General features: G+C 62.2%; 65 protein-coding genes and 1 pseudogene (1 of these 66 running past the window's edge). 9 read left to right on the top strand and 57 right to left on the bottom strand.

What is annotated here, in order from left to right:
- The 4 genes from FJ959_RS25170 to eno form a co-directional block, all read right to left on the bottom strand.
- Positions 1-620, bottom strand: partial view of a pyruvate dehydrogenase complex E1 component subunit beta gene (locus tag FJ959_RS25170; protein WP_140515428.1) — the 5' end (the start) only. It extends 772 nt beyond the left edge of the window; 620 of the gene's 1392 nt are visible here — the first part of the coding sequence; its start codon is at positions 618-620; the stop codon falls past the left edge of the window.
- Positions 621-635: 15 nt separating this feature from the next.
- Complete coding sequence (pdhA, locus tag FJ959_RS25165; protein ID WP_140501346.1) at positions 636-1673, bottom strand: pyruvate dehydrogenase (acetyl-transferring) E1 component subunit alpha; 1038 nt, start codon at positions 1671-1673, stop codon at positions 636-638.
- A 214-nt stretch (positions 1674-1887) separates the two neighbouring features.
- Positions 1888-2211: a septum formation initiator family protein gene (locus tag FJ959_RS25160; protein WP_140501344.1), complete on the bottom strand. Its 324-nt coding sequence runs from the start codon at positions 2209-2211 to the stop codon at positions 1888-1890.
- Between the two features lie 157 nt (positions 2212-2368).
- Positions 2369-3643, bottom strand: a complete 1275-nt coding sequence (gene eno, locus FJ959_RS25155; protein ID WP_140501342.1) for a phosphopyruvate hydratase — start codon at positions 3641-3643, stop codon at positions 2369-2371.
- Positions 3644-3842: 199 nt separating this feature from the next.
- Here eno and FJ959_RS32550 point away from each other — a divergent pair, with 199 nt between their 5' ends.
- Positions 3843-3965, top strand: coding sequence for a hypothetical protein (locus FJ959_RS32550; protein WP_263483006.1), 123 nt, complete (start codon positions 3843-3845; stop codon positions 3963-3965).
- A 68-nt stretch (positions 3966-4033) separates the two neighbouring features.
- Here FJ959_RS32550 and FJ959_RS25150 read toward each other — a convergent pair whose 3' ends face one another.
- The 7 genes from FJ959_RS25150 to FJ959_RS25125 form a co-directional block, all read right to left on the bottom strand.
- Positions 4034-4399, bottom strand: coding sequence for a PRC-barrel domain-containing protein (locus tag FJ959_RS25150; protein WP_140501340.1), 366 nt, complete (start codon positions 4397-4399; stop codon positions 4034-4036).
- A 173-nt stretch (positions 4400-4572) separates the two neighbouring features.
- Positions 4573-5418 (bottom strand): 3-deoxy-8-phosphooctulonate synthase, encoded by an 846-nt coding sequence (gene kdsA / locus FJ959_RS25145; RefSeq protein WP_140501337.1) that lies wholly within the window; start codon positions 5416-5418, stop codon positions 4573-4575.
- Entirely contained in the window at positions 5415-6305 is an 891-nt protein-coding gene (locus tag FJ959_RS25140) for a VOC family protein (RefSeq protein ID WP_140557263.1), read from the bottom strand. Before FJ959_RS25140 ends, kdsA begins: the two co-directional genes overlap by 4 nt.
- 48 nt (positions 6306-6353) lie before the next feature.
- On the bottom strand, positions 6354-6644 hold the full coding sequence (locus FJ959_RS25135) for a Dabb family protein (RefSeq protein WP_140501335.1): 291 nt from the start codon (positions 6642-6644) through the stop codon (positions 6354-6356).
- 117 nt (positions 6645-6761) lie between these two features.
- Positions 6762-6896 (bottom strand): hypothetical protein, encoded by a 135-nt coding sequence (locus FJ959_RS32545; protein ID WP_263483007.1) that lies wholly within the window; start codon positions 6894-6896, stop codon positions 6762-6764.
- Positions 6897-7096: 200 nt separating this feature from the next.
- Positions 7097-9076, bottom strand: coding sequence for a bifunctional 2',3'-cyclic-nucleotide 2'-phosphodiesterase/3'-nucleotidase (locus FJ959_RS25130; RefSeq protein WP_140632716.1), 1980 nt, complete (start codon positions 9074-9076; stop codon positions 7097-7099).
- Positions 9077-9227: 151 nt separating this feature from the next.
- The gene (locus FJ959_RS25125; protein WP_140525508.1) at positions 9228-10493 is read right to left on the bottom strand and encodes an NAD(P)/FAD-dependent oxidoreductase; all 1266 of its coding nucleotides are present in this window, start codon (positions 10491-10493) and stop codon (positions 9228-9230) included.
- A gap of 164 nt (positions 10494-10657) precedes the next feature.
- Here FJ959_RS25125 and FJ959_RS25120 point away from each other — a divergent pair, with 164 nt between their 5' ends.
- Positions 10658-11317 (top strand): 5-formyltetrahydrofolate cyclo-ligase, encoded by a 660-nt coding sequence (locus FJ959_RS25120; protein WP_140557267.1) that lies wholly within the window; start codon positions 10658-10660, stop codon positions 11315-11317.
- A gap of 30 nt (positions 11318-11347) precedes the next feature.
- Here the strand turns inward: FJ959_RS25120 and FJ959_RS25115 are convergent, their stop codons facing one another.
- Entirely contained in the window at positions 11348-11821 is a 474-nt protein-coding gene (locus FJ959_RS25115; protein ID WP_140557269.1) for an Lrp/AsnC family transcriptional regulator, read from the bottom strand.
- A gap of 158 nt (positions 11822-11979) precedes the next feature.
- Here FJ959_RS25115 and ald point away from each other — a divergent pair, with 158 nt between their 5' ends.
- Entirely contained in the window at positions 11980-13095 is a 1116-nt protein-coding gene (ald, locus tag FJ959_RS25110) for an alanine dehydrogenase (protein WP_140501325.1), read from the top strand.
- Between the two features lie 377 nt (positions 13096-13472).
- Here the strand turns inward: ald and FJ959_RS25105 are convergent, their stop codons facing one another.
- The 6 genes from FJ959_RS25105 to FJ959_RS25080 all read right to left on the bottom strand — a co-directional run bounded on the left by FJ959_RS25105 (position 13473) and on the right by FJ959_RS25080 (position 18014).
- The gene (locus FJ959_RS25105) at positions 13473-13940 is read right to left on the bottom strand and encodes a DUF1203 domain-containing protein (protein ID WP_140515433.1); all 468 of its coding nucleotides are present in this window, start codon (positions 13938-13940) and stop codon (positions 13473-13475) included.
- A 143-nt stretch (positions 13941-14083) separates the two neighbouring features.
- Entirely contained in the window at positions 14084-14641 is a 558-nt protein-coding gene (locus tag FJ959_RS25100) for an OmpA family protein (RefSeq protein WP_140501321.1), read from the bottom strand.
- A 96-nt stretch (positions 14642-14737) separates the two neighbouring features.
- A complete protein-coding gene (locus FJ959_RS25095; RefSeq protein ID WP_140501320.1) occupies positions 14738-15301 on the bottom strand; it encodes a GNAT family N-acetyltransferase in 564 nt (187 codons plus the stop codon).
- 2 nt (positions 15302-15303) lie between these two features.
- Positions 15304-16155 (bottom strand): 3-mercaptopyruvate sulfurtransferase, encoded by an 852-nt coding sequence (sseA, locus tag FJ959_RS25090; RefSeq protein WP_140515435.1) that lies wholly within the window; start codon positions 16153-16155, stop codon positions 15304-15306.
- Between the two features lie 81 nt (positions 16156-16236).
- Positions 16237-16980: an alanyl-tRNA editing protein gene (locus tag FJ959_RS25085; protein ID WP_140632713.1), complete on the bottom strand. Its 744-nt coding sequence runs from the start codon at positions 16978-16980 to the stop codon at positions 16237-16239.
- Positions 16980-18014, bottom strand: coding sequence for a cysteine synthase A (locus tag FJ959_RS25080; protein WP_140515437.1), 1035 nt, complete (start codon positions 18012-18014; stop codon positions 16980-16982). Before FJ959_RS25080 ends, FJ959_RS25085 begins: the two co-directional genes overlap by 1 nt.
- Before the next feature lie 230 nt (positions 18015-18244).
- Between FJ959_RS25080 and FJ959_RS25075 the strand changes: the two genes are divergently transcribed.
- A complete protein-coding gene (locus FJ959_RS25075) occupies positions 18245-19066 on the top strand; it encodes an SDR family oxidoreductase (RefSeq protein ID WP_140501312.1) in 822 nt (273 codons plus the stop codon).
- A 93-nt stretch (positions 19067-19159) separates the two neighbouring features.
- The gene (locus FJ959_RS25070; protein ID WP_140632710.1) at positions 19160-20134 is read left to right on the top strand and encodes an alpha/beta fold hydrolase; all 975 of its coding nucleotides are present in this window, start codon (positions 19160-19162) and stop codon (positions 20132-20134) included.
- A gap of 108 nt (positions 20135-20242) precedes the next feature.
- On the opposite strand, the gene FJ959_RS25065 is transcribed toward FJ959_RS25070, so the two are convergent.
- The gene (locus tag FJ959_RS25065) at positions 20243-21658 is read right to left on the bottom strand and encodes a DEAD/DEAH box helicase (RefSeq protein ID WP_140515439.1); all 1416 of its coding nucleotides are present in this window, start codon (positions 21656-21658) and stop codon (positions 20243-20245) included.
- Positions 21659-22056: 398 nt separating this feature from the next.
- On the opposite strand from FJ959_RS25065, the gene FJ959_RS25060 reads away from it, so the two are divergent.
- The gene (locus FJ959_RS25060) at positions 22057-23589 is read left to right on the top strand and encodes an acyl-CoA carboxylase subunit beta (protein WP_140584214.1); all 1533 of its coding nucleotides are present in this window, start codon (positions 22057-22059) and stop codon (positions 23587-23589) included.
- A gap of 18 nt (positions 23590-23607) precedes the next feature.
- Here the strand turns inward: FJ959_RS25060 and FJ959_RS25055 are convergent, their stop codons facing one another.
- The gene (locus FJ959_RS25055) at positions 23608-25137 is read right to left on the bottom strand and encodes an NAD(P)H-hydrate dehydratase (protein ID WP_140584213.1); all 1530 of its coding nucleotides are present in this window, start codon (positions 25135-25137) and stop codon (positions 23608-23610) included.
- A gap of 333 nt (positions 25138-25470) precedes the next feature.
- On the opposite strand from FJ959_RS25055, the gene FJ959_RS25050 reads away from it, so the two are divergent.
- Together FJ959_RS25050 and glnA are read left to right on the top strand one after the other, a co-directional pair.
- Positions 25471-25809: a P-II family nitrogen regulator gene (locus FJ959_RS25050; protein WP_006205430.1), complete on the top strand. Its 339-nt coding sequence runs from the start codon at positions 25471-25473 to the stop codon at positions 25807-25809.
- Between the two features lie 59 nt (positions 25810-25868).
- Positions 25869-27278, top strand: a complete 1410-nt coding sequence (glnA, locus tag FJ959_RS25045) for a type I glutamate--ammonia ligase (RefSeq protein ID WP_140515442.1) — start codon at positions 25869-25871, stop codon at positions 27276-27278.
- 851 nt (positions 27279-28129) lie between these two features.
- On the opposite strand, the gene FJ959_RS25040 is transcribed toward glnA, so the two are convergent.
- Positions 28130-29170, bottom strand: a complete 1041-nt coding sequence (locus FJ959_RS25040) for a glutamine synthetase beta-grasp domain-containing protein (protein WP_140501300.1) — start codon at positions 29168-29170, stop codon at positions 28130-28132.
- 311 nt (positions 29171-29481) lie between these two features.
- On the opposite strand from FJ959_RS25040, the gene FJ959_RS25035 reads away from it, so the two are divergent.
- The gene (locus tag FJ959_RS25035; protein ID WP_140584211.1) at positions 29482-29676 is read left to right on the top strand and encodes a DUF2735 domain-containing protein; all 195 of its coding nucleotides are present in this window, start codon (positions 29482-29484) and stop codon (positions 29674-29676) included.
- 77 nt (positions 29677-29753) lie between these two features.
- Here FJ959_RS25035 and FJ959_RS25030 read toward each other — a convergent pair whose 3' ends face one another.
- The 36 genes and pseudogenes from FJ959_RS25030 to FJ959_RS24850 all read right to left on the bottom strand — a co-directional run.
- Positions 29754-31643 (bottom strand): MFS transporter, encoded by a 1890-nt coding sequence (locus tag FJ959_RS25030; protein WP_140632707.1) that lies wholly within the window; start codon positions 31641-31643, stop codon positions 29754-29756.
- Positions 31644-31815: 172 nt separating this feature from the next.
- Positions 31816-32607 carry an ATP12 family chaperone protein gene (locus FJ959_RS25025; RefSeq protein ID WP_140564591.1) on the bottom strand — a complete coding sequence of 264 codons (792 nt, stop codon included), beginning with the start codon at positions 32605-32607 and terminating at the stop codon, positions 31816-31818.
- A gap of 1 nt (position 32608) precedes the next feature.
- Positions 32609-33532, bottom strand: a complete 924-nt coding sequence (locus FJ959_RS25020) for a DMT family transporter (RefSeq protein ID WP_140515444.1) — start codon at positions 33530-33532, stop codon at positions 32609-32611.
- Between the two features lie 2 nt (positions 33533-33534).
- Positions 33535-34515 carry an RluA family pseudouridine synthase gene (locus tag FJ959_RS25015; RefSeq protein ID WP_140632704.1) on the bottom strand — a complete coding sequence of 327 codons (981 nt, stop codon included), beginning with the start codon at positions 34513-34515 and terminating at the stop codon, positions 33535-33537.
- 60 nt (positions 34516-34575) lie between these two features.
- The gene (gene crcB / locus FJ959_RS25010; RefSeq protein WP_140515446.1) at positions 34576-34950 is read right to left on the bottom strand and encodes a fluoride efflux transporter CrcB; all 375 of its coding nucleotides are present in this window, start codon (positions 34948-34950) and stop codon (positions 34576-34578) included.
- A 67-nt stretch (positions 34951-35017) separates the two neighbouring features.
- Positions 35018-35848: an aspartyl/asparaginyl beta-hydroxylase domain-containing protein gene (locus tag FJ959_RS25005; protein WP_140584208.1), complete on the bottom strand. Its 831-nt coding sequence runs from the start codon at positions 35846-35848 to the stop codon at positions 35018-35020.
- Between the two features lie 325 nt (positions 35849-36173).
- On the bottom strand, positions 36174-37481 hold the full coding sequence (locus FJ959_RS24995; RefSeq protein ID WP_140632698.1) for a replication-associated recombination protein A: 1308 nt from the start codon (positions 37479-37481) through the stop codon (positions 36174-36176).
- Between the two features lie 45 nt (positions 37482-37526).
- A complete protein-coding gene (locus tag FJ959_RS24990) occupies positions 37527-39017 on the bottom strand; it encodes a DegQ family serine endoprotease (protein ID WP_140632695.1) in 1491 nt (496 codons plus the stop codon).
- Positions 39018-39179: 162 nt separating this feature from the next.
- Positions 39180-39611, bottom strand: a complete 432-nt coding sequence (rplQ, locus tag FJ959_RS24985; protein ID WP_140501279.1) for a 50S ribosomal protein L17 — start codon at positions 39609-39611, stop codon at positions 39180-39182.
- Between the two features lie 43 nt (positions 39612-39654).
- Complete coding sequence (locus FJ959_RS24980) at positions 39655-40665, bottom strand: DNA-directed RNA polymerase subunit alpha (protein ID WP_023682599.1); 1011 nt, start codon at positions 40663-40665, stop codon at positions 39655-39657.
- Between the two features lie 101 nt (positions 40666-40766).
- Positions 40767-41156, bottom strand: a complete 390-nt coding sequence (gene rpsK, locus FJ959_RS24975; protein ID WP_006205444.1) for a 30S ribosomal protein S11 — start codon at positions 41154-41156, stop codon at positions 40767-40769.
- A 155-nt stretch (positions 41157-41311) separates the two neighbouring features.
- A complete protein-coding gene (gene rpsM / locus FJ959_RS24970) occupies positions 41312-41680 on the bottom strand; it encodes a 30S ribosomal protein S13 (protein ID WP_006205445.1) in 369 nt (122 codons plus the stop codon).
- A 191-nt stretch (positions 41681-41871) separates the two neighbouring features.
- A complete protein-coding gene (locus tag FJ959_RS24965; protein ID WP_140632692.1) occupies positions 41872-42480 on the bottom strand; it encodes an adenylate kinase in 609 nt (202 codons plus the stop codon).
- Positions 42477-43817: a preprotein translocase subunit SecY gene (gene secY / locus FJ959_RS24960; RefSeq protein WP_140501275.1), complete on the bottom strand. Its 1341-nt coding sequence runs from the start codon at positions 43815-43817 to the stop codon at positions 42477-42479. The genes FJ959_RS24965 and secY overlap by 4 nt, the downstream gene beginning before the upstream one ends.
- Before the next feature lie 190 nt (positions 43818-44007).
- Positions 44008-44481, bottom strand: coding sequence for a 50S ribosomal protein L15 (gene rplO, locus FJ959_RS24955; RefSeq protein ID WP_140501273.1), 474 nt, complete (start codon positions 44479-44481; stop codon positions 44008-44010).
- Between the two features lie 22 nt (positions 44482-44503).
- Entirely contained in the window at positions 44504-44701 is a 198-nt protein-coding gene (rpmD, locus tag FJ959_RS24950) for a 50S ribosomal protein L30 (protein WP_006205449.1), read from the bottom strand.
- A 24-nt stretch (positions 44702-44725) separates the two neighbouring features.
- Positions 44726-45289, bottom strand: coding sequence for a 30S ribosomal protein S5 (gene rpsE, locus FJ959_RS24945; RefSeq protein ID WP_006333394.1), 564 nt, complete (start codon positions 45287-45289; stop codon positions 44726-44728).
- A gap of 147 nt (positions 45290-45436) precedes the next feature.
- Entirely contained in the window at positions 45437-45796 is a 360-nt protein-coding gene (gene rplR, locus FJ959_RS24940; protein ID WP_140501271.1) for a 50S ribosomal protein L18, read from the bottom strand.
- A 139-nt stretch (positions 45797-45935) separates the two neighbouring features.
- On the bottom strand, positions 45936-46469 hold the full coding sequence (gene rplF, locus FJ959_RS24935) for a 50S ribosomal protein L6 (RefSeq protein WP_140632689.1): 534 nt from the start codon (positions 46467-46469) through the stop codon (positions 45936-45938).
- 91 nt (positions 46470-46560) lie between these two features.
- Positions 46561-46959 carry a 30S ribosomal protein S8 gene (gene rpsH, locus FJ959_RS24930; protein ID WP_006205453.1) on the bottom strand — a complete coding sequence of 133 codons (399 nt, stop codon included), beginning with the start codon at positions 46957-46959 and terminating at the stop codon, positions 46561-46563.
- A gap of 12 nt (positions 46960-46971) precedes the next feature.
- Positions 46972-47277: a 30S ribosomal protein S14 gene (rpsN, locus tag FJ959_RS24925; protein ID WP_013895695.1), complete on the bottom strand. Its 306-nt coding sequence runs from the start codon at positions 47275-47277 to the stop codon at positions 46972-46974.
- Positions 47278-47304: 27 nt separating this feature from the next.
- Positions 47305-47883, bottom strand: coding sequence for a 50S ribosomal protein L5 (gene rplE, locus FJ959_RS24920; RefSeq protein WP_140501265.1), 579 nt, complete (start codon positions 47881-47883; stop codon positions 47305-47307).
- Entirely contained in the window at positions 47876-48190 is a 315-nt protein-coding gene (gene rplX / locus FJ959_RS24915) for a 50S ribosomal protein L24 (RefSeq protein WP_006205456.1), read from the bottom strand. Before rplX ends, rplE begins: the two co-directional genes overlap by 8 nt.
- Before the next feature lie 12 nt (positions 48191-48202).
- Entirely contained in the window at positions 48203-48571 is a 369-nt protein-coding gene (rplN, locus tag FJ959_RS24910; protein WP_006205457.1) for a 50S ribosomal protein L14, read from the bottom strand.
- A gap of 85 nt (positions 48572-48656) precedes the next feature.
- Positions 48657-48896: a 30S ribosomal protein S17 gene (rpsQ, locus tag FJ959_RS24905; RefSeq protein ID WP_010909280.1), complete on the bottom strand. Its 240-nt coding sequence runs from the start codon at positions 48894-48896 to the stop codon at positions 48657-48659.
- An 11-nt stretch (positions 48897-48907) separates the two neighbouring features.
- Positions 48908-49108: a 50S ribosomal protein L29 gene (gene rpmC / locus FJ959_RS24900; RefSeq protein WP_006205459.1), complete on the bottom strand. Its 201-nt coding sequence runs from the start codon at positions 49106-49108 to the stop codon at positions 48908-48910.
- Between the two features lie 13 nt (positions 49109-49121).
- The gene (gene rplP, locus FJ959_RS24895; RefSeq protein ID WP_027026963.1) at positions 49122-49535 is read right to left on the bottom strand and encodes a 50S ribosomal protein L16; all 414 of its coding nucleotides are present in this window, start codon (positions 49533-49535) and stop codon (positions 49122-49124) included.
- A 27-nt stretch (positions 49536-49562) separates the two neighbouring features.
- The gene (gene rpsC, locus FJ959_RS24890; RefSeq protein WP_140501263.1) at positions 49563-50291 is read right to left on the bottom strand and encodes a 30S ribosomal protein S3; all 729 of its coding nucleotides are present in this window, start codon (positions 50289-50291) and stop codon (positions 49563-49565) included.
- Positions 50291-50680, bottom strand: coding sequence for a 50S ribosomal protein L22 (rplV, locus tag FJ959_RS24885; RefSeq protein ID WP_006205462.1), 390 nt, complete (start codon positions 50678-50680; stop codon positions 50291-50293). Before rplV ends, rpsC begins: the two co-directional genes overlap by 1 nt.
- Positions 50681-50682: 2 nt before the next feature.
- Entirely contained in the window at positions 50683-50961 is a 279-nt protein-coding gene (gene rpsS / locus FJ959_RS24880; protein WP_006205463.1) for a 30S ribosomal protein S19, read from the bottom strand.
- A gap of 16 nt (positions 50962-50977) precedes the next feature.
- The gene (rplB, locus tag FJ959_RS24875) at positions 50978-51811 is read right to left on the bottom strand and encodes a 50S ribosomal protein L2 (protein WP_140501261.1); all 834 of its coding nucleotides are present in this window, start codon (positions 51809-51811) and stop codon (positions 50978-50980) included.
- A 22-nt stretch (positions 51812-51833) separates the two neighbouring features.
- Positions 51834-52127: a 50S ribosomal protein L23 gene (locus FJ959_RS24870; protein WP_006205465.1), complete on the bottom strand. Its 294-nt coding sequence runs from the start codon at positions 52125-52127 to the stop codon at positions 51834-51836.
- On the bottom strand, positions 52124-52744 hold the full coding sequence (gene rplD, locus FJ959_RS24865; RefSeq protein ID WP_140501259.1) for a 50S ribosomal protein L4: 621 nt from the start codon (positions 52742-52744) through the stop codon (positions 52124-52126). The genes FJ959_RS24870 and rplD overlap by 4 nt, the downstream gene beginning before the upstream one ends.
- Positions 52744-53472 carry a 50S ribosomal protein L3 gene (gene rplC / locus FJ959_RS24860; protein WP_140632687.1) on the bottom strand — a complete coding sequence of 243 codons (729 nt, stop codon included), beginning with the start codon at positions 53470-53472 and terminating at the stop codon, positions 52744-52746. The genes rplD and rplC overlap by 1 nt, the downstream gene beginning before the upstream one ends.
- A gap of 61 nt (positions 53473-53533) precedes the next feature.
- The gene (gene rpsJ / locus FJ959_RS24855) at positions 53534-53842 is read right to left on the bottom strand and encodes a 30S ribosomal protein S10 (protein ID WP_006205468.1); all 309 of its coding nucleotides are present in this window, start codon (positions 53840-53842) and stop codon (positions 53534-53536) included.
- Between the two features lie 66 nt (positions 53843-53908).
- Positions 53909-53984, bottom strand: a pseudogene (locus FJ959_RS24850) (elongation factor Tu); the annotation flags it as partial.

The raw sequence follows: 53984 nt of genomic DNA, 5'->3' as shown, positions 1-53984 counted from the left end.
GCACCGACCCCGACGCCGGCAAAGCCGTGCTCGGTGATCGGCGTGTCGACGACGCGACGCGGTCCGAACTCCTGCAGCAGGCCTTGGGTGATCTTGTAGGCGCCCTGGTACTCGGCAACTTCCTCGCCCATGACGAAGACATCGCCGTCGCGGCGCATTTCCTCCGCCATGGCATCGCGCAGCGCTTCGCGCACCGTGGTCGAGACCATCTCGGTCCCGGCGGGTATGTCAGGATCGGCGGCGACTTCCGTCTTCGGCGCGGCCGCCACAGGCGCCGCTGCCTCGCTCTTGGCCGCGGCGGGTGCCGGTGTCGGCGCCTTTGCCTCAGTCTTGGCGGGCTCTTCACCGATGCCTTCGCCGGCCTTGTCGACATCTTCGCCATCGACAGCCAGCACGGCGATCACCGCGTTGACCTTGACGCCTTCGGTGCCTGCGGGAACCACGATCTTGGCAAGCGTGCCCTCATCGACAGCTTCGACTTCCATCGTCGCCTTGTCGGTTTCGATCTCGGCGATGACGTCGCCGGCGACGACCTTGTCGCCCTCGTTCTTCAACCACTTGGAAAGATTGCCCTCTTCCATGGTCGGCGAAAGGGCGGGCATGAGAATTTCGATCGGCATGTCCTTGCCCTCCCGTTACAATACGATGTCGGTCCAGAGCTCGGACGGATCCGGCTCGGCGTCGTGCTGGGCAAACTCGGCGGCATCGGCGACGACGTCGCGAACCTCCTTGTCGATGGTCTTCAATTCGTCCTCGCTTGCCCACTTCTTCTGGATCAGCCGCGCTTTGACCTGCTCGATCGGGTCATGCTCGGAGCGCATCTTCTGCACTTCTTCCTTGGAGCGGTATTTCGCCGGGTCGGACATCGAATGGCCCCGATAGCGGTAAGTCTGCATTTCGAGGATCAGCGGCCCATTGCCGGCACGGCACCATTCGGTAGCGAGATCGCCGGCGGCCTTGACAGCACGCACGTCCATGCCGTCGACCTGGATGCCGGGAATCTTGAACGAGGCGCCGCGATTCGAGAAGTCGGTCTCCGCCGAGGAGCGCGATACCGAGGTGCCCATGGCATAGCGGTTGTTCTCGATGATGTAGATCACCGGCAGCTTCCAAAGCGAGGCCATGTTGAAGCTTTCGTAGACCTGGCCCTGGTTGGCGGCCCCGTCGCCGAAATAGGTCAGCGTGACATTGTTGTTGCTGCGATAGCGGTTGGCAAAGGCCAGGCCCGTGCCGAGCGACACCTGGGCGCCGACGATGCCGTGGCCACCGTAGAAATGCTTCTCCTTGGAGAACATGTGCATGGAGCCGCCCTTGCCCTTCGACAGGCCGCCTCGGCGGCCGGTCAGTTCGGCCATGACGCCACGCGGCGACAGTTCCATCGCCAACATATGACCGTGGTCGCGGTAGGCCGTGATCATCTGGTCACCGTCGATCAGCGCCATCTTCATACCGGTGACGACCGCTTCCTGGCCGATGTAGAGATGGCAGAAGCCGCCGATGAAGCCCATCCCGTAAAGCTGGCCGGCCTTTTCCTCGAAACGGCGAATAAGCAGCATGTGCCGGTAGGCGGCAAGCTCCTCGTCCTTGGTGAATTCCACTGGTTTGGGCGCGGAAAGGCCCGATTTGCCGTCGGATTTCGATTTGGCAGGCGCTTTCCTGGCTGCGGTTGCCATGCATCACTCCCTGTTGGCGTCTCTTCGCGGACATTTCGAGCAAGATGAAATCTGCTCGAGCGAGATGAAATCTGCTCAGGGAAGATCAGCTCTCCCCACTGATTTTGGGGAGGCTAACACGTGAGAACGTGTTCCGCCATGTCGAAATTGCATAGCTGGCATGCGACTAAGCAATTAGAATCATTGAAAATATTGGTGATTAACCTGATATTGGTTACTTTGCCGAGACCGGCAACATGATGGTGATTTCGTCGGCCTGGGACAAATTCAGCGCCTTACGCGCCTGCTCGTCGAGCATGTCCTTCTCCAGCGTGCCGTCGTGCATCAGCTTGACGCGCCGTTCCAGCTCCATCCTGCGCGCCTTGATCGCATCGAGCTGGGCCTGCAGGGCAACAGTCTCGGCCTCCAGCTGGTATTTCGAATTGATGCCGAACTCGCCGTGATAGGCATGAAAGCCGAAATAGGCCAGGAACACCGCGCAGAGCGAGGGGATAATCAGCCGGCCGGTGTTTCTCTGTTTGTGCTGACGCGTCCACATCGTCCGTTCCCTCGCAGTCGCGAACTCGGGCGACCACGGTCTTTTTCGCTCCATTGTGCTTAACGGACGGTTACGGATGACACGTCCACAGGCGCTCCAACGAAAAAGGGCGGGAATTCCCGCCCCTCACCGCCATCCCTGTGTCCGATGCTCCGGCTCAGCCCTTCAACATCGACTTGCCGGCGTAGCGCGCCTGCTTGCCGAGTTCTTCCTCGATGCGGATGAGCTGGTTGTATTTGGCCATGCGGTCGGAACGCGACAGCGATCCGGTCTTGATCTGCCCGCAATTGGTGGCGACGGCGAGGTCGGCGATGGTCGAATCCTCGGTCTCGCCCGAGCGATGCGACATGACGGCGGTGTAGCCGGCCTTGTGCGCGGTCTCGACGGCATCGAGCGTCTCGGTCAGCGATCCGATCTGGTTGACCTTGACCAGGATCGAATTGGCGACCCCCATGCGGATGCCATCGCGCAGGCGCGCCGTATTGGTGACGAAGAGATCATCGCCGACGAGCTGCGTCTTCTTGCCGATCAGGTCGGTCAGATATTTCCAGCCTTCCCAGTCATCCTCGGCAAGGCCGTCCTCGATCGAAATGATCGGATAATCGGCGGCGAGCTTGGCCAGGTATTTCGCCTGCGCCTTCGGATCGCGTGTCTTCTTCTCGCCTTCATAGACGTAGTTGCCGTCCTTGAAGAATTCCGTCGCAGCGCAATCGAGGCCGAGCGCAATCTCCTCGCCCGGCTTGAAGCCGGCCTGCTCGATCGACTCCATGATGAAATCGAGCGCCACCGGCGCGCTCTTCAGGTTCGGGGCAAAGCCGCCTTCGTCGCCGACATTGGTGTTGTGGCCGGCGTCCTTCAGCTTCTTCCTCAGCGTGTGGAAGACCTCAGAACCCCAGCGCACGCCTTCGCGCAGCGTTGGCGCACCGACCGGCAGGATCATGAATTCCTGGAAATCGATCGGGTTGTCGGCATGGGCGCCGCCATTGATGATGTTCATCATCGGTACCGGCAGCAGATGCGCCTTGGTGCCGCCGACGTAACGATAGAGCGGCAGGCCGGCGGCTTCGGCCGCGGCCTTGGCCACCGCCAGCGACACGCCGAGAATAGCGTTGGCGCCGAGCCGGCTCTTGTTGGGCGTGCCGTCGAGTTCGATCATGGTCTGGTCGATGTGGATCTGGTTTTCGGCTTCCATGCCGCCGATTGCCTCGAACAGTTCGCCGTTGACCGCCTCGACGGCCCGCAGCACGCCCTTGCCGAGATAGCGGGCGCCGCCGTCGCGCAGTTCGACGGCTTCATGCGCGCCGGTGGAAGCTCCAGACGGCACGGCCGCGCGGCCCATCGAACCGTCTTCGAGCACGACATCGACCTCGACGGTCGGATTTCCACGGCTGTCCAGGATTTCACGCCCGACAATGTCGATGATGGCGGTCATTGCGATGTCCCCGATTGATCTGACGAAACGTCGCGCCCGTCTTAGCCAAAGCGGCGCAAAAGGCAATCGGGCCACCGCCAATTATTGCCGCCGGCGCGATTCACGAAGCGCAAATTCCTGTCATCATAAGTCATGCGCCATAGGATGGCCGCCGGTCTATGATGGCGGCTGCGCGGGGCGAAACAGGAGGAGTTTCGCCATGTCCGAGTTAAGCGGTATCGTGAGTTTGTTCCTGATCGCGGCGGCGTTCCTGACGTCCTGCGACAACCAGCAGCCTCCACAGGGCGCGGTGCAACTGTCGACCCTCCGCAGCGCGGAGTAAGCACGGCAGGCGATCATGTAAAAGGCCCCCGCTGGTTTGCGGGGGCCTTTTCACGTCAGGCTGGCCGGTCAATGCCAGTAAGGCTCGACCTTGTAGTAATTGTAGGAGGCGTCACGTGCGGCCTCGCCATCGGCGCCCGTCAGCTCGTTGATCGAATAGGCGGGAGCGGCTTTCAGCTGGTCCTTCGAGAATGGCACGACATAGCCGCCCCTATCCTCATCGTAATCCAAACTCGCCCACGGGATGGCGTGATATTTTTCACCCATGCCGAGAAAGCCGCCAAAACCGATCACAGCGAACATGATGCCGTTGGACAGCTTGTCGAGCATGACGTCCTCGATGCTGCCGATCTTCGTGCCTTCGGTGTTATAGACGGATGTGCCGATGACCCGCGAAGCAGCGATAGCCTCTGTGTGTCCTGCCTGGGTTGTCATGATGTGCTCCTCATTGTCGTTGCTCTGGACTTTCACAATGAGGGGCGAGATCGAAGGTTCCCGACTTTTCCGCCGGTCTGTTCGACTTTTTCCACCTGTATAAAGGTGACTTCTTACTGACGTGGCAGGCCGATATATGCCCTCCGCGGCGACGACCTTCAGCTGCGCCGGGGTCAGCGGGCCTTCGCTACCCGATCGAACGCCATCAACCTTTCCAGAAGTGCCGGCATGTCCTTCAGCGGCACCATGTTCGGTCCGTCGGACGAGGTCGAATTATCCGGATCCTGGTGGGTCTCGATGAAGACGCCGGCAACGCCGACGGCGACAGCCGCGCGGGCCAAGGTCTCGACAAAGCGGCGTTCGCCGCCGGACGAACCGCCCTGCCCGCCCGGCTGCTGGACCGAATGGGTGGCGTCGAAAATCACAGGCGCGCCGATGTCGGCCATAATGGGCAGGGCCCGCATGTCGGAGACGAGCGTGTTGTAGCCGAACGAGGCGCCGCGCTCGGTGGTCAAGACATTGGCGTTGCCGGAGCCAGTGACCTTGGCCACCACGTTCTTCATGTCCCAGGGCGCGAGGAACTGTCCCTTCTTGACGTTGATCACCTTGCCCGTCCTTGCGGCGGCAACCAGCATGTCGGTCTGGCGCGACAGGAAGGCCGGGATCTGCAGCACGTCGACATGCGGCGCAACGATGGCGCACTGTTCCTCGGTGTGGACGTCGGTCAGTACCGGCAAGGAGAATTCCTTGCGCAACTCGTCGAAGACCGGGAGCGCCGCCTCCATGCCGGCACCGCGCGTTGCCGACAGGGAGGTGCGGTTGGCTTTGTCGTAGCTGGTCTTATAGACGAGGCCGATGCCCAACCTGCCTGTCAATTCCTTCAGCGCGCCGGCCATGTCGAAGGCATGCTGGCGTGATTCGAACTGGCAAGGGCCGGCGATCAGCGACAGCGGCGCTGCGTTGTCGAAGACGACATTGCCGACGGTTACCGATGAATTGGGCGCCAAGGCGTTGCTCATTGTATCTCCCGAAAGATGAAGGCCGCGCCCTGCCCGGATGTCGGCTGCACGACGATATCACTGCCCGACATATCGTATCTGATGGAATTGGCTGCAAGCAGACCTGCCGCGACGGCGGCACGCCGAACCGAAAAGACGACTGCCGCGAAGCGGAGTTGCGTCGGCTTACCGGCGGGCACGCCAAAGCGTGCCGTGAAAGAGGCCGGGTCGAGTACAGTCAAGATAGCGTTAGGTAGACGAAAAATGGAGGCGCGCGCGTCAGCCGTCGGATCGTTTACTGCCACGGAAATCAGCCGGCGCTGCTCGGCGGGCTCGTCGCTGATCGCCACGATCTCGACAATTCCCGTGGCACCGTTGGCATGAGCCTGCAGCGCCGTGCGGTCCACTTCCGGCGCGTTGACGCGCTGGCAGGCGAACAGGAACGCATCGGTTGAACCCCCGGTCGACGCGAAGGCCAGTTTGAATGACGCCATGTCGCTTTTGCCGGCAGCGTCGGTGAACGCCCGCGAAAAGCCCAGCATGTCCCCGCCCGACAGGCTCGCATCGACAAAGCGTGCATGGTCCGCATCGGCGTCGTCCGTGGTCAGGACCACGGCGGAAAAACCTTCATTGCCATTGCGGTCACGATAGAGCCGGTCGCGCGCGACGAAGACATTGCCCTGGCCGGCGGCCTTCATCGCGGCCTGATCATCGCCTACAGCCAGCGGTTCCAGATAGGTGCCGTCCGCGAGGAAGACGCAGCAATTTTCCGTGCCGAATGGATGGATGCCTGTCGGCGCGACGATGAAGCCGAGGGCCGTCAGCCGCGCCCGCGCCACATCGAGGCTCGAGGTCGGCAGCACGAGGTGATCGAGCGGATGAGTGCCTGTGGGTGGTGTTTGGATCATGCCAGCGCGGTGTGCATCATTGCGCAAAAGGGTTCAAGGGCGCCCGAATCAGCTTCCGGCCACCACATCGGCGGAATAACGCAGTTCGCGCAATGGCTTGACCCTGCTGGTGGTCTGCGCATAGAGCGGATGCGCCTTGTAGGCGGCCAATGCGGCGGCATCGGTAAACTCGGCGTAGACGACCACGTCGATCTCATCCGACAGCGGATCGACCTTGGTGTTCAGCGTCACCTCGAACAGGCTGGAATGGGGAATGCCGCCGAGCGCCAGCAGCCCAGAGCGCACTGCCTCCACATCCTCGCCACGCCGCGCGCTGAAGAAAACGATATGCCGGATCAACCCCGCCTCCTCGATCAAAAATCCGGGGTCTTTTGTGACGACGAAACCGTCAGGTCAACCGTTCAGGGTGCCGCGCGTCCTTGCGACGCGCCCGGGATGCATGAGACCTGAACGGGACTAGACCTTGCCGGTGACGTAACGCACCACGTGAGAGACATTCCTCACCGTCATATCGAGGTACCGGCCCTGGTTGTAGAGACCGTCCCAGATCAGGAAGAACGCAACGGCGGCGATGACGATGACATAACGCATGGCTAATCTATCGCATAAGCCCGGCTGTGCTCATAGACGTTTCCGCCAGGCAAAGATGGGATCCGTGTCGACCCTCGTCCGGTATGTGAGCTCTCGGCACCTGGAACTGCCAAATCTATGCCGGCGCGCCTTCGATCTCGTCGCCGGCGACTGGCCGGACATGATCCAGAAATGGCCCGCGTCCCAATTGCGAATGGCGGTCAGAGAAGGATGCGGTATTTCGCAAATCCTGCCTCGCCGGCGCCCGCCGGCTCGATCTTCAATGACTTCACTTCGGCGATGAGGTCCTTCGCCTTGGGCCCTGTCTCGAACACGACGCTGGTTCCGGGCAGCGGCGCGAACGACCAGTTGCCGTCCGCCGACGGGTTGATGGTGCCCTGCTTGACGATGTAGCGGACGATGACGTCGCGGTTGGTGTCTGGCGCTTCGTAGATAATTTTGGAAGCGTCGATGTCAGGAAAATTGCCGCCGCCGCCGGCCCGGTAGTTGTTCGTTGCAACGACAAATTTCTGATTGGGATCAATCGGTTTGCCGTCGAACATCAGGCCGACGATGCGATTGGCACTAGCATTCGCCAGCCCGCCCTTGGCATCGTATTTCGGCGGCTGCGACAGATCTATTCTGTAGGTGACGCCGTCGATAACATCGAAATTGTAGGACGGAAAGTCGGTGTTGATGAGCGCCTGGTCGGCCTTGCCAGGTTCGATCCGGTTGAAGATGCCGGCCGACATTTCCAGCCATTCCTTGACCTGCGCTCCGGTGATCTCAACGGCCCGCACGGTGTTGGGATAAAGGTAGAGGTCGGCGACGTTCTTGATGGCGATGTCGCCTGCCGGCACATCGGTGTAGTAGTCGGCGCCGTTGCGCCCGCCGGCCTTGAAGGGGGCTGCCGCCGACAGCAGCGGCACGTCCTTCCATTGTGTGTTTTTCAGGATGTCCTGAAGGTACCAGGTCTGCGCCTGGCTGACGACCTGAACCGACGGATCGTCGGCGACCAGCGCGAAATAGGAATAGAGCGGCGCTGCGGTCTTGCCGACGGGACGACGCACATAGGCGAGCGTTGCCTGGTGGTCCTGCTCGAGCGCGGCGATGATGCGGTTGTCGTCCGCGACAGTCGGCTTGTTCTTGTTGTCGACACGTTCGAAGATCGGCCGCGCTTCCGAGGTGGCGGACACGATCTTCCATTTCGAGCCGTCGCGCTCCAGCATCAGGTCGATCAGGCCCATATGCGAGCCCCAGAAGCCGCCCATGACGGCCGGCTTGCCCTGCAGCGTACCCTTTTGCGCATCGACGCCTTCGAGCGCCTGAAAATCCTTCTTGCCAGGGAACACCAGATGCTGGTGACCCGTGAACACCGCGTCGATGCCTTCGACGCCGGCGACAAAGAACGATGCGTTCTCCATCATATCGCCCTGCTTGACGTCGATGCCAGAATGCGAGAGCGCGATGATAATGTCGGCGCCCTCTTCCTTCATCTGCGGCACCCAGGCCTTGGCGGCCTCGACAATGTCGCGCGTTCTGACATTACCTTCGAGGTTCTTGAGATCCCAGACCATGATCTGCGGCGGCACGAAGCCGATGATGCCAATCCTGATCGGTTGCTCGGTGCCTGAACCGTCGCTGATCTTCTTGTCGAGGATGACGTAGGGCTTGAGGTAGAGCTTGTCGTCGCGCGGGTTCGCGGCAAGCTCGGTGCCGCGGATCAGGTTGGCGCAGACGAAGGGGAAATTGGCGCCGGCCAGAACCTTGTCCATGAAGGACAGGCCGTAGTTGAATTCGTGGTTGCCCAACGTCGAGCACTCGTAGCCGAGCAGGTTCATGCCTTTCATGATCGGATGCAGGTCACCGTCCTTCATGCCCTTTTCATAGGCGATGTAGTCGCCCATCGGATTGCCCTGCAGCAGGTCGCCATTGTCGATCAGCATCGAATTAACGGCTTGCTTGCGCACCGCGTCGATCAGGGAGGCCGTGCGCGACAGTCCCATCGTGTCATTCGCTTTGTCGGCGTAATAGTCATAGGGCAGCACATTCACATGGATGTCGGTGGTCTCCATGATCCGGAGATGCGCCTGGTTGGTCTGGGCGCGGGCGGAGAAAGGGTGAAGCGCAATTAGCGCGCCCGTGGCGGCGGCGCCCGCGAGGAGACCGCGGCGGGAGACGGAATGGAGCGGCTGCGACATGTTTTCTCCTTTTCGACGACACGAAAGACCCTGCCCGAAGCGAACTTCGCGCTGAAACCTATTCGAGTCCATTCAAGAAGTTGCGCGCGTCGGAGCTGTCAGTCGATCAACAACAGATGACGCGCGGATGAACGGTCGCAAGCGCGGAAGATCAGCCCTTGTCGTCGTCGCCCTGCGTGATCAGGCGGGCGCTGCGTTGGCCCGTGACGTAGATCCATAGCCAGCTCAGCGACACCGCGAGCCGGTTGCGGAAGCCGATCAGGAAATAGATGTGCGCCAGTCCCCACAGCCACCAGGCCGGCCAGCCGGTCAGCCTGATCCAGCCGAAATCGATCGCCGCGGCGCGCTTGCCGATCGTGGCCAGGTCCCCGGCATGCTTGTAGTGGAACGGCCGTACGCTCGTATCGCCGGCAAGCCTGGCCTTGATGGTCGCGGCAACATGGCGGCCCTCCTGCTTGGCGGAAGGCGCCACGCCGGGAACGGGCCGTCCATCGGGCCGCAGCACGAGAGCGGCGTCGCCGATGACGAAAATCTCGGGGCTGCCCGGCACGGTGAGATCGGGTTCAACCAGCACCCTTCCCGCCCGGTCGGCGGCGGCGCCCAGCCATTCGGCTGCCGGCGAAGCGGCAACGCCCGCCGCCCACAATATGGTCCTCGCCGGCAGATGCGTGTCGCCGAAGACGACGCCCTCGGCGTCGCAGCGCGTGACCGCCCGGCCGAGTTCGATCGTCACGCCGAGCCGCTTCAACGCCTTTCCGGCATAATCGGACAGTTTCGGCGCAAAATTGGCCAGTATGCGGTCGCCAGCCTCGATCAGCACCACACGCGTCTCGCGCGTGTCGATGTTGCGGAATTCGCCGCGCAGTGTGTCGTGCGCCAGTTCGGCAATGGTGCCGGCAAGTTCGACACCGGTCGGACCACCGCCGACGATCGCAATCGTCAGCAGCGCCTGGCGCCTGGCAGGATCGGTTTCCCGCTCGGCCTGCTCGAAGGCGAGCAGAATGCGCCGTCGAATGGTGGTGGCGTCCTCCAGCGTCTTCAGCCCTGGCGCGAACGGCTCCCATTCGTCGTGGCCGAAATAGGCGTGTCGGGCGCCGGTGGCGAGCACCAGCGTGTCGTAGGCGACGGTGCTGCCGTCATCGAGCAGCACGCGTTTTCCGGCTCGGTCGATGCCGGTGACATTGGCGAGCAGCGTCGTCACGTCCTTGCGCTTGCGCAGCAGGTGGCGGATCGGCCAGGCGACCTCCGAGGTCGCCAGCGCTGTCGTTGCGACCTGGTAGAGCAGCGGCTGGAAAAGATGGTGATTGCGTTTGTCGATCATGGTGATGCGCACGGGCGCACCGGCGAGAGCGCGGGTGAATTCGAGGCCGCCGAACCCCGCCCCTACGACGACGACATGGTGATTGGCTTGATCCATCGCATTCACCCTGACCAGCAATATCGCATGCCTTTGATGTAGGAGCTTTTGTGCAATGCAACAACACGAAGGCCGTGCCCGAGACTCGTCGTTCCATGTCGTGAATGCACATGTCGCATCCCCCCGCCGGGTATAGCGTTATGGAAAACAGCGATGAGGTGAGCATGGCCAACGATCACGACGACCAGGGTCCGGCGCAATATTCCTCGCCGCCATGCTTCATGCACGAACTCGATCCCGCGTTTCACGCGCCGATATCCGATTGGACCGACGTCAGACGATGGCGCAAGGCCGAACGGGAACGCCTGATCGCGGCGCGTCTCGCGGTTTCCGCCGATGCGCGAACGGCGATGTCGCAGAGCATCGCCGGAGCCCTCGACGCGGCGATCGGCGATATCGCCGGCCGCATGGTCAGCCTCTATTGGCCGTTTCGCGGCGAGCCGGACCTGCGGCCATGGATGGCCGCCATCAATGAACGAGGCGGGCGCACCGCGCTGCCCGTCGTCATCGAAAAGGCACAGCCGCTGATCTTCCGGGCCTATGTTCCGGGCGACCGGCTGGAGAAGGGCGTGTGGAACATTCCGATTCCGGCCGAGGGCGAACCGGTCTTGCCCGACATCGTCATCTCACCGATCGTCGGCATCGATTCCGGCAATTATCGCCTGGGCTATGGCGGCGGGTTCTACGACCGAACGCTGGCGGCGATGCCGTTCAAGCCGCTGGTCATCGGCGTCGGCTACGAATTGCAGCGAATCGCCACCATCTACCCGCAGCCGCACGATATCCCGATGGACCGGATCGTGACGGATGCTGCCAAGGCGTAGACGGCTGAAGGCGTGGAAGGCTGAGAATGCTCAGGCCATTTCGGGCTTCAGGCCCATCGCCGTCCGGTCGATGATTTCGCGCAGGGCAAAAGACGAATTGATCTTCGTCACATGCGGCATCGCCGACAGCCACTCCTTGTGGATGCGTTCGTAGTCGGCAAGGTCCTTGGCCGCGATCCTGAGGATGTAGTCGTACTCGCCCGACATCAGGTGGCAGGACAGCACGTTCGGGCAGCGCTTGATCGCAGCCTCGAAATCCGACAGCGTCTTCTCGAACTGGCCCGACAGCGATATGTGCACGATCGCCGTCATCTGGTGACCAAGTGCTGCATTGGAAAGCCGGGCATGATAGCCGCGGATGGTTCCGGATTTCTCCAGATTGTCGAGCCGGCGCGAACAGGCCGACTGGGACAGGCCGACCCTTTCGGCAAGGGCGGCGTTCGGCATCCGGCCATCCTTCTGCAATGTCTCCAGAATGGCGATATCAATCCTGTCGAGCGGCATTCTTCGTGATTCCTGCGAATTTCTATGCATTTTACGCAACAATTATCGAATAGCGAGCCCTCCTGCAAGTGCATTCGCAAACACTTACGCAACGATTCGTGGTTGACTACGTCAATACAGCGAACGAGCCCCGAAGGGCCGTGTCAGGAGAAAAGAAAATGCGCGTCGGCTGCCCCCGGGAAATCAAGAACCATGAATATCGCGTCGGACTTACGCCCGGCTCGGTCCGCGAATATGTCGCCCACGGACATGAGGTGCTGGTCGAGACCGGCGCCGGGGCTGGCATTGGCGCCGACGACAACGCCTATCGCGCCGCCGGCGCCACCATCGCCAAGACGGCGGCCGACGTGTTCGCCAAGTCGGATATGATCGTCAAGGTCAAGGAGCCGCAGCCTAACGAATGGGCCCAACTGCGCGATGGCCAGATCCTCTACACCTATCTTCATCTCGCTCCGGATCCGGAACAGACCAAGGGCCTGCTCGCTTCGGGCGTTACCGCCATCGCCTATGAAACGGTGACCGATGACCGGGGCGGCCTGCCGTTGCTGGCGCCGATGTCGGAAGTCGCCGGCCGCCTGTCGATCCAGGCCGGCGCCACGGCGCTGCAGAAGGCCAATGGCGGCCGCGGCGTGCTGCTCGGCGGCGTGCCCGGCGTGCTGCCCGGCAAGGTCACCGTGCTCGGCGGCGGCGTCGTCGGCCTGCACGCAGCCAGGATGGCGGCTGGCCTGGGCGCCGACGTCACCATCATCGACCGCTCGATCCCGCGCCTGCGCCAGCTCGATGACCTCTTTGCCGGCCGCGTCCATACCCGCTACTCGACCGTGGAGGCTCTGGAAGAAGAGTGCTTTTCCGCCGACATCGTTGTCGGCGCCGTGCTGATCCCGGGTGCTGCGGCGCCGAAGCTGGTCTCGCGCGAAATGCTTTCGGGCATGAAGAAGGGGTCGGTGCTGGTCGACGTTGCCATCGACCAGGGCGGCTGCTTCGAGACCTCGCACGCGACCACGCATGCCGAGCCGACCTACGAGGTCGACGGCGTCATCCACTACTGCGTCGCCAACATGCCGGGCGCCGTGCCGGTCACCTCAGCACATGCACTCAACAACGCGACGCTGCACTATGGCCTTCAGCTCGCCGATAAGGGGCTAAAGGCGCTGGTCGACGACCATCATCTGCGCAATGGACTCAACGTCCACAGAGGCAAGATCACCAACCGTGCGGTCGCCGAAGCGCTCGGCTACGAACTGGTCGAGCCGAAGGCGGTTCTCGCGGCCTGATTCTCCTGAGAGGATACCTGCCTCCCGTCAGCCCGCCGGTCATTCCCGGCGGGTTTTTTCTTTCCGGATTGGCGGCTGTCAGGCCTGCACCCGGCTCGGACTTAAAACATGGTGCCGCAACCTGCGTCTCGGCGCCAATTGCAAGTTTAACTGAGCCCTCCAGGCAAATAGTCGAAGCCCATATGCTTCTTTGCGCAGAAAATTTCTGTGGAAGGTTCAGGCAAACAAAAAAGCGGAGCCAAGGCCCCGCTTCCTCGATGTCGAGATTTGCCGCCGGTTCATCCGCGGTCGACAAATCGATCGACGGCTACCCGTGTACCGCAATGGTATGACAGGAGTACGACAGCGCTCCGCTATCGCACCGCCACATGCGCCCGTCAGACACGTTCGATCCGGCACTGGAAGCAATTGTTGCGCGCCGAGCGGACATGCACGTAGGCAATCTCGTCGCGTTCCAAGAGAGCCTCGGCGCGCGCGGCGATCGCATCGGTCGCAATGACGCCACCGCTGCCATAGACGATGCGGTCATCCCTGCCGTAGCCGCGCACGATATAGTCCGGGCTTTCGAGAATTTCGGGAAGTGCCTGAGATTCCGCGGCGCGCTCGCATTCCTGCGCGTGAAGGAAGATCGGTCCGGTCTCGGCATAGGGCTGAAGTTTGGGGAATGGCCGGTAGGCCAGGATGAGATAGTCGTCTCCGCCGGCGATGTTCTTCAGGCAATGCCGGCATGGCATGCCGTCGCCGTCGGAGACCTTACGCTCGGGCGTGTTTCCATAGGCATCGGGCCCGCCGCGCTGAAGCGCTCGTACATCTTGTGTCGGCAAGGCTTTGAACTGGATGGTCATGGCGAAAATCTCCGATGTCATTGATCGGAAATTATGCGCATCAGCCCCCGCCTCCCACCCGATTCCTGACAATCATTGGCCCTTGGTCGGCTTGTTCCAGCCGACCAAGGCAAGGCGAACTTCACCGGATTGTCGGAACTCCCTCAGCGAATGAAGTCGTCAAAGCGACGGAGGGTGACCCGCCGGTTCCGCCAGTTTTCGTTCTGCGTCTGCACCAGCAGGAATTCCTCGCCATAACCGACCGTCTCCAAAGCATAGGCCGGCACGCCGAACTCGCGCACCAGCGTGCGCTTCAGCGAGGCGGCGCGCTGTTCCGACAGGATCCGGTTCGATTGGAAGGAGCCGACGGCGTCGGTATGGCCCTCGATGAGGACGCGCGCCCCGGGGTTGCGGCGCAGGATACGCTGCAACGCATCGGCGATAGTGTCGATCTTGTCGTATTGCGAGCTGGAGATCGCGGCCGAGCCGAAAGCGAAATTGATCGACTGGATATCGATCGACCGGGCCATGCGGCGCAGGTCCGGCCGGCGCTTGAACTCACGGATGGTGACGCGCTCGTTCGGGCGCAGCTTCACGCGGGGTGCCGCCTCGAGCTTTCGTTCGATGGTTGCGGCCGAAGGCGTTGTCGCCTGCGCGGCGGCGAGACCGGGCATTGCGATTGCCGCGATCAGCGCGGCGGCAAGGGTACGGCGGGTCAGCATGTCTTTTCTCCTTCGGCCCGTATTATGTGCGGGCAAGATGGCAGAGACAGGCTGAAGCGCGGATGAACGAGAGGTTCAGCTTTTGTGAGGGCGTCGCTATGGCCGCATGACGCTGGCCGAGCGCTCGGCGAAGGGCAGAGGGTGAACGGTCTCCTTCTTCTGCGCCACCGGCGCGAAGCCGAGCTTCTGGTAGAGCGGCAAGGCAGCAGGATGGTCGAGCGTGCAGGTCTGCACCGTCACCCGCTTCGGTCCATACGACCAAGCCGCGGCGATCGCCGATCCCAGGAACCAGCGGCCGATGCCTTGCCCGGTGGCGTGTTCCATCATGCCGAAATAGGCGAGCTCGACTTCTTCCGGCAGATGCGGCTTGAGGTCGAAAAAACCGGCGGGTGCGCCATCGAGATAGAGCACCCTGATGTCGCGATCCTCGCGGTGGATGCCGGCCGAAAGCTCGTCGTCATCCAGCCTCAGCACATTGACCCAGTGCCATTTACGCCCCACCCGATCCATCAGGTACCGGTAGAAATGCAGCGGAATGTCCTTAGTTTTCAGGAGTGCGACCTGGCGGTTGTAGGGCATGGGCGGCGACACGGCCGGTGGCGCATGCATCTCGAGGAACGTCACCGTGACTTCGATGTCCTTCAGCTCGCCGTTTTCCATCGTCATTCCTTGCCTGTCACGACTGGTGTGTCGGAGAGACCGCCCCATTCGGTCCATGAGCCGTCGTAAAGCCTGTTGTCGGTATGGCCAAGCGTTTCCAACGCAAGCGTGATCACCGCCGCCGTAACGCCGGAGCCGCAGGAAGTGACGATAGGCTTCGACAGATCGAGGCCGGCGTCCTCGACCACCTTGCGCAACCGCTCCTTCGGCAGAAGCACGCCGTTTTCCGACAGCGCCGAATAAGGCAAGTTGCGCGCGCCCGGCATATGGCCGGAACGGACGCCCGCACGCGGCTCCGGCTCCGCGCCGGTGAAGCGTCCTGCCCCGCGTGCATCGGCAATCTGGCTTTCCCGGGTTTCGACGATGCGGCGCATCTCGGCAAGGCTGGCGACCCGGCCGGCGTCGAAATCGGCGTGGAACACGCTTGGCGCGATTTTGGTCGGTTCGGCCGTCACCGGCCGACCTGCCGCTTTCCAGCCATCGAAACCGCCGTCAAGGATATAGGTCTGGAAGACGCCCATCACCCGGAACATCCACCAAGCCCGAGGTGCCGAGAAAAAGCCCGGGCCGTCATAGACGATGATCGTGTCATCTGCCGAAACGCCCATCGCGCCGACATACTGCGCGAAATGCTGCGGCGACGGCAGCGTATGCGGCAGCGCGGCGTCCGGATCGGAGACCGCGTCCTGATCCAGGAAGCGGGCGCCCGGAATGTGCCCAGCGTCGTACTCGGCGCGCGCGTCGCGGTTTTGCGCCGGAAGATACCAGGATGCATCGACAATCGTCAGGCCAGGCTGGCCCAAACGCTCCTGCAACCAGTCCGCGTCGACGGTGAAAGGACTGTCTTCAGCCATTGTGGTTCTCCTGCCGCCATTGACCAGACGTTGTCTTGCCTTGCCGCATGATCTTGTCCGAAAACATCGTAGCTTTCGAGATCATGTTTGGGGCATCGGTCCAAACCGGATGCGGAAGCGCCGGTTTTCACGCCCCTTCTTCTCAATCTTGCCGATATGGATTTCGCCGATCTCGCCGGTGCTTTTGACATGGGTGCCACCACAGGGCTGACTGTCCACCGAAGCATTCTCGCCGATGCAGACCAGCCGGATTTTGCCGGTACCTAGCGGCGGACGGACATTCTTGGACTTCACCAGACCCGGATTGGCGGCCAGTTCCTCGTCGCTGATCAGCCTGGTAAAGATCGGATGATCGGCCCGCACCAGGCCCATCAGGCCAGCCGTCACGTCTTCCTTGCTGAAGCTGGCGTCGGGAATGTCGAAATCGACACGGCTGTCGTCTTCCGAAACCGCCGCGCCGGTGATCGGAAACGGGCAGACGACGGTGAGCAAATGGCAAGCGGCATGCATGCGCATCAAGAGATGACGTCGCTCCCAGTCGATTGCGAGCTTCAGGCGCTCGCCGACCGCAGGCGCGGCTTGTTCCGGCGCCGGCACGTGGATGATCTCGTCCTTTGTTTCCCCGGTGATGGTGGCGGCCAGGACGATGCGGCTGCCATCGGCGCGCTGGAAATGGCCGCTATCGCCCGGCTGCCCGCCCGAGGTGGCATAGAAGATGGTGCGGTCCAGAACGATGCCGCCGCGCTCGTTGACGGCGACCACCACGGCATCGGCCGTCCTGAGATAGGCGTCGTCGCGAAACAGCGCTTCGGTCTTGTGCGCCATCACACGACCTTTTCAAACGGCACGGAAATATCTGATTTCTCTTCCATCCAGCCGGGCACCGGCAGCTTCTTTTCGCGCAGGAATTCGGGATTGAACAGTTTCGATTGGTAGCGTGTGCCGTAGTCGCAAAGAATGGTCACGATGGTATGGCCGGGGCCGAGTTCACGCGCCAGTCGGATCGCGCCCGCTATGTTGATGCCGGTCGAACCGCCGACGCAAAGGCCTTCCTCCTGGACCAGGTCGAAGACGATCGGCAACGCATCCTCATCACGAATCTGGAACGAAAAGTCGGGCGTGAACCCATCGAGGTTGGCTGTGATGCGCCCCTGCCCGATGCCTTCGGTGATCGAACTGCCTTCCGACTTCAGCTCACCGCTGGTGTAGAAACTGTAGAGCGCGGCGCCCAGCGGATCTGCGAGAGCAATCTTGACGTCCCTGTTTTTCGCCTTCAGTCCGAAAGCGACGCCGGCCAGCGTTCCGCCCGAGCCGACCGCCGAGACGAAGCCGTCGACCTTGCCGCCGGTCTGGCTCCAGATCTCCTGCGCCGTGGTGCGGATGTGCCCGTCGCGGTTGGCGACATTGTCGAACTGGTTGGCCCAGATAGCGCCGTTCGGCTCCGAACGCGCCATTTGCTCAGCCAGCCGCCCCGACAATTTCACGTAATTGTTGGGGTTCTTGTACGGCACGGCCGGAACCTCGATCAGCTCGGCGCCGAGCAGCTTGATCGTGTCCTTCTTCTCCTGGCTCTGCGTTTCGGGAATGACGATGACGGTGCGGTAGCCGAGCGCCTTGGCGACCAGCGTCAGCCCGATGCCCGTATTGCCGGCCGTGCCCTCGACAATGACGCCGCCCGGCCTGAGCAGCCCACGCTCTTCGGCATCGCGGATGATGAACAGGCCGGCGCGGTCCTTGACCGACTGTCCGGGATTCATGAATTCGGCCTTGCCCAGGATCTCGCAGCCGGTTTCTTCCGAAGCCCTGTTGAGGCGGATCAATGGCGTGTTGCCGATAGCGTCGATCACGGAGCGGGGCATTCGGGAGTCCTTGTGTAGCTGCGGCGAAACCCTAGAAACCCGAAGCTTCGGTTTCAAGGCAAGAATTTGCCTGGTCCAGTCGCATTTTCTGCACTGCATTTGCGCCGGCCTCTCCCTGGTGCCGGGCGTATCCGCGCGGTTCATTTGGGACCGGCATCGAAAACCGCTCTTTTCATTCGATTTCTTCGCGGTTAGAGCAAAAGCCAAGAACAATTCGACGGGGGCGCAGCATGACACTTTATCGGGCCGACCCGAAGCATGGCGTCGCCTGGGTCACGGGAGGCAGCAGCGGCATCGGCCGTTCGCTGGCCAGGGATCTTGCGTCCCAGGGCTATGCGGTGGCCGTAACCGCACCCGATGGCGATCCGATCGACACGCTCATTGTCGAGACCGCGCAGATGCCAGGCAAGGTCAAGGCTTTTCCCTGCGATGTGACCGACGAGCCGCGCATGGCGAGAACCGTCGCTGCGATCGAAAACGAGCTTGGCCCCATCGTGCTCGCCGTCTTAAACGCGGGCAATTACATTTCCACGCCTGGCGAGGCTCTCGTCGTCAGCGATTTTCGCCGGTCTTTCGAGGTCAACTATTTCGGCATCATCAACGGGCTGGTGCCGGTCGTCGAACGCATGCGGGTGCGGGCGCGCGGCCATATCGTGCTGGTCGGCTCGGTCACCGCTTATTTCGGCTGGCCGACGACGGCCGCTTATGGCGGCACCAAAGCGGCGATCAACATCCTGGCCGAATCGCTGAAATACGATTTCGACAAGATGAACGTGCGCGTCCAGGTCATGAATCCGGGCTTCATAGACACACCGCTGACCGAGAAGAACATGCTGCCCATGCCGGGGCTGATGCCGGTCAGCCGAGCGACGCGGCGCATGGTGCGGGGTATCAAATCCGGCGGCTTCGAGGTCACATTCCCGCGCCGGACGAGCTGGCCCCTGAAGCTGCTCAGCCTGTTGCCGAGACCGGTGTACCGAGGCGTGATCAGCCTCATGACGAGCTGGAAGGCACGGCCGCTGAATTACGACCGCAAGCCGCCGAGCGAATAGAAGCCAGCGGATCGGCGGCTTCATCGCCGGGCCGGTCGTTGCCTGTTCCCCGCCACCGCCGTAGGTTTGTTGTTGTTGCGTTTGGAGTCTGCGATGGGGCGACGAATCGTGCTTGCTGTGCTGGGGTTAGTCGCCATCCTCGCACTGGCCTTCGTGCTCGGCCCGCGGGTTCCCGTCGACACCACAATCCGCTACGATCCATCCGCAATCGGCGACGATCCGCAGGCCTATGTGGCCAGGACGGAAGCGGCGATATCCGGCATCCGTGACGGGCTGGAGAAAGAGATCATCTGGGCCAATCCGATGGTGCATGCCAGGACACGGCTGTCCATCGTCTATATCCACGGCTTTTCGGCGTCGAAGGGCGAGCTCCGCCCGCTGCCCGACGAGGTTGCCGACCAACTCGACGCCAATCTGTTCTTCACCCGCCTCACCGGCCACGGGCAGGATGGCGCGGCCATGACGCAAGGCAGCCTCAATGCCTGGATCAACGACTATGAGGAGGCGCTCGCGATCGGCCGGGCCATCGGCGACAAGGTGATCGTCATCTCCACCTCGACCGGCGGCTCGCTGGCGGCCTGGGCGGCAACACAACCGGGTGCTTCGGACGGCGTGGCGGCGATCGCGTTCATCTCGCCGAATTTCGGCGTCAAGGCGTCCGGCGCCGGGATCCTGACCATGCGATGGGGCAAACAAATCGCCGAACTCGTCGCCGGCAAGGAGCGCAGCTTCATGCCGCGCAACGCACTGCACGAGAAATTCTGGACCACCAGCTATCCCCTTGCCGCGACGCTGCCGATGCAGGCGCTGACGGAACTTGCCTATGGCGCGCCGGTGGAGAAAGCGGTGGTCCCTGCCCTCTTCATCTTTTCGGATTCGGACAGCGTGGTGCGGCCTGACCGCACGCGTGAAATCGCCGGGCGTTGGGGCGCGCCGCACGAGCTGGTTCCGGTCGACGATACCGGCGATCCCGACAACCACGTCATCGCCGGCGACGCCCTGTCGCCATCGACCACGACCTTCCTTGCACAAAGAATTGCCGTCTGGATCGAGGCGGTCGCGAAGTAGCCCGAGCTTCCATACGGAAAGGGCGACCGCAGCCTCACCGCGGTCACCCTTTATCTCACTGGTGACCAGCCGGGCACGCAAATGCCCGGCCAATACGAAGCGGCCTGCCTACGCGGCCCGCGCCGCGGGCCGCTTGCCGCCGAAGCGGCGTTTATTGTTGCCCTTGAAGGGCTTGGCGCCTTCCGGTTTGCGGTCGCCAGCGAAGGCCGGCTTGTCACCGAAGCGCTTCTTGCCGGAGCCGTTGTTCTGGCCGCCCGGCCGCCTGCCGTCGCGACGGCCATTGCGGTCGTTTCGGTCATTGGCAGGCTCGAAGCGCTCGTTCTTCTCAGCCGGGTTGCGCTGCGGATCGGGGCTGCCGAGATGGTCGGCGACAACAGGCAGCTTGGCGCGGATGATGCGTTCGACCTGGCGCAGCTTGCTGTTCTCGGACGGATCGCAGAGCGTAATCGCAATGCCGTCCCGGCCGTTGCGGCCGGTGCGGCCGATGCGGTGGACATAGCTCTCCGCCTCATCAGGCAGGTCGAAATTCACGACATGACTGATGCCGGGCACGTCGATGCCGCGCGCGGCGATGTCGGTGGCCACCAGAATGCGCACCGAACCCTCGCGGAAATCGTTCAGTGCCTTCTGCCGCGCATTCTGCGACTTGTTGCCGTGGATGACAGCGGCCTTGAAGCCGTCGCGCTCGAGGTCCTTGGTTACCCGGTCGGCGCCGTGCTTGGTGCGCGAAAAGATGATGACGGACTTCATCGTCTCGTCGGCGAGCATCGTCGACAGCACTTGGCGCTTCTGCTTGGTGCGGGCAAGGACGACGCTCTGCGCGATCTCGGCCGCCGCCGTGCTTTGCGGCGCGACTTCGACACGGATTGGGTTCTTCAGCAGGCCTTTCGCCAGTTCGGCGATTTCATTGGGCATAGTCGCGGAGAACAGCACCGTCTGACGGTCCGGCGCGGTCGCCTTGGCGATGCGCTTGACGTCATTAATGAAGCCCATGTCGAGCATGCGGTCGCCCTCGTCGAGCACCAGCCATTTGGTGTCGGCAAGCATGAGGTCGCCTTCGCGCACCAGATCGGTCAACCGGCCAGGCGTGGCGATCAGGATGTCGACACCAGGCGCAACCTTCTTCACCTGGCTGAAGCGCGAGACGCCGCCCAGCACGAGCGCGGTCGAGACATGCGCGCCCTTGGCGAGGATCTTGATGGTGTCCTCGATCTGCACGGCGAGCTCACGAGTCGGCGCCAGGATCAGCGCGCGTGCCGTCTTCGGCCGGCGCTTGGTGCCGAGCGCAATGATCTTCGACAGGATCGGCAGCGCGAAGGCCGCAGTTTTGCCGGAGCCGGTCTGGGCGATGCCGAAAATGTCACGGCCTTCCATCTGCGGCGGGATCGCCTGAGCCTGGATCGGCTTCGGATCGGTGAAGCCGGCGGCATGGGTGGCCTTGAGCAGCGCACCCGTGATTCCCAGTGCTGCGAAACCGGAGAGTTCTCCAGTGTCGTTGCCGGGCAAAGTGTTTTCGTTGGTCAAAATATTCTTCTTTCACGCGGCCTCTGGCCGCAAACATCAATGGCGGCAGGGCGCAACCTGCCGTCGAATCAATTGTCATGGAACGACAAGGCGGCGGACGTGTTCGTCCGCGCGGCTGCGCTGTCGTGCCCGCAGGCATCATGCCACGGGGCTTTTTCGCCACCTTGCTAACCAATCGGGGCCGATCAGCAGGAAAGAGGGAAAACAGACGCAACCAGTCTCATTCGAGGAGAAGGCCGGATCGGTCCGGCCCAAGCGCCTATGCCGTGCATATGGCTGAGTTCGCTCTGAAATGCAAGGGCATCATGTTGCAGCGCAACAAAACGCCTCGAAAAAGCGACGCTTGCGCTCACCTGCGGGCATCATTACCACAAAGCAGCCCGCGCAGGAGATCGAGAATGAAGGACGTGCTGAAGGAACTCGAGCGTCGTCGCGAGATCGCCCGCATGGGCGGCGGTCAGGCTCGCATCGACGCGCAGCACAAGAAGGGCAAGCTCACCGCCCGCGAACGCATCGAGGTGTTTCTCGACGAGGGTTCGTTCGAGGAGTTCGACATGTATGTCGAGCACCGTTCGACCGACTTCGGCATGGAAAAGACCAAGATCGCCGGCGATGGCGTTGTCACCGGCTGGGGCACCGTCAACGGCCGTCCCGTCTACCTTTTCGCCAAGGATTTTACCGTGTTCGGCGGCTCGCTGTCGGAAGCGCATGCCGAAAAGGTCATCAAGGTGCAGGAGATGGCGCTGCGCAACCGCGCGCCGATCATCGGCCTCTACGATGCCGGCGGTGCCCGCATCCAGGAAGGCGTGGCTGCACTCGGCGGCTACGCCGAGATCTTTCAGCGCAATGTGCTGGCGTCGGGCGTCATTCCGCAGATTTCCGTGATCATGGGGCCTTGCGCTGGCGGCGACGTCTATTCGCCGGCCATGACCGACTTCATCTTCATGGTGCGCGACACCTCCTACATGTTCGTTACTGGACCGGACGTGGTGAAGACCGTCACCAACGAGACGGTGACCGCCGAGAGCCTCGGCGGCGCTTCCGTTCACACGACGAAATCCTCGATCGCCGACGGCGCCTATGACAACGACGTCGAAGCACTGCTGCAGATGCGCCGGCTGGTCGATTTGCTGCCGGCCTCGAACACATCGGAGATTCCCGAGATCGAATGCTACCAGTCGGTCACCGATCACGATCTGTCGCTCGACCGACTGATCCCCGACAACGCGAACAAGCCTTACGATATCAAGGAGCTGATCCTGAAAGTCGCCGACGAGGGTGATTTCTTCGAGATCCAGCAAAGTTTCGCCAAGAACATCGTCACCGGCTTCGGACGTATTGAAGGCCGCACGGTCGGCTTCGTCGCCAACCAGCCCATGGTGCTGGCCGGCGTGCTCGATTCTGACGCCAGCCGCAAGGCGGCGCGCTTCGTGCGCTTCTGCGACTGTTTTTCGATCCCGATCGTCACCTTCGTCGACGTTCCGGGCTTCCTGCCGGGCACGGCGCAGGAATATGGCGGGCTGATCAAGCACGGCGCCAAACTGCTCTTCGCCTATGCCGAGGCGACCGTGCCGAAGATCACCGTCATCACCAGGAAGGCCTATGGCGGCGCCTATGACGTGATGGCTTCGAAACACCTGCGTGGCGATATGAACTATGCCTGGCCGACGGCGCAGATCGCCGTGATGGGCGCCAGGGGCGCGGTCGAGATCATCTATCGCAAGGACATCGGAGACGCCGAAAAGATCGCAGCTCATACAAAGGCTTACGAAGACCGCTTCCTGTCGCCCTTCGTCGCCGCCGAGCGCGGCTATGTCGACGAGGTGATCATGCCGCATTCGACCCGCCGCCGCATCGCCCGCGCGCTGCGAATGCTGCGCAACAAGGAAATGCAGAACCCCTGGAAAAAGCACGACAACATTCCGCTGTAAGCTGAATGTCGCGGCAAGTCAGCGCGCGCCGCGAGCCGCCACCAGTTCACGCAGCACAGGCACCAGCGCCAGCGGGAAATCCTCGGCGATCAGCCCCGGCCCGAACCGGCTGCCGGCCTCGGCATGGATCCATACCGCCGCGCACGCCGCCTCGAAGGCCGGCATGCCTTGCGCCAGGAAGCCGGCCACCAGCCCCGAGAGCACGTCGCCCGAACCGGCGGTTGCCAACCACGGCGCGCCATTGGAGTTTATCGCGGCCTTGCCATCGGGAGCAGCGATTACGGTGTCGGCGCCCTTATAGACGATCACGGCATTGGCACGGGTGGCGGCCATACGAGCCCTGCCCAACTTGGACGAAACGGCGCCACCCGCGATGTCAGCAAACAGCCTGGCGAACTCGCCTTCATGCGGCGTCATCACCAGCGACGGCGCGCTCGGCTGGCGCGAGGCTTCGAACAGGACATCCGGCTTCTCGCGAAACGAGGTGATCGCGTCGGCGTCGAACACCAGACCATCGACCGAGGCGGAAACGTTCCGCTGCTGGCCAGCGGCAAGCAGCGTGAGAGCAAAATTCCGCGTTCTTTCACCGACACCGAAGCCAGGGCCCAGTACAAAAGCGGAGGGCCGGCGTTCGCCGATGAAGGCGTCGATGTCGGCGCTGTCATTTGCTTTGCGCAGCATGATCGAGGTCAGATGCGCGGCATTGACCTGCATGGCTTTCGCCGGGGACAGGACGGTGACCGCCCCTGCCCCGCTTCGCGCCGCGGCAAGCGCCGCAAGCCGCGCCGCGCCAGTGGCGCTCGGGCCGCCGGAAAAGACGCCGACATGGCCGCGCTTGTACTTGTGCGTATCGACGCCCGGAATCGGAAAGGCGCTGAGCCAAAGCGCCGGCGAGTTCTCGAACGCCTGGGGCCGAATCCGGGCAATGAGACCATCGGCGATACCGATATCGGCGAGCACGATCTCCCCGCACAGCTCGCGCCCGGGCAGCAAAAGATGACCAGGTTTTTTGCGGGCGAAGGTGACGGTGACCCCAGCCCGAAAAGCATGGCCGAGCACTTGGCCGCTGTCCCCGGAAACGCCTGATGGCAGATCGACCGCGACGACCGGCAAGGCCAGGCTTGTCACCACGCCAACCGTTCTCGCCGCTTCACCGGACAGCGGTTTGGACAGCCCTGCTCCGTAAAGAGCGTCGACGACGACAGCGCCGGCTTCGGCCGCGAAATTCGCCAGCGGCCGAGGTTTGACCGGGCATTCGCCGGCGGCAAGCGCGGCATCGCTGCCCGGCTTCGGCGTGCCCGTCGCCCAGACCACCGTGTCGACGCCAGCGGTTGCCAGGCAGCGGGCCACGACATAGCCATCGCCGCCATTGTTGCCGGGACCGCAAAGCACATGGACCCGCTTCGCTGCCGGATCGCGCCTGAAAATTTCGGCCGCGACGGCTTCGCCTGCACGGCGCATCAGGCCGATGCCGTCGATTGCGCCGGCGGCAATCGTCAACCGATCCGCCTCGCTCATCTCCTCGGGAGAAAGAAGTTCGTTGCTCATGGATTGCCGATCCGCATTCGATAAAGCATTGTCCAGTTTTCGGCTCGACGCAAACGCAGAGGAGTTGGCGCGGTCCCAGCCAAGCTGAGCAATGCCCACCAAATAAGCAATACGCCTAAATATCGGGCAGACATAAACACCGACGCCGCGTAGGCTGCAGCCATCCGTCGCGCGCTGGATGCAGTGAACGATGCGAATTTGCATCTTCGTGCGGCATGTTCTGGAATCGAATGACACCGCTTGAAATCCCGCCAATTGGCACAATTCGTGCTTGATGGAGGCGCAAGCGGGGGCTCACAACCCGTTTTTTTGGCAGTGGAGGCCACTTTTTACATGAAAAAGATCGAAGCGATCATCAAGCCATTCAAGCTGGACGAAGTGAAGGAAGCGCTTCAGGAGGCCGGACTGCAAGGCATCACCGTGACCGAGGCCAAGGGTTTTGGACGCCAGAAGGGCCACACCGAGCTTTATCGCGGCGCCGAATATGTCGTCGACTTCCTGCCCAAGGTGAAGATCGAGGTCGTGCTCGGCGACGATGCGGTCGAAGGCGCCATCGAAGCCATCCGCAAGGCGGCCCAGACTGGGCGCATCGGCGACGGCAAGATCTTCGTCTCGAACATCGAGGAAGTTGTGCGCATCCGCACCGGCGAAACCGGCATGGATGCGGTCTGACACCTCGCCCATCTTCCGAAACGTCATTATTAAAAAACGTCACCACAGGGATACATGACATGACGACAGCCAAAGACATCATGAAGCAGATCAAGGACAACGATGTGAAGTTCGTTGACCTGCGCTTCACCGACCCGAAGGGCAAGCTGCAGCACGTGACGATGGATGTCATCGAGGTCGAGGAAGACATGTTCGCCGATGGCGTGATGTTCGATGGTTCTTCGATCGCCGGCTGGAAGGCGATCAACGAGTCCGACATGGTGCTGATGCCCGATCCTGAAACGGTCCACATGGATCCGTTTTTCGCGCAGTCGACCATGGTCATCCTATGCGACATCCTCGATCCGGTTTCGGGCGAATCCTACAACCGCGACCCGCGCGGCACTGCCAAGAAGGCGGAGGCCTACATGAAGTCGGAAGGGATCGGCGACACCATCTATGTCGGCCCGGAAGCCGAGTTCTTCGTCTTCGACGACGTCAAGTACAAAGCCGATCCCTATAACACCGGCTTCAGGCTCGATTCCACCGAACTGCCGTCCAATGACGACACCGACTACGAAACCGGCAATCTCGGCCACCGTCCGCGCATCAAAGGGGGTTATTTCCCGGTGCCGCCGATCGATTCGGCGCAGGACATGCGCTCCGAGATGCTGACCGTGCTCGCCGAGATGGGCGTGCGGGTCGAGAAGCATCACCACGAGGTGGCTGCGGCCCAGCACGAACTCGGCATCAAGTTCGACACGCTGGTCCGCAACGCCGACAAGATGCTGATCTACAAATATGTCGTGCATCAGGTCGCCAATGCCTATGGCAAGACCGCCACCTTCATGCCGAAGCCGATCTTCGGCGACAACGGCTCGGGCATGCATGTCCACCAGTCGATCTGGAAAGGAGGCAAGCCGACCTTCGCCGGCAACGAGTATGCCGGCCTCTCGGAAAGCTGCCTGTTCTATATCGGAGGCATCATCAAGCACGCCAAGGCCATCAACGCCTTCACCAACCCGCTGACCAATTCCTACAAGCGCCTGGTGCCGGGCTACGAGGCGCCGGTGCTGCTCGCCTATTCGGCGCGCAACCGCTCGGCATCCTGCCGCATCCCGTTCGGCTCGTCGCCAAAGTCGAAGCGCGTCGAGGTCCGCTTCCCCGATCCGGGCGCGAACCCCTATCTCGCCTTTGCCGCCATGCTGATGGCCGGCCTCGACGGGATCAAGAACAAGATTCATCCCGGCCAGCCGATGGACAAGGATCTCTACGATTTGCCGCCGAAGGAGCTGAAGAAGATCCCGACCGTCTGCGGCTCGCTGCGTGAGGCGCTCCAGAGCCTCGACAAGGACCGCGGCTTCCTGAAGGCCGGCGGCGTCTTCGACGACGACCAGATCGACAGCTACATCGAGTTGAAGATGGCCGAGGTGATGCGCTTCGAAATGACACCGCATCCCGTCGAATACGACATGTACTATTCGGTCTGATTTTTGATCTCCCTGGACCCGGCATAACCCGGATCCAGCGGCTTCAATTCAGCCTGCAAATGCGAGGCCGGAAGATGAACCTCTTCCGGCCTCTTTGTTTGCTCATATCGAGGCTTCCATTCAGCCAAATCCGCGGACACTGACGCGTTCGATCGGATGCTGCCCCGATCCAGCGACTGGAAAGGCGCACCGGCTGCTGAGGTTCCGTCGGCTGGTCACGTCACACGTGCCGATTGCGCTGAGGCACAGGCCGGCTTGAGCCAGCCAAGCTGGGCTGCCAGGCGATCCGGCATGCGCTTTTTGCGAGTAAAGGGATAAGCCAGGAGCGAGCGGCACACTGCCTCAGGCTGCAATGCCCGCTCGTCCGGCGCCCCCGCCAATGCTGTCGTTCAAGAAACCCCGCCCCTTCGAACAGCACCGCTTGGCGTATCCCCCAATGCCTGCGAATACGCATGTTGCGCCGCAGCCTGTCAATGTCGCCTGCCGGGCGTCGAGACGGTCGATTTTGGTGTATGAACAGGGGCTTATGAAAGGATCGGTCGACAGGCATTCTTGCCGGAATGGCCGGATTTCCGGGCTTTTTCGAGGATTTCGAAGCCTGCGGCCCGGCGCCAAGGTATGCTTTCGTCAGCCCAAAGCCGCCTTGTCGGGATGGGTTTGAGCCGCCCTTTTTAACCTGACTTTTTTTGGGGGAATTTGCTTTGCCAGGCCAGGAGCCAGGAAGACGAGGAGCGGCGAACGGAAACAGCGGCATGCGATAGTGCCCGCCATCGTCACACGAAAAAGCCCCGGCAACTCCCGCCGGGGCTCGCGTCATGGTTGTCGGGGATCTTGAGGCCCGACGTGAAATATCAAGCAGCGGCCGAAACCGATGCGCCGGTCGAAACCTGCGAGATCGTCTTCAGGACCTGGGAAGCGATCTGGTAGGGGTCGCCCTGCGAGTTCGGGCGGCGGTCTTCCAGATAACCCTTGTAGTCATTCTTGACGAACGAATGCGGCACGCGGATCGAGGCGCCGCGGTCGGCGATACCATAGCTGAACTTGTTCCAGGGGGCCGTCTCGTGCTTGCCGGTCAGACGCTTGTCGTTGTCCGGGCCGTACACGGCGATATGGTCCATCAGGTTCTTTTCGAACTGCGCCATCAGGGCCTCGAAATAACCCTTGCCGCCGACTTCGCGCATATATTTGGTCGAGAAGTTGCAATGCATGCCCGAGCCGTTCCAATCGGTGTCGCCGAGCGGCTTGCAGTGGAACTCAATATCTATGCCGTACTTTTCGGTGAGGCGCTGGAGCAGGTAGCGGGCCATCCACATCTGATCGGCGGCCTTCTTGGAGCCCTTGCCGAAAATCTGGAATTCCCACTGGCCTTTGGCCACTTCGGCGTTGATGCCTTCATGGTTGATACCCGCGGCAAGGCAGAGGTCGAGATGCTCTTCGACGATCTGGCGCGCGATGCTGCCGACGTTCGAATAGCCGACGCCGGTGTAGTACGGGCCCTGCGGGGCGGGATAACCGCTCTCGGGGAAACCGAGCGGACGGCCATCCTTGTAGAAGAAGTACTCCTGCTCGAAACCGAACCAGGCATCCTCGTCGTCGAGAATGGTCGCGCGGCTGTTGGACACGTGCGGCGTGACGCCATCGGGCATCATGACTTCGCACATGACGAGAACGCCGTTGGTGCGGGCCGGATCGGGATAAAGCGCGACCGGCTTCAACACGCAATCGGAGCTTCGGCCCTCGGCCTGCATGGTGGACGAGCCGTCGAAGCCCCACAGCGGCAGCTGGTCGAGCTTCGGGAACTCGGCATAATCCTTGATCTGGGTCTTGCCGCGAAGATTGGGGGCCGGGGTGTATCCGTCGAGCCAGATATACTCGAGCTTGTATTTGGTCATTCTAGAGCCTCTCGTTGTGCTTGACCACCGCACGCGGTGTCGACGCATGGCCGGAGCAAGCCGACCTGCCGACTGGTAAAAAGCAATTCATATGCCACTCTGGCATCGACCGGTGCGACAAAATGGTCGTAAGATTCCCGTGAATTCACTGCACCGCCCCAGCAATGCGCCGGGATCGATCAGACGCAGAGATTGCGCAAATAATAGGCAATAACTGATCTTTTCATAAGCATATTGCCTAAATGAATCGCAGAACCTATTTTGAGGAAAAGCTGAATCAACTGACCCTCGGAGAAGAAAGGAGACCGCCAATGGAAGTCACCCTCGCCCGTCCGTCGGCAAAGATCCTGATGTTCCCGCTTGCAGGCTGCGTATCTGCCTCAAATTTAGGCGCGAAGGCCAAGTTCGCGGCAGAGCTTGCCTCGCTGCGTAACACGCATGCCGATTTCGATGGCTGGTATCACGAGGCCGCTGTCGAGGAAGAAAACCAGCAGCCGAAGAGCTGAACGCATCTTCAGCCTCGATATGAAAACCCGGCGCGATCGCTCGCGCCGGGTTTTCTCATGCATGTGGATCCGACCCGTTACTGCTTGGTCTCCAAGTTCGTGCCCAGCGTGTCCTTGACGAAGATCATGCCGATGACGAGCGACATCGCCGCGATTATCACGGGATACCAGAGGCCATAATAGATGTCGCCCCTGTAGGCACTGAGCGCGAACACCGTCGCCGGCAGCAACCCGCCGAACCAGCCATTGCCGATATGGTAGGGCAGCGACATGCCGGTGTAGCGGATGCGGGTCGGGAACATCTCGACCAGGATGGCCGCGATCGGACCGTAGACCATGGTCACGAACAGGACGAGGACGAACAGGATGGCGATCGTCATAGGCCAGTTCACGGCCGCAGGGTCGGCGAACATGGCGAAGGCACCGCCGCCGGGTATGTTGTAGACGGTGACCTCAGGCGCACCGGCAGCTTCGCCGGCGGTCAAAAGCTTGTCCTTAATAGCCTGATCGGTAGGAACCGTCGCCTTCTCGCCGGCGCGGATGGCGGCGGCGTCGAGCTTCAGTTCGGGATTGGCAGCGACAAACGCGTCGAGCTTCTGGTCCGGTATCTTGATCGCAGCACGCTTCAGCGGATATCCGCCGTCCTGCAGCGACATGTTGACGGCCTTGACGAAGGCGGCCTCCTTGGCCTTGGCCTGGTCGCCCGCGGCGACAGCATCGTAGGATGCCACCGTTTCATTGCCGATCTTGACCGAAGCAGCCGTACCGGGTGCCGCTGTGGAAACGACGTCATAGGGCACCGAGTTCTTGGTCAGGAACGAGGTCGCGATGTCGCAAGACGTCGTGAACTTGGCGGTGCCCACCGGATTGAACTGGAACCTGCAGTCGCCGGGTGCCGCGGTCACCGTCGCGCGGGTGCTCTGCTGTGCCTCGGCAAGGGCCGGATTGGCGGCCCAGGTCAATGCCTTGAACAGCGGGAAGGTGCAGACGATCGCCAGTGCGAGCCCGGCCATGATGATCGGTTTGCGGCCGATCTTGTCGGAGAGCCAGCCGAACACGACGAAGAAGATGGAGCCCAGCGCAAGCGCGATGGCGATCATGATGTTGACCGACTGTGCGTCCAGCTTCAACACGTTCTGGAGGAAGAACAGGGCGTAGAACTGGCCGTTATACCAGACCACGGCCTGGCCAGCCGTAAGGCCGAGCAGTGCCAGCAGCGCGATCTTGGCGTTCTTCCACTGGCCGAAGGCTTCCGAGAGCGGTGCCTTGGAACCCTTGCCCTCTTCCTTCATGCGCTGGAAGGTGGGGGATTCGGAAAGCGACAGCCGGATCCAGATGGAAATGCCGAGCAACAGGAACGACACGATGAAAGGAACGCGCCAGCCCCAGGCGGCATAGGTTTCCTTGCTCATGGAGCCCTGGACGATCAGGATGACGATCAGCGACAGGAACAGGCCGAGTGTGGCGGTCGTCTGGATCCACGACGTATAGTAGCCGCGCCGGTCGTCCGGCGCATGCTCGGCGACATAGGTGGCCGCGCCGCCATATTCGCCGCCCAGTGCCAAGCCCTGGAGCATGCGCAGGATGATCAGGATCACCGGAGCCGCGATGCCGAGGCTCGCATAGCCAGGCAGCAAGCCCACCAGGAAGGTCGACAGGCCCATGATCGTCATGGTGACGAGGAAGGTATATTTACGGCCGACAAGGTCGCCGATGCGGCCGAACAGCAAAGCGCCGAACGGACGGACGAGGAAGCCGGCGGCGAAAGCCAGCAGCGCGAAAATATTGCGCGTCGCTTCCGGAATGGTCGGGCTGAAAAAGGTCGAACCAATAAAGGCCGCGAGCGATCCGTAGAGATAAAAATCGTACCATTCGAAAACGGTGCCGAGCGAAGAAGCGAAGATGACTTTCTTCTCTTCTCGCGTCATGCCGCGGCTCTTTCCGCTGGCGGTCGATGCGATAGCCATTGAGATGCTCCTCCCGTGAGACCCTTGTGCTCGATGCAGCGCCCCTGCGTTCGCATTTCTCTCCGAACGCAGACTCGCGGCAGCAATCACGGGAAAAATGACAGAAAGCGCCTGCCAACGGCAGATGACTTTGGGATTATGACTTTGGTATTAGGTGCGGTGCGGTGGCCGGTCAGCCTTCGAGCGCCTCGATCAGACCGACGGCAGCCATCATGTCGCGCTTGCGGGCGGACCGGCGCGCGACAGCTTCCGCATCCTGTCCCCAATGCTCGATCTGCCAATCCTCGTCGACATGGCCGGCAGTCCAGGCCGCCTCACCGCCGAGTTCGCCGAACTCCACGGCCAACGCCAGCAGCGCCGAACCGGTCAGCGAGGTCATGACGTGGATCGCTGCCAGGCGCAGCGGCTCGGTGCGCTGGGCAAGATGCACACCCAGCACAGCAATAGTTTCGCGCGGTTGCTCGACGTGAATGATGCCCTCGGCAAGGTTGAAGCGAGCGCCGAGTGCTGCCTGCGCCCAGTCGAGGACAGGATCCCACAGCTCGTTCTGCCGCTCGACCAAGCCTTGTGGTGCGTCGGCGCGATAACAGAGCAGATCCGACGAGGCAAAGCGCAGTATGTCCTCCACCACCGCCTGCGGATCGCTGGCGACGCCGTCGAGCGCGGTGTTGACGAGACGCATCACCGGCATCGACACCGGATCGATGGTCTCGCCCTGGGCGGCGAATTCATCGGCGACCAGCGATGCCGCCTTCTCGGTCGGCAGCGTCAGCAGCGCCTTGCCCGGCGTGCGCACCGGCTTGCCGTCGAGATGGACGGCAAAGCCAGCATCGACGCGCGCGACCGAAACGGTCTTGTAAAAACGCTTCGGCAGCGGCTTCTTCATCTGGATTTGGGCGCGGCGCACCGGATCGGGGTCGGAGAGCAGTTTCCCCGCCTCGAGATCGCTGAGGATATCGCGCATGTCAGCCTCCTTCGGCCGTCTGCTGGCGCGGCGGCCTGTTGACGATGACCAGACCGGCGGCAATGAGACCAAGTGCCAGAAAAATGCGTATGGTCAGCGGCTCGTTCAAGAACAGGGCGCCGCACAGCACGCCGAAGACCGGCGACAGGAACGTGAAACTCGACAGGCTGGAGGCGGGATAGCGCCGCAGCAGCCAGAACCACAACACATAGGTGAAGGCGACGATATAGAGCGCCTGGAAAAGCAGGGCCAACGTCGGCAACAGCGCGGGATCGCGCACGGAGGGGCCGGCCAGAGGCAACACCAGGACGCCGACGATCGCAGCGCCGGAGAGTTGATAGAGCAGCAGCTTTTCGGCGCTCGTGTTACCCAGCTTCGAGCGCTTGATCAGGATATTGGTCAAGGCCCAGACGAATCCGGAGCCAAGGCTCAGCAGATCGCCGAACAGCATGTCCCCGCCGCCGCCGAGCTTGTCGGAAAAGACCGCGGCGAGGCCGGCAAAGGCAAGCAGAAGGCCAAGGGATTTACGCAGGCTGATCGGCTCGCCGAGCAGGAAATGCCCTCCCAGCAGCATCCAAAACGGCATGGTGTTGACCAGCAGCGTGTTGCGGGCGACCGTGGTGTGCTCCAGCCCGACATAAAGGCAGAGGAACTCGATGCCGAAGAGCACGCCGACTGCAATGCCCGCGAGCAATGTCCCGTCCCTCTTGAAAAGCGCAATGCCGCGCCAGCGGCACCAGAGGAAGACGCAGAGCCCGCCGATAACCGAGCGCGCGATCGACAGGAAAACCGGATCATAGCCGGCATAGGAGATCTTGGCAGCGACGTAATTCAGGCCCCAGGAGAACGTCAGGCCGACCATTATGGCGGCGGCCGCCATGTCAACCGCATCGCGACGGTCGAGCGCATCGGCAGCGCCGCTCATGGTCAATCCTCCGCACTGGCGTCGTCGAAGCCGATCAGGTTCCAGCTCTGGCGCATATGCGGCGGCATAGGCGCGGTGACGTCGATGAAACCTTGGTCCGGATGCGGGATGACGATGCGGCGCGCGTGCAGATGCAGGCGATTCTGCATCCCGCCCGGAAAATCCCAGTTGGTGTCGGCCTCGAAATATTTGGGATCGCCGATGATGGGACAACCGATATGGGCGGCATGAACGCGCAACTGATGGGTGCGGCCGGTATAGGGCTCCATCTCCAGCCAGGTCAGCGCCTGCGCCGCCTGCTCGATGATGCGATAGTAGGATACGGCATGGTCGGCGCCCTTTTCGCCGTGCTTGGCAATGCGCACCCGATCGCCATCCGGCGTGGCTTCCTTGATCAGCCAGGTCGATATCTTATCCTCGCGCTTGGGCGGCACGCCTTTGACCAGGGCCCAGTAGGTCTTCTCGGTCTCGCGGGCGCGAAACGCCTCGGAGAGCTTCATCGCCGCCAGCCTGGTGCGGGCGACGACCAGCACGCCAGACGTGTCGCGATCGAGCCGGTGCACCAGCCGCGGCTTCTCGCCCTTCTGGTTGCGCCAGGCTTCCAACATGTCGTCGACGTTACGGGTGACGCCCGAGCCGCCCTGCACCGCAAGGCCAGCCGGCTTGTTGAAGACGAAGACCTTCGGATCCTCATGGATCAGCATCTTTGCCAGGACTTCGGCATCGCCCTGGTTGCGGATCGAATGGCCGGTCAGCGGGCTGTCGCCCTTCTTGTCCACTTCCAGCGGTGGAATGCGCACCGTCTGGCCAGGCTCGACACGGGTGTCGGCCTTGACGCGGCCGCCGTCGACGCGGATCTGCCCGGACCGAAGCAGCTTCTGCAGATGACCAAAGCCAAGGCCCGGGAAATGGGTCTTGAACCAGCGGTCGAGCCGCATGCCCGCCTCGCCGGCCTCCACCGTGATCTGTTCAACGCCTGCCATATTGTTTTCGCTTACCCGTTTCCTGGCAGGCCCAGGCCTGCTCTCGGCGCGGCAATAGCATTAAGGCAGGCTTCTTGCGAGCCAAAGACCCAAAAACAGGGCAATGATGGCGCCAATCACGCTGGCCAGCGCATATCCAAACGCCGGCAAGGTGGCTCCCCGCTCCCACAAGGTCGCGAAATCGAGCGAAAAGGCGGAAAACGTCGTGAAGCCGCCTAAGATGCCGGTGGCAACAAACAGCCTGAGTTCGTTAGACCCGCCGCGGCGCGCCAGGGCGGCGATGAACAGGCCCATCGCGAACGAACCGACGATGTTGATCGCCATCGTGCCCCAGGGATAGTTGGGGCCGACAAGGCGCAGCGAGCCCATATTGGTCAGATGGCGAACGCCGGCGCCAATGCCGCCGCCGGCGGCCACGAGAAGCAGATTGAACATCGCCGTATACTGTCCCCGACTATTCATACCTATCCGGCGCGCCGGCTACGTTCGAAAACTTGCCAGCTCAGGTCGTTTCTGCTTTTTTCGGCTTGGTCGAGCCGATCATCTTCCAGTTCTTGTAGAACATCGAATTGATCCTCTCGACGCTCACCGAGACGATGGCGAGAAGGCCGGCGATAAGCCTGGGGACCGGGGACGGCCTGATAATGTCCATGAATACGCAGTAGCGACGACCGTCATACTCGTTGACCGAGCGATGCAGCAGCGTGTCGTCGAAAATGAACAGCGGATTGTCGTACCAGTAGTTCTTGACGTTGCCGCATTCGACGAAGATCTCTGACTTCACCGGAATGAGGTTGTAGAGGATGCGGAGGCTGAGCCGCAGCGGTCCGAAGTGCCAGGAGGTCGATTCGCGCTTGCTGAAGACGGAGACGGCAATCGTCTTGATGTATTTGAAATTCTTGTTGAACTCGGCGACGTTGTCTATCCTGTGCTTGCCATACCATTGGTAGACATACATGCCGCGCCGGCCGGCGCCGAAATTGGCGTCGATGTCGGCGATGATTTCGGCCTTGCGCGCCTTGAAGACATCCAAGACCTCGTTGACTTCGCGCTGATAATCCTGCGGGAACTGCTCCAACTTCCACACGCCCGGATTTCTGTAGCACAGGAGGTCGACCAGCAGGTTGAATGGCGAAAGCAGCCAGGTGAAGAGGCCATTGCCCAGGAAATAGCCGCTGAACAAGGACAGATTCTTGCGGTCGTTGCGCAGCACGTCGATCAGGCCGCAAACGACGAAAATTGTCGTTAGGATCGGAATGAAATAGAAGCCAAGGGCAAGGAGCGGGATGGCAATGGCGAATTTGCGAAGGGTCTTGCGAAGGGTTTTTGTCATTTTTCCACGCGCCGAGCGCGATCCTGTTGCGAATGAATAGTGCCAAAATCACGACAACGACCACCGCCCGGCCGTGCGCCTTGATAAGGTCTTTTGGGTTGCCGCACAACGGCCACGGCATCGTCGCCGGCTGACTGCCTTGTCGAGACCTCGAACTGTCGCGGGGTCAGGATAACCCGTTCTTCCTCCGGCCGGCTCGGAAGCTGCGGCATTGGCATCGATATAATCGTGGCCGTGAGCAGCGCGTGCAGAAGAACCGACGTGGAAATGCCCCAAGGCGAAGCCTCGTTTCGGACCGCAACCGCCACCGGCCGCCGCAAGCCTGCTATTCCCGCTCTTTGCGCAGCTTCGCCCAGTAGTCGAGCCGTTTCCTGATATCGCGCTCGAAACCGCGTTCGGGTGGGTCGTAGAAGGTCTGGCGACCCATCTTTTCCGGAAAATAGTCCTGGCCGGAAAACGCGTCCGGTTCGTCATGATCATAGCGGTAGCCAGCCCCGTAATCTTCGTCTTTCATCAACTTTGTCGGCGCGTTGAGGATGTGCTTGGGCGGCAGCAGCGAACCGTGCTCCTTGGCAGCGCGCGTGGCCGCTTTGAAGGCGGTGTAGACCGCGTTGGATTTCGGCGCCGTGGCGAGATAGACGGTGGCCTCGGCGAAGGCGAGTTCGCCCTCGGGCGAACCCAGATAATCGTAGGCGTCCTTGGCCGCGTTGGCGATGACCAATGCCTGCGGATCGGCCAGCCCGATGTCCTCCATCGCCATGCGCACCAGCCGGCGGCCGAGATAGAGCGGATCCTCGCCGGCGTCGAACATGCGCGCGAGGTAGTAGAGCGCGGCATCGGGATCGGAGCCGCGCACGGATTTGTGCAGCGCCGAGATCAAATTGTAATGACCGTCCTGGCCCTTGTCGTAGATCGGCGCCCGACGCTGGATGATGCGCTGCAAGCCTTCGGGACCGAACACTTCGCCTGGTTTGGCGGCGCGCCAAACTTCTTCCGCCAGCGTCAGCGAGGCCCGGCCATCGCCGTCGCTCATGCGGATGAGCATCGCTCGCGCCTCATCATCGAGCGGCAGCGCCCTGCCCTCCGTCTCTTCGGCCCTGGCCAGAAGCTTTGCGATGCTTTCCTCGCCAAGCGAATGGAAAACCAGCACGCGCGCACGCGACAGCAGAGCTGCATTGAGCTCGAAGGACGGATTTTCGGTGGTAGCGCCGACGAGCACGACGGTGCCGTCTTCCATGACTGGAAGGAAGCCGTCCTGCTGGGCGCGGTTGAAGCGGTGGATCTCGTCGACGAACAGCAGGGTCTGGCGGCCATTGGCGCGGCGCAGCTTGGCCGCCTCGAACACTTTCTTCAGGTCGGCTACGCCGGAGAAAACCGCCGAAATCTGCTCGAAGGCAAGGCTGGTTTCACCGGCAAGCAGGCGCGCCACCGTGGTCTTGCCGGTGCCGGGCGGCCCCCAGAAAATCATGGAGCCGAGCGAACCGGAATTAATCAGCCGGGTCAGCGCACCATCGGGGCCGGTCAGATGCTCCTGGCCGACGACCTCGCCAAGGTTTTTCGGGCGCAGCCTGTCTGCCAGCGGCCGGCCTGGCGGCGCCTTTTCCGGTTCATCGACACTGAACAGATCGGCCATGCACTTCTTTTTGGGTTTGGAGCGCGATCTCTTCAGCGATCGAGCTCAGTAACGCAACACCTGGCGCAGTATCTGCCCGCCGCGCTCGACGGTAAAGCGCCACCAGCGCGTATCCTGCTGGGAAGCCTGCGCCAGCGTCGCCGCCGTATCGATTGTCGTGCCGTTGACCTCGCGCACGATGTCGCCCGGCTGGAAGCCGAAATCGGCGGCCGGCGAATCGCGATTGATGTCGACCACGGTGACGCCCTTGATGTCGGTGCGCAGGCCGAGCTTCTGAGCCAGCCGCGGCGATAATTCCGCAACCTTGGCGCCCGAGAAGGGGCTGCGGCCATGCAGCGTCACCTCCGAGGGTTTTGCACCCTCGGGCGCGCGTTCCAGCGCGATGTCCATCGCCGCCTGCTGGCCTTTGGTCAGCACCGCGAAATTGGCCTTTGTACCGATCGACAGCGTCGCCATGCGATAGTCCAGTGCCTCGATGCTCTCGACCGGCCTGCCGTTGATCTGCAGGACGACATCGCCAGGCTTCAATCCGGCCTTGCCGGCCGGTCCGGACGCGTCAACGGACGAGACCAGCGCGCCGGCAGGCTTTTCCATGCCGAGCGATTCAGCGATCTGCGGCGTCACCGCTTCGAACTCGGCCCCGATGTAAGGCCGCTCGAAGAAATCGAGACCGGCCTTGGCGGCATCGGCGAAAGCGCGCACCATATTGGCAGGAATGGCAAAGCCGATGCCGATCGAGCCGCCGCTGCGGCTGAAGATGGCGGTGTTGATGCCGACCAGCTGGCCGCCCATGTTGATCAGCGCGCCGCCGGAATTGCCGGGATTGATGGCAGCGTCCGTCTGGATGAAATAACCCGAATCCGAAACGCCTATATGGCTGCGGGCAAGTGCGGAAACGATGCCGCTCGTGGTGGTCTGCCCGACACCGAAAGGATTGCCGATGGCCAGCACCAGGTCACCGACTTCGAGCGCATCGGAATCGCCGATGGCGATGACCGGGAATGGCTTGTCGGATTCGATCTTGAGCACGGCAAGATCGAGCGTCTCGTCCTTGAGCATCACCTTGCTGGTGAATTCGCGCCCGTCGGCGGTCGCGACCTTCACCTCGTCGGCGTCCTTGATGACGTGGAAATTGGTGACGATGACGCCGCTCGGATCGACAAGCACGCCCGAGCCCAGGGAGGACTGCGCGCGCGGCTGCGCGCGACCGAAGAATTCTTCGAAGAACGGATCGCCTTCGAAGGGCGAAACGACCTTGGCCGTTTGCGAGGCATAGACATTGACCACGGCAGGCGCCGTCTGCTTGACCAATGGCGCGAACGACAACTGCACCTCCTCACGGCCGAACGGCACGCGCTTGTCGGGGCCCGAGGTGGCGTTTTCGCCCTCGACGCCGTGCAGCAGGTCGGTGAGCACGTCGGAGAGGCCCGGATCGGCTTTGGGGGCATCCTCGGCCAATGCCTGCCGGACTGTCGGCGTGGTTGCGAACGCCATAAAGGCGCAGAGCAGAACCAGGGACAGTCTTTTAGCGCGCATTGCGAATCCTCCGTGCGAGTTGGGGCGCATTGTCCCGACGAATGTGCAAAATGAAAGGCTAAGGCGATTAAATCGAATTATTTTGACGCAGGAGCAGCCGAGGCGGCCAGAATATGAAAAAGGGGCCCGCAGGCCCCTTTAAATCATTTGAAAAGCGAAGCCTTAAGCGGCTGCGGCTTCCGCATCGGTGCCTTCGGCTTCGAGGCGGGCGCGGTCGCCGGCGCCCTTGGCCTCCGTGTCGCGGTCTACGAATTCGATGACCGCCATCGCGGCATTGTCACCGTGGCGGAAGCCCGCCTTCATGATGCGCAGATAGCCGCCGTTGCGGGTGGCGTAGCGCGGCGCGATGGTGTCGAACAGGCGCTTGACGACGCCTTCATTGCCGATCTGCGCGATCACCTGGCGGCGGGCGTGCAGGTCGCCGCGCTTGCCGAGCGTCACCAGCTTCTCGACGATCGGACGCAGGTCCTTCGCCTTGGGCAAGGTGGTGACGATCTGCTCGTGTTCGAGCAGCGACACGGCAAGGTTGGCAAACATCGACTTGCGATGGCTTATGCTGCGGGCGAACCGGCGGCCTTTAAATCCATGGCGCATGGCTCTTCTCCTTCATTCCGGGTTCGAGAAGCTCCTCGGAGCCTCAATATTGATCTTCGTAACGCTTGGCGAGGTCTTCGATGTTTTCCGGCGGCCAGTCCGGCACTTCCATACCGAGGTGCAGGCCCATCGCCGCCAGGACTTCCTTGATCTCGTTCAGCGACTTGCGGCCGAAGTTCGGGGTACGCAGCATCTCGGCTTCGGTCTTCTGGATGAGATCGCCGATGTAGACGATGTTGTCGTTCTTCAGGCAGTTGGCCGAACGCACCGAAAGCTCGAGTTCGTCGACCTTCTTGAGCAGCGCCGGGTTGAAGGCAAGCTCGGTGACGGCTTCGGTGGCGACTTCCTTCTGCGGCTCGTCGAAATTGACGAACAGGCCAAGCTGGTCCTGCAGGATGCGGGCGGCGAAAGCCACCGCGTCCTCGCCCGAGATCGAACCGTCGGTCTCGATGGTCATGGTCAGCTTGTCGTAGTCGAGAACCTGGCCCTCACGGGTGTTCTCGACCTTGTAGGAGACCTTCTTGACCGGCGAATAGAGGCTGTCGACCGGGATCAGGCCGATCGGCGCATCCTCGGCGCGGTTGCGGTCGGCCGGCACGTAACCCTTGCCGGTATCGACAGTGAATTCCATACGGATTTCAGCGCCCTCGTCCAGCGTGCAGATGACGTGATCCGGATTGAGGATCTCGACGTCGCCCACCGTCTGGATGTCGCCGGCGAGAACCGCACCCGGGCCCTGCTTGCGCACAACCATGCGCTTGGGGCCGTCGCCTTCCATGCGGATGGCGATTTCCTTGATGTTAAGGACGATGTCGGTCACGTCCTCGCGCACGCCGGCGATGGACGAGAATTCATGCAGGACGCCGTCGATCTGTACGGCGGTGACTGCCGCGCCGCGCAGCGAGGACAGAAGCACGCGACGCAACGCGTTGCCGAGCGTGAGGCCGAAGCCGCGTTCGAGCGGCTCGGCCACCAGCGTGGTCAGCGTCTTCTTCTTCGACGAGAACTCGATCTTGTTCGGCTTGATCAGTTCCTGCCAATTTTTCTGGATCATGATGCTTTCCTTCCGTTGACCCGCCACCATCCAATCGTGGCGGGCGACCTGGAAAACCGCGGAGGAACGCTTCTGGCGTTCACGCGGCGTTCGGTAATTCCTTAGACGCGACGCTTCTTGCGCGGACGGCAGCCATTGTGCGGGATCGGGGTCACATCACGGATCGAGGTGATGGTGAAGCCAGCCGCCTGCAGGGCGCGCAGCGCCGATTCACGGCCGGAGCCGGGTCCGCAGACCTCGACCTCGAGCATGCGCATGCCGTGTTCCTGGGCCTTCTTGGCAACATCCTCGGCAGCCATCTGGGCGGCGAAGGGGGTCGACTTGCGCGAACCCTTGAAGCCCTGGGCACCGGCCGACGACCAGGCGATCGAATTGCCCTGCGCGTCGGTAATGGTGATCATGGTGTTGTTGAAGGTCGAATTGACGTGGGCAACGCCCGACGAGATGTTCTTGCGTTCGCGACGGCGAACACGAGCGGCTTCCTTGGCCATGGTATTCCTTTCAGTTGATCTCTACACCGCCGTAATGCCAGCGGCTCCACCTTGGTAAGGGAGTGGGGAATAGGGCAGTAAGGGAGTAGGGAAAGAGCGACCCGATTGCCGGGCATTCCCTACTGCCTTACTCCCTACTCCCTTACTGCCCTAAATTACTTCTTCTTGCCGGCGATCGACTTGGCCGGGCCCTTGCGGGTGCGTGCATTGGTGTGCGTGCGCTGGCCGCGAACCGGCAGCGAGCGACGGTGACGCAGGCCGCGGTAGCAGCCGAGGTCCATGAGCCGCTTGATGTTCATCGAGACTTCGCGGCGCAGGTCGCCCTCGACCTGATAGTCGCGGTCGATCGTCTCGCGGATCTGCAGCACTTCCGCGTCGGTCAGCTGGTTGACGCGGCGCTCGGCCGGGATGCCGACCTTGTCGACGATTTCCTGGGCGAACTTCTTGCCGATGCCGTGAATGTACTGAAGCGCGATGACAACGCGCTTGTTGGTCGGAATGTTGACGCCGGCTATACGAGCCATGTTCTTCTCATCTCCATATGGGCCGGACGAGCCGGCGCTGTCTGCGTTGCCCCGCGTCCGGTGGAGGCCGGCCCTTGCGGGAGTTTCCTGGTCAAAAACGGCTGCCCTGCCCTTGCGGGCAAGCAAACTCCATGCCTGACAGGAAGACGGGCCGCCATACCCCAGCGGACCGCTTCAGTCAAGCACAATCGCTATTTGGCCGAGGCGGCCTCTTTCATCGTCGCCGCGAGCACGGCTTCGATCTCCGACGTCACGGCATCGATACCAGCCATGCCGTCCACGCTCTTCAGCCGGCGCTTGGCATAATAATAGCCGATCAGCGGAGCGGTCTTCTTGTAATATTCCCGCAGCCGCTCCTCGAACACCGCCGGATTGTCGTCCTTGCGCACCGGCTGACCGGCTGCCTTGGCCTCATCGGCTCGCTTGACGATACGGCCGACCAGCGCCTTGTCGTCGACGACAAGCTCGATGACGGTGTCGAGCGCAATGCCACGTTCGTCAAGCATCGATTCAACCGCATCAGCCTGCACCAGCGTACGCGGGTAGCCGTCGAGGATGAAACCATTGGCGCAATCGGGCTGGTCAATGCGCTCGGCCACGATGGCGTTGACGATGGCATCCGAGACCAGCTCGCCGGCATCCATGACCGCCTTGGCGCGCTTGCCGACTTCGGTACCGGCCTGGACCGCGGCGCGCAGCATGTCGCCCGTGGAAAGCTGGGGGATGCCGTGTCTCTCTACCAGTCTTTGTGCTTGTGTCCCCTTGCCCGCTCCTGGCGGCCCAAGCAAAATCAACCTCATCTGGCTTTCTTCCCCCCGCGCAGCTTCGACTTCTTGATCAGGCCTTCATACTGGTGCGCGATCAGGTGGCCCTGAATCTGCGCAACCGTGTCGAGCGTGACACTGACCACGATCAGAAGCGATGTGCCACCAAGGTAGAATGGTACGCCAGTCGCCGAGATCAGGAACTCCGGCAGCAGACAGACCAGCACCAGATAGATGGCGCCGACGACGGTGATGCGGGTAAGAACGTAGTCGATATAGTCGGCGGTGCGCTCGCCCGGACGATAGCCGGGAATGAAGCCGGAGTGCTTCTTGAGCTGGTCGGCGGTGTCCTTCGGATTGAACACGATCGCGGTGTAGAAGAAGGCGAAGAACACGATCATCGCCGCGTAGAACAACATGTAGAGCGGCTGGCCATGGCCGAGCGAGGCCAGGATGGTGCTGGCCCAGGCCGGCATGTTCGTGGTCTGCGAGAAGCCGGCGACGGTGGCCGGCAGCAAGAGCAGCGACGAGGCGAAGATCGGCGGGATGACGCCCGACGTGTTGAGCTTGAGCGGCAGGTGGGAAGTGTCGCCCTGGAACATGCGATTGCCGACCTGACGCTTCGGATACTGGATCAGCAGACGCCGCTGGGCGCGCTCGAAGAAGACGATGAGCGCGATGACGACGATGGCCAGCACGATGATCGCCAGGATCAGGCCGGTCGACAGCGCTCCGGTGCGGCCGAGTTCCAGCGTGCCGGAAATGGCATGTGGCAGGCCGGCGACGATGCCGGAGAAGATGATTAGCGAAATGCCGTTGCCGATGCCGCGCGCGGTGATCTGCTCGCCGAGCCACATCAGGAACATGGTGCCGCCGACCAGCGTGACGACGGTCGAGATGCGGAAGAACATGCCGGGATCGCTGACGATGCCGTTGCCGCCTTCAAGCCCGACCGAAATACCATAGGCCTGCACCAGCGCCAGGAGCACCGTGCCGTAGCGCGTGTACTGGTTGATGACCTTGCGGCCCTGCTCGCCTTCCTTCTTTAGCGCTTCCAGCGACGGGATGACCGAGGTCATCAGCTGCATGATGATGGAAGCGGAAATGTAAGGCATGATGCCGAGCGCGAAGATCGCCATGCGTTGCACGGCGCCGCCGGCGAACATGTTGAACATGCCCAGCACGCCCTTGCTCTGCGAAGAGAAGGCCTGCGCGAAGGCATCGGGATTGATGCCGGGAAGCGGGATGTAGGTGCCGAGGCGGTAGACGAGCAGCGCGCCGACGGTGAACCAGATTCGTTTCTTCAGGTCCTCCGCTTTGGCGAAGGCTGAGAAATTCAGATTCGAGGCTAGTTGTTCAGCAGCCGAAGCCATGCCCGATTCTCCGCTTGGTCACGCTTGATGGCCCTAAGGTCAGGCGGCGCGTGTCACCGAAGCTCACGAGATAAGCTCCGGACTGTAAACATGCAAGCGGCCGCGTTGACGCGGCCGCCATATTGAACAGGTCGAAGCGTGATCGAAAGCAAAACCGGATCGGCCTTGCCGAGCGCGCTTCAAATTGCTGTTACTCGGCGGCCGCCTCTTGCGGCAGCTTGACCGAACCGCCGGCCTTTTCGATCTTCTCGATCGCGGCCTTGGAGGCCCCGGCGACGTCAAAGGCGAGCTTCGCCTTGAGATCGCCGTCCGACAGCACGCGCACGCCGTCCTTCACGCGACGGATGACGCCGGCGGCTACCAGCGCCTCGGCCGTCACGGTCGCCTTCGCATCGAGCTTCTTGGCGTCTACAGCAGCCTGGATACGGGCCAGCGAGACGACGGTGAAGCTCTTGGCGAAGATGTTGTTGAAGCCACGCTTCGGCAGGCGCCGATAGAGCGGCATCTGGCCACCCTCGAAGCCGTTGACGGCGACGCCGGAGCGCGCCTTCTGGCCCTTGACGCCGCGACCGGCAGTCTTGCCGGAACCGGAGCCGATGCCGCGGCCGAGACGCTTCTTCGAATGCGTCGCGCCGTCCTTGTCACGCAGATCGTTGAGTTTCATCTTGCTTCTCCTGCGCCTGTGCTCAGCCCTCGTCCACGACGCGGACGAGATGCTGGACGGCAGCGATCATGCCGCGCACGGAAGGCGTATCTTCCAGCGTGCGCTGCTTGTGCATCTTGTTGAGGCCGAGGCCGACCAGCGTCGCGCGCTGTTCCTTCGGGCGGCGGATCGGCGAACCGATCTGCTCAACGGTGATGGTCTTGGTTGCTTTCTTGGCCATGGTCAAAATCCCTGGTCAGATCGACTATTCTTCAGCCGCGACGGCGGTGCCGCGGCGGGCCTGAAGGGTCGAATACTTGATGCCGCGCGCGGCAGCCACATCCTTGGGATGCATCTGGCTCTTCAGCGCGTCGAAAGTGGCGCGAACCATGTTGTAAGGGTTCGACGAACCCATCGACTTGGCGACCACGTCATGCATGCCGAGCGTCTCGAAGACGGCACGCATCGGGCCGCCGGCGATGATGCCGGTACCTTGCTTGGCGGCGCGCAGGAGAACACGGCCGGCGCCCCAGCGTCCCTCGACATCGTGGTGCAGCGTGCGGCCCGAGCGCAGCGGCACGAAGATCATGTCGCGCTTGGCCGATTCGGTTGCCTTGCGGATGGCTTCCGGCACTTCGCGCGCCTTGCCGTGACCGAAGCCGACGCGGCCCTTCTGGTCGCCGACGACGACGAGTGCTGCAAAACCGAAGCGGCGGCCGCCCTTGACGACCTTGGCGACACGGTTGATGTGGACGAGCTTGTCGACCATGCCGTCATCGCGTTCTTCACGATCGCGGCCGCGGCCGCCATCCCTACGTTCCTGTGCCATATCCTGTTCCTTGTTCTTTTCCGGAAGCACGGGTTGCTGAATGCCGACGCCTCATTGCGGGTCGCCGACGGTGAAAATCATCACTCCCTTGCATGATCCGTTTCGAAAAGTCTGCAACTTTCTGCCGACTTTCGGTCCGGATCAGGCTTAGAAGCTCAAGCCGCCTTCACGAGCCGCCTCGGCCAGCGCCTTGACGCGGCCGTGATAGATGTACGGGCCGCGGTCGAAGACGACTTCCTTGACTCCCGCCTTGGCGGCACGCTCGGCGATCAGCTTGCCAATCGCGGCAGCGGCAGCGGTATCTGCACCGGTCTTGAGCGAACCCTTGAGGTCCTTCTCGAGGGTCGAGGCGGCAGCGATGGTGTGGCCCTTGGCGTCGTCGATGACCTGGACGTAGATGTTCTTCGACGTGCGGTGAACCGACAGGCGCGGACGCTCGCCGGCGACCTTCTTGATCTGGCGGCGGACGCGCTGCGCGCGGCGCTGAGTGGCTTCCTTGGTACCCATGATGGTCTTCCTTGCCTTCAGAAAACGGGGGCCGCCCTGTGCGGTAGGCGAAAGCGCCTCCCGCGACCGCTCCCCGCGGCGTTACACTTCCTGGCTTGGCCCCTTCCGAAAAGTCTGCACCTTCCCGGGGCCAAACCCACTACTTCTTCTTGCCTTCCTTGCGGACGATCTTCTCGCCTGCGTAGCGGACGCCCTTGCCCTTGTAGGGCTCGGGACCACGGTATTCGCGGATTTCCGCGGCCACCTGGCCGACCTGCTGCTTGTCGATACCGGCAACGGTGATTTCGGTCGGCTTCGGCACGGTGATGGTGATGCCTTGCGGCGTCTCGTAGACGACGTCGTGGCTGAAGCCGAGCGCCAGCTGCAGGTTCTTGCCCTGCAAGGCGGCGCGATAGCCGACGCCGGTGATCTCGAGCTTCTTCTCGAAGCCGTCCTTGACGCCCTGCAGGATGTTGACGATCTGCGTGCGCGACATGCCCCACTTGGAGCGGGCGGTCTTGGACTGGTCGCGCGGCTCGACAGCGATCTCGCTGCCTTCCATCTTGACCAGCACTTCGTCGTTGACCACGAACTTCAGCTCGCCCCTGGGGCCCTTCGCCGTCACGGTCTGGCCGTTGACGGTCGCGGTCACGCCCTGCGGCAGCGAAACGGGTTTCTTTCCAATACGAGACATTTTGTTGTCCTCGTCACTTCTCTTGTTTCAGGTCTCTGTCTTCGGAACGATCCGAAGACCGGATTCCATTTTTCGGGATCACGCTGCCGGATCAGAAGATCTGGCAGAGGATCTCGCCACCGACGTTCTGTTCGCGCGCTTCGTGGTCGGCCATCACGCCCTTCGGCGTCGAAAGGATGGCGATACCGAGGCCGTTGGCGACATGCGGGATCGACTTGGCCGAAACGTAAACGCGGCGGCCCGGCTTCGAGACGCGGGCGATTTCGCGCACCACCGGCGCTCCGTCGAAATACTTCAGCTCAATCTCGATTTCGGACTTGCCGTTGTCGAAATCGGTCTGGCTGTAGTCGCGGATATAGCCTTCAGCCTTCAGCACGTCGAGGACGCGGGTGCGCAGACGCGAGGCCGGCGTCGACACGCTCGACTTCTTGCGGCCATAGGCGTTGCGGATGCGGGTCAGCATATCGCCGAGAGGATCGCTCAATGACATGTTATGTCCTCCTTACCAGCTCGACTTGACCAGGCCCGGGATCTGGCCGTTATTGCCGAGATCACGAAGCGCGATGCGCGATACTTTGAGCTTGCGATAGTAGGCACGCGGACGGCCGGTGACTTCGCAGCGGTTGCGGATGCGGATCTTGGCCGAGTTGCGCGGCATGGCGGCAAGCTTGAGCTGAGCGCGGAAGCGCTCCTCCATCGGCTTGGACTGGTCCATGATGATCGCCTTCAGGGCAGCGCGCTTGGGACCGTACTGGTCGGCAAGCTTGCGGCGCCTGTTGTTCTTCTCGACTGAGCTGGTCTTTGCCATTTCAGATTTTTCCTTTTCTCGCTGCCGTTACTGGCGGAAGGGGAAGTTGAAGGCCTTGAGCAGTGCCCTGGCTTCGTCGTCCGTCTTCGCAGTCGTACAAACGATGACGTCCATGCCCCAGATCTGATCAACCTTGTCGTAGTTGATCTCCGGGAACACGATGTGTTCCTTGATGCCCATGGCGTAGTTGCCACGGCCATCGAAGCTCTTCGGATTCAGTCCGCGGAAGTCGCGGACGCGCGGCAGCGCGATGTTCACGAGGCGGTCGAGGAACTCGTACATGCGCTCCTTGCGCAGCGTGACCTTGGCGCCGATCGGCATCTTCTCGCGGACCTTGAAGCCCGCGATCGAATTGCGGGCGCGGGTGACGACGGCCTTCTGGCCGGCGATCATCGCCAGATCCTCGGCCGCGATCGAAGGCTTCTTCGAATCGCCGGTCGCTTCGCCAACGCCCATGTTCAGCACGATCTTGTCGATGCGCGGAACCTGCATCTCGTTGTCGTAACCGAACTGCTCCTGCAAGGCCTTGCGGATGGTATCGTTGTAGACCTGCTTGAGGCGCGGCGTGTTCTGGGCAGTCGCCTGCTTGGTTTGAGCCTTAGCCATTGATGACTTCTCCCGAGCGCTTGGCGACGCGCACCTTCTTGCCGTCCTTCTGGAAGATGAAGCCGACGCGGGTCGGCTTGCCATCCTTGGGGTCGGCCAGCGCGATGTTCGACAGCTGGATCGGCGCTTCCTTGGTGATGATCCCGCCCTCTTGGGACTGGGACTGCTTCTGGTGACGACGGATCATGTTGACGCCGCGCACCAGCGCGGTGTCGTCCTTCGGCTGAACCGACAGGACTTCGCCCGAACGGCCCTTGTCCTTGCCAGCCAGCACGACGACCTTGTCGCCTTTTCTAATCTTCTGCATTGGTCCGGCTCCTTACAGCACTTCAGGCGCGAGCGAGATGATCTTCATGTGGTTCTTGGCGCGGAGTTCGCGCGGAACCGGTCCGAAGATACGCGTGCCGATCGGCTCTTTCTTGTTGTCGACGAGAACGGCCGCGTTCTTGTCGAAACGGATCACGCTGCCGTCCGGGCGGCGGATGTCCTTGGCCGTGCGAACCACGACCGCCTTCATCACATCGCCCTTCTTCACGCGGCCGCGCGGGATGGCTTCCTTGATCGACACCACGATGATGTCGCCCACGGAAGCGTATTTCCGCTTCGAGCCGCCCAGCACCTTGATGCACATGACACGACGGGCGCCGGAATTATCCGCGACGTCGAGGTTTGTTTGCATCTGAATCATGACTGGCCGCCTTCTTCTTTTCTAACGGGACGGGTTCTTCACCCCTCCCCGGTCTGTCCAAAATTCGTTTGTTTACGCCCAGAGATCAGGCTTGGTCCGAAGACACGACAATCCAGCGCTTGTCCTTGGAAATCGGCTTCGATTCCTGGATGAACACCTGATCGCCAACCTTGTGGGCGTTGTTCTCGTCGTGCGCCTTGTACTTCTTGGTCATGCGCACGGTCTTCTTCATCACGGGATGGGTGAAGCGCCGTTCGACCTTGACGACAACCGTCTTCTCGTTCTTGTCGCTGACGACGGTGCCCTGCAGAATGCGCTTTGGCATGGTTTTCGTCCTTAAGCCTTCTTAGCCGCGGACTTTTCCGCAGCGATGGTCTTGATACGCGCAATGTCCTTGCGGACCTGCCTCACGCGCGCGGTCTTTTCGAGCTGGCCGGTCGCCTTCTGGAAGCGCAGGTTGAACTGCTCCTTCTTCAGGCTGGCCAGGTCGTCGGTCAGCTGGTCCTGGGTCTTGGTCCGGATGTCTTCGGCTTTCATGATCAGCCCGTCCTTATTCTGCGATGCGCTGTACGAAGCGCGTCCTGACCGAGAGCTTGGCCGCGCCGAGACGCAGTGCCTCACGGGCGGTTTCTTCATTGACGCCGTCGATCTCGAACATGATCCGGCCCGGCTTGACGCGCGCCGCCCAGTAGTCGACCGCGCCCTTGCCCTTGCCCATGCGGACTTCGGTCGGCTTCGAGGTGACCGGCAGATCCGGGAAAATACGGATCCAGACACGGCCGGCGCGCTTCATCTCGCGGGTGATCGCGCGGCGGGCCGCTTCGATCTCGCGCGCGGTGACGCGGTTCGGCTCAAGCGCCTTCAGCCCGAAACCACCGAAATCCAGGTTGGTGCCGCCCTTGGCGGTACCGTGGATGCGGCCCTTGAACTGCTTGCGGAACTTTGTGCGCTTTGGCTGCAGCATCGTTCTAACTCCAAATTCCTAAATGTCTCAGGCGTTTTCGCGACGACGACCGCGTTCGCGATCACCACCACCACCGCCATGCGCATGATCGCCCTCGGTCGCGCGGCGCTCCGAAGCCATCGGGTCGTGCTCGAGGATCTCGCCCTTGAACACCCACACCTTGACGCCGCAGATGCCGTACGCCGTATTCGCCTCGGCCGTGCCGTAGTCGACATCGGCACGCAGCGTGTGCAGCGGCACGCGGCCTTCACGGTACCATTCCATGCGCGCGATTTCAGCGCCGCCGAGACGGCCCGAGCAGTTGATGCGGATGCCTTCGGCACCGAGGCGCATCGCCGACTGCACGGCACGCTTCATGGCGCGGCGGAACGCGATGCGGCGCTCGAGCTGCTGGGCGATCGACTGGGCGACCAGGGTCGCGTCGATTTCCGGCTTGCGCACTTCGACGATGTTGAGGTGCGTCTCGGACTTGGTCATCTCCATCAGCTTCTTGCGAAGCTTCTCGATGTCGGCGCCCTTCTTGCCGATGATCAGACCCGGGCGCGCGGCATGGATGGTGACGCGGCACTTTTTGTGCGGACGCTCGATCACGACCTTCGAGATGGCAGCCTGCTTGAGCTCCTTCTCGAGGTACTTGCGGATCTTGATGTCCTCATGCAGCAGCTTGCCGTACTCGCCGGTGTTCGCGAACCAGCGCGAATCCCAGGTGCGGTTGATGCCGAGGCGAAGACCGATCGGATTGACTTTCTGGCCCATTATGCGGCCTCCCCTTTTTCTTCGACTTCACGAACGACGATCGTGAGGTGCGAGAACGGCTTCTCGATACGGCTGGCGCGACCACGGCCCCGGGCATGGAACCGCTTCATGACGATCGACTTGCCGACATAGGCTTCCGCCACGATCAGCGCATCGACGTCGAGGTCGTGATTGTTTTCCGCGTTGGCGATCGCCGATTCCAGCGTCTTCTTGACCGTGCCGGAAATCCGCTTGGCCGAGAATTCCAGGTCGGAAAGCGCTGTCGCGACCTTCTTGCCGCGGATCAGCGCGGCAACCAGGTTCAGCTTCTGCGGGCTGATACGGATCGTGCGCAGTACGGCGCGCGCTTCGTTGTCAGCAAGCCTGCGCGGAGCTTTGGCCTTGCCCATGATTATTTCCTCTTCGCCTTCTTATCCGCGCCGTGACCGTAATAGGTCCGCGTCGGAGCGAATTCACCGAACTTGTGACCGACCATGTCCTCGTTCACCGAGACGGGAACATGCTTCTGGCCGTTGTAGACACCGAAGGTGAAGCCGACGAACTGCGGCAGGATGGTGGAGCGACGGCTCCACATCTTGATCACCTCATTGCGACCACCTTCACGAACCTTGTCCACCTTCTTGAGAAGGTAGCCGTCGATGAAGGGGCCTTTCCAAATAGAACGAGTCACTTGGCGTTACCTCTTCTTAGCTCTTGCGCTGATGGCGCGAGCGCAGGATGAACTTGTCGGTCGCCTTGTTGGACCGCGTCTTCTTGCCCTTGGTCGGCTTGCCCCACGGCGAGACCGGATGGCGGCCACCGGAGGTGCGGCCTTCACCACCGCCATGCGGGTGGTCGACCGGGTTCATGGTCACGCCGCGATTGTGCGGGCGCTTGCCACGCCAAACCGTGCGGCCGGCCTTGCCGTCGTTGATGTTGCCGTGGTCCGGGTTGGACACGGCACCGACGGTAGCCATGCAGGAGCCGTGAACGACACGCTGCTCGCCCGAGTTGAGGCGCAGGATCGCCATGCCCTGATCGCGGCCGACGAGCTGGGCGTAACCGCCAGCCGAACGGGCGACCTGGGCGCCCTTGCCCGGCTTCAGCTCGATGTTGTGGACGATCGTGCCGACCGGCATCGAGGCCAGCGGCATCGCATTGCCCGGCTTCACGTCGACCGCTTCGCCAGCCACGATCTTGTCGCCTGCGGCAAGGCGCTGCGGAGCGATGATGTAGGACAGCTCGCCATCGTCATACTTGATCAGCGCGATGAAGGCGGTGCGGTTCGGATCGTATTCAATGCGCTCGACCGTGCCGACGACGTCGAACTTGCGGCGCTTGAAATCGATGATGCGGTACGAACGCTTGTGACCGCCGCCGATGAAGCGTGCAGTGATGCGGCCGTAATTGTTACGGCCGCCCGACTTGGTCAGGCCCTCGGTCAGACCCTTGACGGGCTTGCCCTTGTAGAGGCCCGAGCGGTCGACGATGACCAGCTGACGGGTGCTCGGCGTTATCGGGTTGAATTTTTTAAGTGCCATTGTCCTGTCCTCGCGGCCTTGCTCAGAGACCCGTCGCGACGTCGATCGACTGGCCGTCGGCCAGCGTCACTACCGCCTTCTTGACGTCGCTCTGGCGGCCGATCGTGCCGCGGAAGCGCTTGATCTTGCCCTTGCGGACAAGCGTGTTCACGGCCATCACCTTGACGCCGAACAGCGCTTCGACGGCGGCCTTGATTTCCGGCTTCGACGCCTTCTTGGCGACGTTGAAGACGACCTGGTTCTGCTCGGAAGCCATGGTCGACTTTTCGGTGATCGCCGGGCTGACGATTACGTCGTAATGACGAAGGTCGGTCATTTAAAGCGCTCCTCGAGAGCCTCGACGGCGGCCTTCGAAAGGACCAGCGTGCCGCGGCGCAGAATGTCGTAGACGTTGATGCCCTGGATGGGCAGCACGTCGATGTTCGGAATGTTGGTCGCGGCCAGCTTGAAGTTCCGGTCGAGCTCGGCGCCACCAATCACCAGGGCGTTCGTCAGGCCCAGCGTCGCGAAATTCGCGATCAGCGCCTTGGTCTTTGCCTCGGTCAGCTTCAGCTCGTCGATGACGATGATCGACGCGCTCTTGGCCTTGGCCGAGAGAGCATGCTTGAGGCCGAGCGCGCGGACCTTCTTCGGCAGCTCGTGCTCGTGGCTGCGAACGACCGGGCCGTGAGCCTTGCCGCCGCCGCGGAACTGCGGAGCGCGCGCCGAATGGTGACGGGCGCGGCCCGTACCCTTCTGCTTGTACATCTTGGCGCCGGTGCGCGCGATCTCGGCGCGGCCCTTGGCCTTGTGCGTGCCCTGCTGCTTCTTGGCGAGCTGCCAGCGCACGACGCGCTGCAAAATGTCCTCGCGCGGATCAAGGCCGAAAATCTCCTCGGAGAGTTTCACCTTGCCGGCGTCCTTGCCGCCCAGCGTTGTGATCTTGAGATCCATTATTCCGCTCCCTCTGTGGCCGGAGCCTCATTCTTCGTGCCCATACCGCCAGCAACTGGGCGGATCGCGGCGGGCTTCGGCGCATTGGCCGGAAGCGCCACCTTGGCGGCGTCGCGAACCAGGATCCACGCACCCTTCGACCCGGGAACCGCGCCGCGGATCAGGATCAGGCCGCGGTCGGCATCGGTCGAGACGATCTCGACGTTCTGCGTGGTGACGCGCGTGTCGCCCATGTGGCCGGCCATCTTCTTGCCCTTGAACACCTTGCCGGGGTCCTGGCGCTGGCCGGTCGAGCCGTGCGTGCGGTGCGAGACCGAGTTACCGTGGGTCGCGCGGCCACCACCCATGTGGTGGCGCTTGATGACGCCCTGGAAACCCTTGCCGATCGTCGTGCCGGTGACGTCGACCTTCTGGCCGGCGACGAAATGCTCGACCGTGATCTCGGCGCCGACATCGATCATGTTGTCAGCGGAGACGCGGAACTCGGCAAGCTTGGCCTTCGGCTCGACGGAAGCGGTCGCGAAATGGCCGCGCATCGCCTTCGACGTGTTCTTCACCTTGGCAAGGCCAACGCCGAGCTGAACGGCGGTGTAGCCATTCTTCTCCTGCGTGCGCTGCGCCACGACCTGGCAGTTCTCCATCTGGAGAACGGTGACGGGAACATGTTCCCCGGCATCGTTGTAGATGCGGGTCATTCCCACCTTCTTTGCAATCACACCTGAACGCATCGGTTCAATTCCTTTAGAGTTCCGGGCCAGGGGCACCGCCCCTTACCGCGCTCTCATTCCCTTAGAGCTTGATCTCGACGTCGACACCGGCGGCCAGATCGAGCTTCATCAAAGCATCGACGGTCTGCGGGGTCGGATCGACGATATCGAGCAGACGCTTGTGCGTGCGCATCTCGAACTGCTCGCGGCTCTTCTTGTCGACGTGAGGCGACCGGTTGACCGTGAACTTTTCGATCCGCGTCGGCAGCGGAATGGGGCCGCGGACGTTGGCACCGGTGCGCTTGGCCGTCGACACGATTTCGCGCGTCGAGGCGTCGAGCACCCGGTGATCAAACGCCTTCAGGCGGATGCGGATATTCTGTCCGTTCATGCGTCACTTCCTTGTTCTGGCGCGGCGCGGGCACCCGCGCCCGCGACAGATCGGTTTAAGTCCAAATTACTCTTTGATGGTGACGACGATGCCGGCACCGACGGTGCGGCCGCCTTCACGGATGGCGAAGCGCAGCTTCTCT

The organism is Mesorhizobium sp. B2-2-4 (assembly GCF_006442375.1).
Classification (GTDB): domain Bacteria; phylum Pseudomonadota; class Alphaproteobacteria; order Rhizobiales; family Rhizobiaceae; genus Mesorhizobium.
Note: the sequence above shows the minus strand (reverse complement) of the source record. Positions and strands in the feature narration are given on the sequence as shown.

Bases quoted from the DNA above. Each gene is read 5' to 3' on its own strand.
- pdhA (WP_140501346.1), bottom strand. From the start codon at position 1,673: ATGGCAACCGCAGCCAGGAAAGCGCCTGCCAAATCGAAATCCGACGGC.
- FJ959_RS25160 (WP_140501344.1), bottom strand. From the start codon at position 2,211: ATGTGGACGCGTCAGCACAAACAGAGAAACACCGGCCGGCTGATTATC.
- eno (WP_140501342.1), bottom strand. From the start codon at position 3,643: ATGACCGCCATCATCGACATTGTCGGGCGTGAAATCCTGGACAGCCGT.
- FJ959_RS32550 (WP_263483006.1), top strand. From the start codon at position 3,843: ATGTCCGAGTTAAGCGGTATCGTGAGTTTGTTCCTGATCGCGGCGGCG.
- FJ959_RS25150 (WP_140501340.1), bottom strand. From the start codon at position 4,399: ATGACAACCCAGGCAGGACACACAGAGGCTATCGCTGCTTCGCGGGTC.
- kdsA (WP_140501337.1), bottom strand. From the start codon at position 5,418: ATGAGCAACGCCTTGGCGCCCAATTCATCGGTAACCGTCGGCAATGTC.
- FJ959_RS25140 (WP_140557263.1), bottom strand. From the start codon at position 6,305: ATGATCCAAACACCACCCACAGGCACTCATCCGCTCGATCACCTCGTG.
- FJ959_RS32545 (WP_263483007.1), bottom strand. From the start codon at position 6,896: ATGCGTTATGTCATCGTCATCGCCGCCGTTGCGTTCTTCCTGATCTGG.
- FJ959_RS25130 (WP_140632716.1), bottom strand. From the start codon at position 9,076: ATGTCGCAGCCGCTCCATTCCGTCTCCCGCCGCGGTCTCCTCGCGGGC.
- FJ959_RS25125 (WP_140525508.1), bottom strand. From the start codon at position 10,493: ATGGATCAAGCCAATCACCATGTCGTCGTCGTAGGGGCGGGGTTCGGC.
- FJ959_RS25120 (WP_140557267.1), top strand. From the start codon at position 10,658: ATGGCCAACGATCACGACGACCAGGGTCCGGCGCAATATTCCTCGCCG.
- FJ959_RS25115 (WP_140557269.1), bottom strand. From the start codon at position 11,821: ATGCCGCTCGACAGGATTGATATCGCCATTCTGGAGACATTGCAGAAG.
- ald (WP_140501325.1), top strand. From the start codon at position 11,980: ATGCGCGTCGGCTGCCCCCGGGAAATCAAGAACCATGAATATCGCGTC.
- FJ959_RS25105 (WP_140515433.1), bottom strand. From the start codon at position 13,940: ATGACCATCCAGTTCAAAGCCTTGCCGACACAAGATGTACGAGCGCTT.
- FJ959_RS25100 (WP_140501321.1), bottom strand. From the start codon at position 14,641: ATGCTGACCCGCCGTACCCTTGCCGCCGCGCTGATCGCGGCAATCGCA.
- FJ959_RS25095 (WP_140501320.1), bottom strand. From the start codon at position 15,301: ATGGAAAACGGCGAGCTGAAGGACATCGAAGTCACGGTGACGTTCCTC.
- sseA (WP_140515435.1), bottom strand. From the start codon at position 16,155: ATGGCTGAAGACAGTCCTTTCACCGTCGACGCGGACTGGTTGCAGGAG.
- FJ959_RS25085 (WP_140632713.1), bottom strand. From the start codon at position 16,980: ATGGCGCACAAGACCGAAGCGCTGTTTCGCGACGACGCCTATCTCAGG.
- FJ959_RS25080 (WP_140515437.1), bottom strand. From the start codon at position 18,014: ATGCCCCGCTCCGTGATCGACGCTATCGGCAACACGCCATTGATCCGC.
- FJ959_RS25075 (WP_140501312.1), top strand. From the start codon at position 18,245: ATGACACTTTATCGGGCCGACCCGAAGCATGGCGTCGCCTGGGTCACG.
- FJ959_RS25070 (WP_140632710.1), top strand. From the start codon at position 19,160: ATGGGGCGACGAATCGTGCTTGCTGTGCTGGGGTTAGTCGCCATCCTC.
- FJ959_RS25060 (WP_140584214.1), top strand. From the start codon at position 22,057: ATGAAGGACGTGCTGAAGGAACTCGAGCGTCGTCGCGAGATCGCCCGC.
- FJ959_RS25055 (WP_140584213.1), bottom strand. From the start codon at position 25,137: ATGAGCAACGAACTTCTTTCTCCCGAGGAGATGAGCGAGGCGGATCGG.
- FJ959_RS25050 (WP_006205430.1), top strand. From the start codon at position 25,471: ATGAAAAAGATCGAAGCGATCATCAAGCCATTCAAGCTGGACGAAGTG.
- glnA (WP_140515442.1), top strand. From the start codon at position 25,869: ATGACGACAGCCAAAGACATCATGAAGCAGATCAAGGACAACGATGTG.
- FJ959_RS25040 (WP_140501300.1), bottom strand. From the start codon at position 29,170: ATGACCAAATACAAGCTCGAGTATATCTGGCTCGACGGATACACCCCG.
- FJ959_RS25035 (WP_140584211.1), top strand. From the start codon at position 29,482: ATGGAAGTCACCCTCGCCCGTCCGTCGGCAAAGATCCTGATGTTCCCG.
- FJ959_RS25030 (WP_140632707.1), bottom strand. From the start codon at position 31,643: ATGGCTATCGCATCGACCGCCAGCGGAAAGAGCCGCGGCATGACGCGA.
- FJ959_RS25025 (WP_140564591.1), bottom strand. From the start codon at position 32,607: ATGCGCGATATCCTCAGCGATCTCGAGGCGGGGAAACTGCTCTCCGAC.
- FJ959_RS25020 (WP_140515444.1), bottom strand. From the start codon at position 33,532: ATGAGCGGCGCTGCCGATGCGCTCGACCGTCGCGATGCGGTTGACATG.
- FJ959_RS25015 (WP_140632704.1), bottom strand. From the start codon at position 34,515: ATGGCAGGCGTTGAACAGATCACGGTGGAGGCCGGCGAGGCGGGCATG.
- crcB (WP_140515446.1), bottom strand. From the start codon at position 34,950: ATGTTCAATCTGCTTCTCGTGGCCGCCGGCGGCGGCATTGGCGCCGGC.
- FJ959_RS25005 (WP_140584208.1), bottom strand. From the start codon at position 35,848: ATGACAAAAACCCTTCGCAAGACCCTTCGCAAATTCGCCATTGCCATC.
- FJ959_RS24995 (WP_140632698.1), bottom strand. From the start codon at position 37,481: ATGGCCGATCTGTTCAGTGTCGATGAACCGGAAAAGGCGCCGCCAGGC.
- FJ959_RS24990 (WP_140632695.1), bottom strand. From the start codon at position 39,017: ATGCGCGCTAAAAGACTGTCCCTGGTTCTGCTCTGCGCCTTTATGGCG.
- rplQ (WP_140501279.1), bottom strand. From the start codon at position 39,611: ATGCGCCATGGATTTAAAGGCCGCCGGTTCGCCCGCAGCATAAGCCAT.
- FJ959_RS24980 (WP_023682599.1), bottom strand. From the start codon at position 40,665: ATGATCCAGAAAAATTGGCAGGAACTGATCAAGCCGAACAAGATCGAG.
- rpsK (WP_006205444.1), bottom strand. From the start codon at position 41,156: ATGGCCAAGGAAGCCGCTCGTGTTCGCCGTCGCGAACGCAAGAACATC.
- rpsM (WP_006205445.1), bottom strand. From the start codon at position 41,680: ATGGCTCGTATAGCCGGCGTCAACATTCCGACCAACAAGCGCGTTGTC.
- FJ959_RS24965 (WP_140632692.1), bottom strand. From the start codon at position 42,480: ATGAGGTTGATTTTGCTTGGGCCGCCAGGAGCGGGCAAGGGGACACAA.
- secY (WP_140501275.1), bottom strand. From the start codon at position 43,817: ATGGCTTCGGCTGCTGAACAACTAGCCTCGAATCTGAATTTCTCAGCC.
- rplO (WP_140501273.1), bottom strand. From the start codon at position 44,481: ATGAAACTCAACGATCTGCGTGACAAGGACGGCGCGACGCATTCGAAG.
- rpmD (WP_006205449.1), bottom strand. From the start codon at position 44,701: ATGGCCAAGAAAGCAACCAAGACCATCACCGTTGAGCAGATCGGTTCG.
- rpsE (WP_006333394.1), bottom strand. From the start codon at position 45,289: ATGGCACAGGAACGTAGGGATGGCGGCCGCGGCCGCGATCGTGAAGAA.
- rplR (WP_140501271.1), bottom strand. From the start codon at position 45,796: ATGGGTACCAAGGAAGCCACTCAGCGCCGCGCGCAGCGCGTCCGCCGC.
- rplF (WP_140632689.1), bottom strand. From the start codon at position 46,469: ATGTCTCGTATTGGAAAGAAACCCGTTTCGCTGCCGCAGGGCGTGACC.
- rpsH (WP_006205453.1), bottom strand. From the start codon at position 46,959: ATGTCATTGAGCGATCCTCTCGGCGATATGCTGACCCGCATCCGCAAC.
- rpsN (WP_013895695.1), bottom strand. From the start codon at position 47,277: ATGGCAAAGACCAGCTCAGTCGAGAAGAACAACAGGCGCCGCAAGCTT.
- rplE (WP_140501265.1), bottom strand. From the start codon at position 47,883: ATGGCTAAGGCTCAAACCAAGCAGGCGACTGCCCAGAACACGCCGCGC.
- rplX (WP_006205456.1), bottom strand. From the start codon at position 48,190: ATGCAGAAGATTAGAAAAGGCGACAAGGTCGTCGTGCTGGCTGGCAAG.
- rplN (WP_006205457.1), bottom strand. From the start codon at position 48,571: ATGATTCAGATGCAAACAAACCTCGACGTCGCGGATAATTCCGGCGCC.
- rpsQ (WP_010909280.1), bottom strand. From the start codon at position 48,896: ATGCCAAAGCGCATTCTGCAGGGCACCGTCGTCAGCGACAAGAACGAG.
- rpmC (WP_006205459.1), bottom strand. From the start codon at position 49,108: ATGAAAGCCGAAGACATCCGGACCAAGACCCAGGACCAGCTGACCGAC.
- rplP (WP_027026963.1), bottom strand. From the start codon at position 49,535: ATGCTGCAGCCAAAGCGCACAAAGTTCCGCAAGCAGTTCAAGGGCCGC.
- rpsC (WP_140501263.1), bottom strand. From the start codon at position 50,291: ATGGGCCAGAAAGTCAATCCGATCGGTCTTCGCCTCGGCATCAACCGC.
- rplV (WP_006205462.1), bottom strand. From the start codon at position 50,680: ATGGGCAAGGCCAAAGCTCCGCGCAGGCTTGCTGACAACGAAGCGCGC.
- rplB (WP_140501261.1), bottom strand. From the start codon at position 51,811: ATGGCACTTAAAAAATTCAACCCGATAACGCCGAGCACCCGTCAGCTG.
- FJ959_RS24870 (WP_006205465.1), bottom strand. From the start codon at position 52,127: ATGACCGACCTTCGTCATTACGACGTAATCGTCAGCCCGGCGATCACC.
- rplD (WP_140501259.1), bottom strand. From the start codon at position 52,744: ATGGATCTCAAGATCACAACGCTGGGCGGCAAGGACGCCGGCAAGGTG.
- rplC (WP_140632687.1), bottom strand. From the start codon at position 53,472: ATGCGTTCAGGTGTGATTGCAAAGAAGGTGGGAATGACCCGCATCTAC.
- rpsJ (WP_006205468.1), bottom strand. From the start codon at position 53,842: ATGAACGGACAGAATATCCGCATCCGCCTGAAGGCGTTTGATCACCGG.